Below are 57671 nucleotides of genomic sequence, written 5' to 3'. Positions count from 1 at the left end.
ATTGCTAAGGCAATTGAAGATCCTGCGTATAAAGAACGCTTGTTAAGTGATGCGAAAGCAGTTGTAGAAAAAGAACTAGGGACAAATTTACCTTCAGGTGTGACTATTGAGGTTGTACAACAGAGTTCAAATCAACTTTATCTGTTGTTACCACCAGAGATTGATGAAAATATTAGCGATGAAGAATTAGAGGCTGTCACTGGAGGAGGCGGATATATAAAATTTGTGAAAAAGACAGTGAAAAAAGTTGTTGAACCTTGGACTTAGATTATTTAGCGTAGCCAAAGTTTAATATACCCTAAATCTTCATAAAAATGGCGTTGGGAGGGATGAATAACTACTTCATCCCTCAAATAGATTTTCACACCTTAACTCTCATCTAAATTTCATCTGACTACTGTGCATTTTTATACACAACAGTTCAACTAATTCTATAAACAAGTAAAAACACTTTTGATGCTGGAATAAAGCAAGTAATGTATTGACTTGAATTAGACTTAATTAGTCTTTTGCAATGTGTTCAGATTTGTTAATCACTTTCTAGAACGTTTTTAATATCTTATGGAATTTACTCAAGAACAATTAATTAGCATTGTAGAAAAATCTAGTACATTATCGGAGCGTCTTAGCTCTAATTTTGTAGTTAGTCAGCTAAAAAACTTAGATGATTTAGTGAATAATAAACTTCAAAAATGGTGTGAAGCTGTTGCTAATGGGGACAATCAAAAATTTGAAAATCGCCTAGCCTGGGATGGGTTGACTTTAGAAGATGCGCGTCGTGCTGTTGCGCCTGTATCTTTGGTTGATCGAGTTAATTTACCTGCTTGGACTAAAACATTAAATGAAGGTGTGAAAGCTGCTGATGTTGCATTTTCACAAGGTATAGAGTATCTCTGCGTTGATTCTGAAGAATTAATTCCCTTTGAAGAAATATTTTTACCATTTGTTTATATAGCTAGACAAAAATTAACTGCACGCGCCGGACAAAATTATCACCAACTTTCAGAAAATGCGCATGGGTTATTAGAGCGGAGATTGTTGATTACTTTTTCTGAGATGGCTGCTCACGCTATGGAGTTAAAATTTTCTAGTTTTCGTGCAACTAGACAATCTGCTCTTGCTTATATACTAAGACAGTCGGATGATAATGTGAAGCGCGATCGCTATACAGAATTTATCCAACAAATGCTCAATCAGGATGGACTCATTACCTTTTTCTTAGAATATCCTGTGATAGCTAGGCTGTTAGCTATCACCATTGATTTTTGGGTTGATGCTATTGGCGAATTTTTATCACACTTAGCCGCAGATTACAGCGAAATTCAGCAATTATTCCAGCCTGATGCAGATTTAGGACAGGTTGTAGAAATTAAATCTAATCTTTCCGATTCTCATAACGATCATCACACCGTCATAATTCTTACCTTTGCTTCTGGCTTAAAATTAGTCTATAAACCAAAGGGTTTACATATAGATGAAGCCTATTTCAATTTCCTATCTTGGTTTAACCAACAAGAAGCTGATTTAGCATTTAAGTGTTTAAAAATATTAAATCGCTCCAATCATGGTTGGGTTGAGTTTGTCGAATATTCACCTTGCGAAGATGAGCAGGCAATCAAGCGATTTTATCAGAGGACTGGAGTTTTATTAGGTTTATTATATATTCTAAAAGGTAATGATTGTCATCTTGAGAACCTTATAGCTTGTGGTGAGCATCCAGTTGTGATTGATTTAGAAACGATCATGCACCCTACAGTCAAGGAGGAAGAAGATACTAATCAATCTTTTAATGCTGTGGAATTGGCTTTGAAATTTATTGTACAGGATTCCGTTTTGCAGACTCATTTACTACCTCAATGGCACGTAGTATTTGGTGGTAAATTAGTTTGTGATTTCAGTCCATTAGTGGTAACTGATGTCGAAAATAGTCAATATGATGCACCTATTTTTCTCGATATTAACACTGACAAAATGCACCTGAAGTATGAAGAAATCTCCATTAATTTAGATGGAAAGCATCTGCCTCAATTGGGAGATTTACAAATCTCTCCAGACAATTATGTAGAAGATTTAATCATGGGATTTCAAAAAATATATTCTCTCATGATTGCACAACAAAAATTTTTATTGAGTGATTATAGCCCATTATTGAACTTTCATCATCAGCGAATTCGGTTCTTGTTTCGAGGTACTCAGACTTATGCCTCTGTATTAAGTAATGCTCAAAGAGCCGAATATTTAAAAGATGGAGTTGACCGCAATATAAAACTTGAGCTTCTTAGTCGAGCGTATATTTCTGAGCAAAATAAACCTTTATTTTGGCCATTGCTAGAACAAGAATTGCAAGCAGCATTACAGATGGATATTCCATACTTTAGTGCAATTACAGATAGTGAACAGATATTTTCTGGATTGTCATCTGTGCCATTTGCAGATTGTCTTATGTCTACTTTTCCACAGGTAATAGCTCGAATTAATGAACTTAGTGATAATGATTTAAGCAGACAAATAGAAGTGATTCGTGGGGCTTTTAATAGTAGTATTGTTAACCCTTTAGAAGAGAGTTTTGCTGCTAGTGTTGAAACACCACAAGCAACTGCGCTTAATCTGACAACCTTGAGCCAAGAAGAAGGTTTAAAACAGGCGATCGCTATTGCTGAAAAAATTCAATCACAGGCATTTTCTACTGAGAATGATGCTGCTTGGATTGGTTTGGAATACGTTGCGAAATTCCGCAGGTTTCAGTTAAAAGCCCTTGGACATCATTTATATGATGGCAGTTGTGGAGTAGCTTTATTCTTAGCCGCATTATGGTCAGTTACCAAAGACGAACAATATCGTCATTTTGCGCTTAAGGGATTGCAACCATTACGGCAAAATTTACGTAATTTCAACTTAGATGATTCCACAGAATTAACTGAAAATATAGATGTTGGTATCTGCACAGGATTAGGTTCACTTATCTATGGATTAGTGCAGATTGGTAATCTGCTAGATGAACCGAATTTGTTAGATGATGCCCAAAAATTTGCCAGTTTAATCACACCAGAAGTCATTAGCAAAGACCAAGATTTAAATATTAGTTCAGGTTCGGCGGGTGCTTTGTTAGCATTCCTCGCCTTCCACAAAGTTACAGGGGAACAAAGATATTTAGAACAGGCTGTTAGCTGTGGAAATCATCTATTACAGCAGGGAATCACCAGTGATGTAGGGATAACAGCTTGGAATACCGCAGAAAAGAAACTGTCACCAGGGTTTGCCTATGGTGCGGCTGGTATTGCCTATGCTTTGTTGAGATTATATGATATCACTCTGGATGGTAATTTCTTGTTAGGTGCAAAAGAGGCGATCGCCTATGAACGTAGTCTTTTGCTTGCCGAAACCAACAATCAAAATCATTCATTTCCCCTTGGTTGGAGTCATGGTACTGCGGGTATTGTGTTAGCTCGTTTGGGTAGTTTGACAATACTTGATGATGAAGAAATTTGTCAAGAAATTACAAGTAGTTTAAATAGCATCCAGAACAGTAACTTAAATTTAGTTGACAGACTCTCTTGTGGTAACTTTGGTATTGTTGATGTTCTCTTGGAAGCTGCTACCAGGCTTTCACACCCAAATTTATTAGCAGATGCCCAAAAACTAGCTGCATCTATTGTCAACAAAGCCAACGATACTGGTTATTTCTATTTGTTTTCTCCACATCACCAAGATATGTATAATCCTGGTTTGTTCAATGGGATGGCTGGAATTGGCTATGAATTATTAAGACTGAGTTATCCAAAATTATTACCTGCTATTTTGCTGTTTGATTAAATTGAGCCGCTTATTGATCCGAGCGAGATACGGATACCGTTCGTTACTTCCCCAAACAGATAAACTGACCTAAATGAGAACTTTCTGAGCAGTTGTATTGAATTCACGTTCGTTTCTTGGCGAAAGTGGGTAACTTGAGCAAGTAACATACGGAAATGAAGACATGCTAATGTTACTGTTTAAGGTTGGCAATGAACGGTATGCGATCTCCGGATTTCTCACAAATTGCTTATCATCTATACATTTTCGCAGTTTTTGAGAGACCATTTATAAATTAAATCTTTAGAGGGCTAGACGACGTAACAGTCCATTTTTAGAGATCGCCATTTTGTCTCATTTCCCGTTCAATAATTTCCTTGATAAACTCAGGAATTTCTTTTTCCAAACTGATAGCCTGTTGTCTCAATTTTTCATAAATCTCAATGTCATCTCCTTGCCACATTAAATCTATTCGCCTAATCTCTTGCATTGCGATGTGTGTGTAATGTTCTGGATACGCCCAATAACATGACAAACAAATAGATTTATCCTGAATGCTATTCCAATTTTCACAATGCTCACATGACCAAGACTTAGCTCGATTAGCCGAACCACAAAGTAACATAAAACTTTCTGGTGCTAGTTCTGGTTCTCCATCAACTTCAAACGGAACACGATGATCAATCTGTAACTCACGCTCTTCAACTTTTTCTAAATAGATGAAGCATTTACAACCATATCTCCTGATTAATTCGTTTTTAATCTGTTTTGATAAGCCTGTTCTACCAGATAACCTAGAAAACCTTGCCTTACTAACATCTCCAAATCTGTAGGCTGCTATCTTTCTTCCATCACTTCCTGTTACACGGAAAGTTTCGAGAGGAATTCCATGTTCTCGAACATCTCTAGCTGCTCTTGGAGGATGGTTGTAACCATATCTTTCCTTCAGTTCTTCCGTTGTAATAAAACCATATTGCAAAATATGATCAATAACAGCTTTTGGCCTTTTTGCTGTTACTGACTGACAAAGTTGTATGAAATCATTAGGTAACTGCTGATAACTATCCATACATTTCCAAAAGAGTAGGCTGTCTCGCTGCTTTGCTAATATAGCTCTCTAGCTCTGAAGATTGTCCATGTAGTATATTTGGCGACAAGTATAAAGACTCTATTGTTATTTCCTCTCTTCCCAGTAGTGTTGCTTGTGACGATCTACCTACTTCAATTTCAATCTTTTTAAGTCCTAGCTCTTTAGGTAATGGAAGACCAAAAGTTTTAGTGCCTCGCTTGCCATCATAACTAATTGCAAATGCTACACCACGTTGATTTAACTGTTCAAGAATTAGAACAAAATCATCAAAATTAATTCCTGAGAAATATCTTGAATCTCTATTTCCACAAACGCCCTGATATGGAGGATCTATATAGACAAAATCACTACTCTTAGCTTCTGCCAAAACTTCTCTATAATCCAGGGATGTAAACCTACATTTATCTTTTAATAAGGCAGAAACCCCTTCTATATTTTTCCTCATCTTGTCAGGCTGAGTTCCCTTTCGTCTCTTATCAGGACTTTGATTAAATAAACCATCGGAGTTATAACGAACAGATCCTTTTACACATCTAGCTAACAAGTATAAAAAAAGTTTTGGATCATTAGTTTGATTAAAATTTTCTCTAACTTCAAAGTAATGCTTGATAGAATCATGATGTTGCTCATTCCATATATTGGAATAAGCACTTATTATTTCCTCTGGTCTTTCTACAATTAGCTCTAATAATTCAATAAGCGGTTTATTAATATCATTAAGCCAAAAACTTTGAGAAATATGTTTAGAAGCAACTGCTATACTAATTGCTGCTGTTCCTGCAAAAGGTTCTAAAAATCTCTCCACTTTATTAGGTAGAAAATTGAGAATAACTGATGCAAGTTTTCTCTTACTACCCTGATATTGAATTGGGTGTGGTAAGCTAACCATTCTCAATAGCAGAATAAATTAAAATAATTTATTTTAACATGAATGTAAATATTTTATAAATATAAAATATTTACTGTTACTCCTAATTACAAATTAAGACAACTAATACAAAATTTGTAGAAATTAGCAATACTATTACTGCAAAAATGAAAATGTAGCTTGTTGGATATAGCCCTTCGTTTTAGAATTATTGAATAGCCTTATAAATCTTCACCTTCAACTCCACCCGCATTGAAGCCGTAACCAATCAAATCCTCAAGCGTGAGTTCAATAACCTGCTCGTCCTTTAGATGAGCAGCTATCAAAGCCAGCCGATGTAATTCTTGTTCAATTTCAAAAATCCGGTTACAAAGTTGCTGAATTTCTTGTTTTTCCTCGCTAGAAATATCATCTTGCGAAAAGAGAGTATAGCCGCTTCTAACACCATGACCATAATCGTATCGAGAACTACGAATCATGTAGGAACGGACTTTTTTTATGTCTTGCAAGAATGTGTTTAGCACCTGATTGCGTTTATCAAGCCGTGATTGCAGTTGCTGTTGACGTTGTGCTATGGCTTGTTTAATCTCTTGGCCTGTTTTGTGAAAGGTGATATTGATAGACATTTGAAGTATTTTATTATAGTTTATTTCAACTTAACAACTGATAAAATCCGGGTCGAGAATCTGGTATATTGTGTAAGGGCATTCAGTTGGAAATATTTCTATTGGTATTTGCGTTTCCTTTGCCGCATCTCTACGCGCACGTAGATAGTATTTCTCCACCCACTCTAAATCTTGAATCAAACGTTGCAAACTTGGTGTATCTTCTAAACAATCTTGAATTTTATCTCGACAGTTAGAAAGTGTATTATTCCAACTTTGCGTTCTTTTCTCAGGTTGGTACTGACATTTTAGTAAGTGCATCATTAGCACTTGTAAGTAACTACCAAGTTCCCTTTGTTCACTGCGCCCCAACGCTTCTAATTCCTCTACCAAATTTTTAACGTCTAATTCTGCCCAAAGTCCCTTTTTTAAATATTCAGCTTGTTGTTGCGTCCATTCTAAGAAGTCTTGATCATAGAGTTCTGCTTTACCCATGAGCTATTACTCTCTTGTCTCATCAAGGGGATTTTACTAAATTTACAATTACACTCAATCTAGCACCTATAGTCAATTTGAGTAGTTGCACAAGTTTTTAAATCAGTTGTACAAATATTCAAATATTACTACAGTTTTTCGATGTTGCTCATTCTTCACGTTCGTTTCTTGGCGAAAGTGGGTAACTTGAGTAAGTCAGGACTGACGCACAAAAATTATCTGTGGAGATTGGGTGAAAGGGTTTGGGGTGTAAGGATTTTGAATCAGTACACCCCTATACCCTCGCCAAAACCCTTGATTTTTAGTTTTGATGCGTAAGTCCTATAAGTAACATACGGAAATGAATACATGCTCATGTTACTGTTTAAGGTTGGCAATGAACGATATGCGATCGCATCTCAAGAAGTTGTGGAAGTTATACCATTGGTTATTCTCAAAAACTTGCCACACACACCAAAATATCTAGCTGGTGTATTTAACTACCGTGGTTTTGTTGTACCAGTTGTTGATTTATGTCAATTGATGCAGGGTAAAAGCTGTGGCGATAATTTGAGTACACGAATTATATTAGTTAACTATTGTCAACATAATCATACTCAACATATTTTGGGTTTGATGGCAGAACAAGTAGTGGAAACATTGCACAAATCTCAAACTGAATTTATTGATGCTCATATTCAGATAGATACAGCACCATATTTGGGCAAAATGATTGTAGATGAACGCGGAATGATTTATTGCCTTGATATTCAATCCTTGTTATCGGAAACAGAGCAAATAAATTTCTTATCGGAAAATCTTTTAAATAGAGTTTAGGGCTTCAATGTTAGGGATGAGAATGTGTATGAATATTTTGTTTAATTAGTTAGTATTAACTGATTTCTGAATAAAAAACACTAATCTCTAGCCTCTAGCCCCTAGCCTCCAGCCTGATGTAATTTAAAGACAGTCATAATGGTGCAATCTGTCATTGAAGCTTTACTGAGAAGCAAAATTGGTTTAGATGTTAACTCAATTGGTTCTGGTGCGATCGCTAGTGCGATTTATCAACGAATGGCAGATTGCGGTATATCAGAGATGTCTAGCTATTGGGGATATTTACAAGATTCTCCCCAAGAATGGGAAGCATTAATTGAGAATGTGATTATTCCAGAAACTTGGTTTTTTCGGGAACCAGAATCATTTGCGCTGCTCAAAAGCTATGTATTATCAGAATGGTTGCCTAAAAAACCGCAAGGTGTGTTGCGGGTTTTAAGTGTACCTTGCGCCACTGGTGAAGAACCATATTCGATTGCGATCGCGTTATTAGAAGCTGGGTTAACATCTACTCAATTTCACATTGATGCTGTTGATATTAGTAAACAATGTTTGTTAAAAGCCCAAACAGCAATTTATGATAAACACTCATTTCGTGGTCATAACTTTACTGCTCAAGCAAATTATTTTAAATTAATTGATTCTAAATATTATTTGCAATCATCAATCAAAAATTTGGTAAGGTTTATCAACGGTAATTTAGCCGATACTAATTTTAGTGTCTATCAACAAAAATATGATATAGTTTTTTGCCGCAATTTATTAATCTATTTTGACAGTAAGACTAGAGAACAAACCATTCGCATTCTCGAAAATTTACTTGCTAAAGAAGGTTTATTATTTGTTGCGTCTGCCGAAGCTACATTACTCATGAAGACTCAATTAGTCGCTGTCCGTCAATCTTCAGCGATCGCTTATCAAAAATTGAGTCATCACCAAGATTTGATAACTACACAAAAATCATCTGAATTGACTATTCACAACAAGGTAGAAATTGCATCACCCCAAGATATATCTGTAAATCATTCTAATAGTAATTTATTCGATTTAGCTAAACTTGCAGCTAATCAAGGTCGCTTAGAAGATGCAATTCAACTATGTAAAGACTACCTCAAGCAAAATCAAATCAATGCCGAAGCTTATGTTTTGCTTGGTGAAGTACAGCAAGCAATGGGACAAAATGAACAAGCTGGAGAATCTTTTCGTAAAGCAATTTATCTGCAACCTAATCATGAAGCAGGATTGACTCATTTAGCCTTACTCAAAGAACAGCAGGGAGATAAAACCAGTGCTGATTTACTTTGGCAACGCATCTACAGATTACAGTTTTGATATGTGAATAATTGAGACAAGGGTGACGGGGTAGACAAAGTAGACAAGGTAGAGGTGTTTGTAATTCATTTAGGATTTTTTCACTTATTTACAACCCCCAGCACAGTATGGCGTAAATAAACAGACCATAAGAAATTACTAAAAGGCTTGTGATGTCGTTATTATTTCTTTTTACTTTTGCCGTTTTACTTTTGCCTTGTTGTACTAGCCCCTAACCTCTAGCCTCTCTTATCGAGCTTCAATTACAAAAAGTTCACACTTATTTAAGTAAGTTAATAACATTAGAGAAAATTTAAATAACTGAATTGTTAGTTTGCTTTTTTGTTGGGGAACCTTAGTATTTGTAAGCTTTGATCAGATAAATCAAAAATAAAAATGCTAGATAATTGGAAACTTAAAGATAGAACTTTGTTAGGATTTGCTATCCCGACAATTTTAATATTTGTTTTTAGTGTGATAGTTTATGCCACTAGTAGTCAGACCAGGATTATTTATAAACAAGTGGGAATGTCAAACGAAGCCATTATAGGGACAAATAATATGGCCTTGAGTCTGGCAAACATGAATTTGGCAATTCGGCGATATTTATATAATCCGAAAAAATATCAAGATGCGTTGGAAAGATATGCTTTTTTTAATCAAAGGTTTCAAGAAGGATTGAATATTGCTTCTAAGGTTGCTGAAGATAAATTTCAGGAAGAAAGATTAAAAACAATGCAGAATATGTTCAATGAATTTGAAATGTTGGTTAAAGATACGATCACAACACCAAATTTTGAGAACAATAGATTTTTAATTGAGCAATATCTAGAAAAATCTGGTGATATGAGCTATAAATTCCGTCAAATTCATGAGGAGTTTGCTAGTCACCAAAAAGAAATTATGAGCAACCGGATTGAAGGGACAAAAGTGATGCTCAACTTGATGAGTTTATTAGCGGTGTTAGTAACAATATTAACTATAGCGATCGCATTTTTTGTCACTTCCATCATTTCTCGGTCTTTGGGTAGTCGAGTTTCTCAGGTTGTAGATGTCGCCGAGCAGATTTCTGCTGGTGATTTCACTTTATCTTTGCCTGAGAGCGAATTGAAGACCAAAGATGAAATTGGTCAAATCATGGCATCTTTTCAGATTATGTTGCAAAAGTTGAGTACCTTGATTCGTCAAGTCCAAAGTTCAGGTATTCAAGTCACAACCTCAGCCACCCTGGTAGGTGCTGCGGGTACACAGTTAGAAACAACACTCACAGAACAAGTAGCATCAACAAACCAAGTCACAGCCACAGCCAAAGAAATCGCCGCCACCTCCAAAGAACTAGCACACACAATGGAACAAGTGGTCACAATGTCCCAAGCGACAACCACAGCCGCGAACATCAGTCAAACAGACTTGCAGCGCATGGAAACAAGTATGCGTCAATTAGCAACAGCCACAAACACCATCGCCACGCGACTAGGGATTATTAGCGAAAAAGCTAACAACATTAATAATATTGTCTTAACAATTACTAAAGTTGCCGACCAAACCAACTTGCTATCGTTAAACGCTGCCATTGAAGCAGAAAAAGCCGGAGAATATGGTTTAGGGTTTGCGGTAGTAGCTAGAGAAATTCGCCGATTAGCAGACCAAACCGCAGTCGCCACATTAGATATTGAACAGATGGTCAAACAAATGCAATCTTCGGTGTCAACAGGGGTGATGGAAATGGATAAATTTGCGGTGGAAGTCGGGCGGAGTGTGGCAGATGTCAGCCATATTAGTAGCCAAGTTGGGCAGATTATTCAGCAGGTGCAAGACTTAAACCCACGTTTTGCGGCGGTGAATCAGGGAATGGAAATGCAGTCATTAGGAGCGCAACAAATTAGTGATGCAATGGTGCAGTTAAGCAGTACCTCAATTCAAACTGCCGATTCTCTGCGAGAAATTAATCAGGCGCTTGCCCAACTTAATCAAGTCGCTCGTGGTTTACGCCAAGAAGTTTCTGTGTTTAAAGTTAATAGCAATGCTGTAGTACCGACTTTATCGTAATTTCAAAATAATTATCCTCGAATTACGGATGCCAATTTCCCGCAACAAAGGCTATTAATGGCTAATTAACCGAGGTTTAGCTGTTGTAGTGGAATTAAATGCTTAAATTATGAATTTTCTGATTGATTAGTTATTAATTTCTATTTCTAGAATAACAAATAATCACAAAGGAAAATAAGATGCCGCGAGGTATAAAAATCAATCATTTTATCATGGGTGGATGTACGCTTATTGTTGGGTTAACAGGGATTGCCAGCTATATTTCTAACTCAAATACTAATTTACTTATAGCATCGAATAATTGGGTGAATCAAACTTATGCCATCAAATCTCAGTTAAAGGAACTGGAAAAATTTTTACTTGATGCTGAAACAGGTCAGAGGGGCTTCATTCTTACTAAAGAAGAAAGATATTTGGAACCATATAAATTAGCTCAATTCAAGTTAAAAGATACTTTTATTCAAGTCAGAAGCAAAATTTTAGATAATTCACGACAAGTTAAAACTCTGGGGGAAATTGAACAATTAAGCCAAGCAAAAATGGCTGAACTAGAAACAACTATTAAAATGCGGCGACTTGGGCAGGAAAAAGAATTATTGGCTCTGATTTTATCCGATCAAGGTAAAAATTTGATGGATGACATCAGACTCAAAATGAATGAGATGTTAGCGGTGGTAGACCAAAGTTTAGTCGAAAGACAAAAGCAAGCTAGTCAAATTCAACGTGTTGCTGTCTTGGTGAATTGGGGAACTTTTTTGGGGATTGTGATTGTAACTATAACTGTTTGTTTGGCAATTATCTTAATTCCTAGTCGGGAGTTGGCGCGGTCTTTGCAAACAGCTTTTCATTTAGCTGACAAAGTAGCGGCGGGAGATTTTACCAGTAATGTAGAAGTCACTGCCAATCATGAGATTAATCAGCTAATGGCAGCACTCCAAACAATGAAACAGAAATTGAGTACCTTGATTCGCCAAGTCCAAGGTTCAGGTATTCAAGTCACAACCTCAGCCACACAAATAGCCGCAGCCGGCAAACAATTGGAAACAACACTCACAGAACAAGTAGCATCAACAAACCAAGTCACAGCCACAGCCAAAGAAATCGCCGCCACCTCCAAAGAACTAGCGCACACAATGGAACAAGTGGTCACAATGTCCCAAGCGACAACCACAGCCGCGAACATCAGTCAAACAGACTTGCAGCGCATGGAAACAAGTATGCGTCAGTTAGCGACAGCCACAAACACCATCGCCACGCGACTAGGGATTATTAGCGAAAAAGCTAACAACATTAATAATATTGTCTTAACAATTACTAAAGTCGCCGACCAAACGAACTTGCTCTCGTTAAATGCTGCCATTGAAGCAGAAAAAGCTGGAGAATATGGTTTAGGGTTTGCGGTAGTAGCTAGAGAAATTCGCCGATTAGCAGACCAAACCGCAGTCGCCACATTAGATATTGAACAGATGGTCAAACAAATGCAATCTTCGGTGTCAACAGGGGTGATGGAAATGGATAAATTTGCGGTGGAAGTCGGGCGGAGTGTGGCAGATGTCAGCCATATTAGTAGCCAAGTTGGGCAGATTATTCAGCAGGTACAAGACTTAAATCCCCATTTTGCGGCGGTGAATCAGGGAATGGAAATGCAGTCATTAGGAGCGCAACAAATTAGTGATGCAATGGTGCAGTTAAGCAGTACCTCAATTCAAACTGCCGATTCTCTGCGGGAAATTAATCAGGCGCTTGCCCAACTTAATCAAGTCGCTCGTGGTTTACGCCAAGAAGTTTCTGTGTTTAAAGTCAAAAGTGATGATTTTTCATCCTTCACCCCAGTTGATGTAGCAGCTTAATCAAGAGATATGACCATTGACTTATGACCACTCAAGTAGAAAGTTGTTGGAATTTAATTGGCATTGAGGGCGATCGCACTTGTGCGGAATTATCTACACATATTCATTGTCGCAACTGTCCGGTTTATTCGGCGGCTGGTCGCTGTTTACTAGAACGCCCAACACCAGAAAAATATCGTCATGAGTGGACACAATTCATTGCGGAATCTCCCGCCCAGAAAAAACCGCATCTACCTACCTACGCGGTGCGAACCAGTGAAACTCTAACAGTAGTAATTTTTCGGTTGCATCAAGAATGGTTGGCACTGCCGGCACAGGTGTTTAAAGAAACCACACCTCCGAGTGTGATTCATACCCTACCCCATCGCCACAACCAAGTCTTACGAGGATTAATTAACATTCGGGGTGAATTGCTTTTATGTGTTTCCTTAAGTCATTTGTTAAAAATTGAACCCAGTGAACCACCCCAAGCAAGTCTGAGTCCTGTATCTCATTCCCGAATGGCAGTTATCGAAAAAGCTGGTAATGCTTGGGTGTTTCCGGTGGATGAAATATATGGTGTCCACAGATTTCATCGACGAGAATTGCGTGATGTGTTACGTAATGTCACTCAAACTTATACCAAAGGTTTATTTTCCTGGCAACCTCTGAATCTGCCCACAGTGCGTACTGTCAGTTATTTGGATGATGAATTGTTATTTACCAATTTGGCGAAGAAGGCACAGTAATGAGCGAAAACGCTGACCTCAGTCAGTTATCCTTATTTGATTTGTTCAAAATGGAAGTCACAACTCAGGTTGTGGTGCTGAACAATTGTTTACTGGCGCTGGAAACCAATCCTGATCCCAAATCAGAATTAGCGGCTTTAATGCGGGCTGCCCATTGTATTAAAGGTGCTGCAAGAATTGTCCAACTTGAACCAGCCGTCACCTTAGCCCATGTGATGGAAGATTGTTTTAGTGCGGCACAAGTTGGCAAGGTGAATTTAACCGCAGATGATATTGATGTATTGTTGCAAGGGGTGGATATGTTGCAAAACATCGCCACCAATGCCGAACTACAACCAGGAAACCAGCCGCAGATTCAAGCTTTAGTCAAGGCGATCGCTAATATTTCCACAACTGTGAATATCCCAGCCCAAGATATTATACAGCCCCCGCCCCCACTCGAAGTCCGTCAACCAGAAGCCTTAGTCAGTCCCCAAAACCAAACCGTGCGGGTGAGTACAGATAATCTCAGTCGCTTGATGGGATTGGCCGGGGAAACCATTGTTAGCAGTAAATGGTTAGAGTCATTTAGCGAATCATTTGTCCAAGTCAGAACCAATCAAATCGAGTTATTGAAATTAATAGTTAAATTACAAGAATTATTTAGCGATCGCACCCTAGATCAACATATTCAAGAACATTTAAGTACAGTACATCAAAAAACCAGCGAATGTACCCGTTTAATTAGCGATCGACACACCGAATTAGAATCCTTTGCCCAGCGTTCCGAAAACCTCGCCCATCGTTGGTATCGAGAACTAATTACTACCCGGATGTGTCCCTTTTCCGAGGGCTGGCAAGGGTTTCCGCGCATGGTACGTGACCTAGCCAGACAGTTGGGTAAGCGCGTGAACCTCGAAATCAAGGGTCAGCATACCTTGGTAGATCGGGATATTTTGGAACGCTTAGAAGCTTGCTTAACCCAAATCCTCCGCAATGCTGTTGATCACGGTATAGAATCTCCTCCAGAACGGATAGCCCAAGGTAAATCTGAAGCAGGCACAATTACCATTGAAGTTGTCCATCGGGCGGGGATGTTATTTATCACCATCTCTGATGATGGGAGGGGAATTGATTTGGAGTTTTTGCGTCAAGAAGTTGTCAAAAAACAACTGGTAAACGCAGATATGGCCATGCAATTAACTGAAGCAGAGTTAATGGAGTTTTTGCTATTACCAGGATTTTCCACCACACAAACTATTACCGAAATTTCTGGACGGGGTGTGGGTTTAGATATTGTCCATAATACCGTGCGGGAAGTTGGCGGCACAGTCAGGGCAGTTTCTCAACCAGGAACAGGGATGAGTTTCTATTTGCAGTTACCCCTAACTTTATCTATTGTGCGTACCTTATTAGTAGAGATTGCCGAGGAACCTTACGCCTTTGGGTTAACTCGAATTGATCAAGTTTTGATGTTATCGCCATCAGAAATTGCGCTGTCAGAAAATCGCCCGTTTTTTTGGCTGAATCATCAACCAGTAGAATTGATTTCCGCGCGGCAAGTTTTTGAGTTACCCTTAACTGCGGAAAATCCAGAATTATTAGCAGTGGTGGTGATTAGCGATCGCCTCCATCATTATGGACTAGTTGTTGACCGCTTTATTGGTGAATACACTTTAGTTGTCCGACCTTTAGATTCCAGGCTGGGGAAAATTCCCAACATTAGCGCCGCCGCCCTCATGGATAATGGGAATCCCGTATTGATTATCGATGTCGAAGATTTAGTTCGTTCTATGACCAAGGTGGTTGCTAGTGGTCAACTAAGTCAAGTAAATCAATCAACACAGCAGACATTGAGCAAAACTCACAAGCGCATATTAGTTGTAGATGATTCAATTACCGTCCGGGAAATGGAACGCAAGCTTTTAGAAAATCACCATTACCAAGTTGATGTCGCCGTCAATGGGATGGATGGTTGGAACGCCCTACGCACTAGCGATTATGATTTAGTAATTACAGATATTGATATGCCCAGGATGAATGGTTTTGAACTCACCAGCCAAATCAAAACCCATCCCCAGTTAAAAAATATCCCCGTAATTATTGTTTCTTACAAAGACCGCCAAGAAGACCGCATTCAAGGCTTAGAAGCAGGTGCAGACTACTATCTCACCAAAAGCAGCTTTCATGATGACACTTTATTACAAGCCGTAATTGACCTGATTGGTCAGGGTTAAGACTCTATGAACAGCATTCACCAACAAGATATAAAAATTTCTCCCACTCCCCACTCCCCACCCCCCACTCCCGACTCCCCACTCCCCACTCCCTACTCCCCACTCCCCATTCCCCACTCCCCACTCCCCACTCCCCACTCCCCACTCCCTACTCCCCACTCCCCATTCCCCACTCCCCACTCCCCACTCCCCACTCCCCACTCTCCATTCCCCACTCCCCACTCCCCACCCCCCACTCCCCACTCCCCACTCCCGACTTTATGAGAATCGCCATTGTCAACGATATGCGGATGATGGTGGAAGCGATGCGGCGAATCTTAGCCACAATCCCGGAGTATGATTTGGCTTGGGTGGCTTACGATGGTGCAGAAGCGGTGAGCAAATGTGCAGTTGATACCCCTGACTTAATTTTGATGGATATTTTGATGCCTTGTATGGATGGAGTGGAAGCCACAAGGCGAATTATGAGTCAGTCACCCTGTGCAATTATTATTGTGACTGCGAGTATTAATCGCTATGCGGCTAAAGTCTTGGAAGCAATGCACTATGGTGCTTTAGATGCTATCAATACACCTGCTGAGGGTAGCACAGGGCTGTTAAACAAAATTCGTACCATCGCTAAATTACTTGGTAAATCTCCCCAGGTGCGAACAGTCAAAAAACTGTCATCTTTGCCGAAATTATCACCACCACTAATTGTCATTGGCGCTTCCACTGGCGGCCCCCAAACATTAGTGAAGATTCTGGCACAATTTCCGCAAAATTTTGCAGCTGCTATTGTGATTGTGCAGCATTTAGATGCTCAGTTTACTCCAGGTTTTGCCGCTTGGTTAAATGAACAAGTTATCTTACCTGTGGAAATCGCAACTACAGGTTCTAGACCACAACCAGGCAAAATTTTTTTAGCTGGGACAAATCAACATTTAGTGATCACGAGTAACCTGAGTTTTGACTATGCGGAACAACCAGCCAATTGTCTTTATCGTCCATCTATTGATGTTTTATTTCAAAGTGTGGCAAAACATTGGCTAGAGTCAGGAATTGGGGTATTACTAACTGGGATGGGAAGAGATGGCGCTCAAGGTTTGAAGGTTTTACGCGATGCAGGTTGGCATACCATCGCCCAAAATCAGGAAACTTCCATTGTTTATGGAATGCCAAAAGCGGCTGTAGAATTAAAAGCGGCTGTGGAAGTTTTACCAGTTGATGCGATCGCTGCTGCTTGTACCAAGATATTACGGATGTCGGACAATTAAACCCCATTAAATTAATTTGACCACAGTAAATATACGATATTTTTTCTGAAAAAATACTGAATATTCGTGAATTTTGTTAGTTATTTTTGATTAACTAACATCGGTTTAGTTATATCTAAAGCCATATTTACTTTCATATATATTAAGTTATAATAAACTCACAAATTATTAGAAATTTAATAGTTCTTGATTGCTCTCCTAATTGGCTACCATCCAATTAATATCCCTATCTTTGACACTAAGGATATCAAATGCTATTACCTAATTTAAATATGCAGTTAGCATCACCAGATTTACTGGAAGAATTAAAATTACCAACCGAAGATGTCAAAATATTATTAGTTGATGATCAGGCAATATTTGGTGAGGCAATTAATCGCATGATTGCCAAGGAAACCGATATTACTTGTAATTATGTTAGTGAACCATCACAGGCTTTGCAAAGTGCGATCGCACTTGAGCCAACGGTCATTTTGTTAGATTTAATTATGCCCGATATGGATGGCTTAATGCTGTTGCGTTGGTTTCGTTCTCATCCATCAACGCAGGAAGTTCCCATCATTATGTTATCCAGTAAAGAAGAACCAATACTCAAAGCGGAAGCCTTTGCTGCGGGAGCTAACGACTATTTAATTAAGTTACCAGATGCGATAGAATTAATTGCCCGTGTTCGTTATCATTCCAAAGCTTTTAATAATTTAAAGGCGCTCTCAACTGCCACAGCAACAGCGAAACTACAAGCACAAGAACTCGAAAGTACACTCCATAAATTGCAAGCAACTCAAGTGCAACTTATTCAAACAGAAAAAATGTCTAGTTTAGGCAGAATGGTTGCGGGTTTAGCCCATGAAATTAATAACCCTGTGAGTTTTATTCATGGCAATTTTAATTATCTCAACGAACATATTCACACTATTTTACGGCTAGTTGAAATCTATCAAAAAGAATATCCCGAAGCAGAAAAATTGATTCAAGAGAAAATTGGTGATGTAGACTTAGATTTTATTGTAGATGACTTTCAAAAAATTCTCTCTTCTATGAGAGTTGGAACTGACAGAATTAAAGATATTATCCTTTCTTTAAGAAACTTTTCTCGACTCGACCAAGCCGATCAAAAAGCGGTAGATATTCATGAAGGTATTGAAAGTACATTATCTTTACTAAATCATCGTCTCAAGCAAGAAATAGAGATAGTTCAAGAATATTCAACATTACCCCTAGTTGAATGTTATGCAGCCCAATTAAACCAAGTATTTAGCAATATTATTAATAATGCGATTGATAGTTTATTAGAAACTGACAACTCAGCATATCAAAAGCAAATTATTATTAAAACAGAAGTTACAGAATCAGAAACCATCAAAGTTAGAATTATCGATAATGGTTCTGGAATTGCCCCAGAAATTCAAAGTAAAATATTCGACCCCTTCTTTACAACTAAACCTGTAAATAAAGGCACTGGTTTAGGTTTAGCAATTAGCTATCAAATTATCGAAAGTCATCATGGTAATATTTCTGTCAAATCTGAGCCAGATAAGGGAGCAGAGTTTATCATTGAAATTCCAGTCAGAGTGAGCAACAACAGGTGATAGAAAAGTAGGTTGGGTGGAACGAAATGAAACCCAATCGAGTCTTGATAATATTGGTTTCCATTCCTCCACCCAATCTGCACCTTAACGAAGTTTTTCAAAATTGCTGATTGTCGTGAAAATTCCAGCATCAGCAGCAAGATTACCAATATTAATTTGAGTCGGATAACCACGTTGTGGATTGTATGTCACAGTTAATTCCGAGCTTTCACGAATCGCATTTCTAATCAAATTAAAAAGTCTAGGAACGGTGCTATATGGTTTTAATAAACTAGGATTTACTGCCTGACCAGTTGCGGCATTTGTGATAGAAACTGTGATACCGTTGCGTACCTCAATGATTGATGGGCCTCGAAATTCAGGCGCACAAAAACAATTATTAGTTACCGTGTAACGGTAGTTTTTGATGTTTTGGCGATTCCATAATTGCTCATTAATTCTTAACTGCTTTAAGTTAGAATTTGGTGATGTTTGTACTACTTGCACAGGAGATGCAGAGAATACCGGAGCATTGAAACTTAAAGATGCTACCAAGATTGCACCAATAGTTATAGGTAAGCGCATATCAATCCCTTATTAAACTCAATTTGAAACTTCAACGTGGCTAGATAAAATTTCTCGTAACTGAAATTTTTCTTAACATTGGCCACATTTTGCACAGATAATAAGTAACCACACAAAATTAATTACAGTCATTGCGAGCGAAGCGAAGCAATCCCAGCCCTTGCGATTGCTTCATTTCGCTTCGCTCCATTCGCAATGACTTTGTGTAATTAATTATGTTTAACTACTTACCAATTTAAAATTAAGAAAGCTAGATATCACAGGGATTTGCGACAGAGATAAATCAGGAAAGTCTTACTGGAGAATTCAGGTCAGGCTTCTTTCCTACTCCCGACTCCCCATTCCCTATTCCCTACCTACACAAATAAATTCAGAAATCAAACCGGATTCCTATATCTTTTGAATGATGATACAAATTGTGCCAATTATTAGCCGTATTGAAGGCTGACAATTGGCACAATTATTATGGAAATATTTGCTAAAGTTAACCAAAAATACCCGTAAAAAAGTCAATAGTTTCCTTCAATGCTTTGATGAATACGTCAATTTCTTCGCGGGTATTATAGAAAGAAAAACTTACCCTTGCGGTTGCTGGTAAACCTAAATAGCGGTGTAATGGTTGGGTGCAGTGGTGTCCAGAACGGATAGCAACGCCTTCTTGATCTAATAATGTAGATAAGTCGTTGGCGTGGATATCTGCGACTGTGAATGCAGCTAACGCGGCTCTCCCTTCTCCATTCGCATCAGGTTTGGGGCCATAAATCCGAATTTGGGGAATTTTCGCTAATTGTTGGAATAAATAAGCAGTCAACTCGGCTTCGTAGGCATGAATTTTATCCATACCTATATTAGTAAGATAATCTATGGCAGCACCGAGGGCGATCGCTTCTCCAATAGCAGGTGTTCCAGCTTCAAATTTATGGGGTAATTCGGCATAAGTAGAATGATCTAAATATACCTCGGCAATCATTTCACCACCGCCAAAAAATGGTGGCATTGCTTCTAACAATTCCAGCTTGCCATATAAAAAGCCTATGCCAGTGGGGGCGCACATTTTATGTCCTGAAGCCACTAACCAATCACAGCCTATTTCCTGCACATCCACAGGTGTATGAGGCACACTTTGACAAGCATCAACTAAGAATTTCGCGCCGTATCTGTGAGTAATATCAGCAATTTCTTTCACTGGGTTTATACAACCCAAAGTGTTAGAAACATGAACAATTGACACCAGTTTTGTTTTCTCAGAAATCAGTTGTTTAAACTGTTCTAAATCAAATGTTTCTTCTGGTGTTAGTCCAACAAATTTGAGAACTGCACCCGTTTTTTGTGCCACAAATTGCCAAGGCACAATATTACTGTGGTGTTCCATCACCGACAGAATAATTTCATCACCCGGATGTAAATTATTCATCCCCCAGCTATAAGCAACTAAATTAATTGCTTCGCTGGCGTTGCGGGTGTAAATAATTTCTTGACGAGATGCAGCATTAATAAATTTGGCAATTTTATCGCGTGCTGCTTCATAAGCGTCAGTGGCTTTTGCACTCAATGTATGAGCGCCACGATGGACATTAGCATTGTACTGCTCGTAATAATTCCGCAGGGCATTTAAGACAAGCAAGGGTTTTTGCGATGTCGCCGCATTATCGAGATAAACCAAGGGTTTACCATTGACTTCCTGATGTAATATCGGGAAGTCAGCGCGGACTTTATCGGCGAGGGTTTTGGTAGCTGTAAAAGTCATTGGTAATTAGTCAATAGTCATTAGTTATGAGTCATTAGTCATTAGTCAAAGACTTAAAACTAGTGACTGTGTTTAGCAAGATGTCTCTGAGGGAAGCAACAGGAACTTTGTTGATGATTTCGGTAGCGAAGGCGTTAATTAATAAATTCCGCGCTGCACTTTCATCAATTCCTCTGCTTTGTAAGTAGAAGATTTCATCATCTTCTAACTGACTCACAGTTGCACCGTGAGCGCATTTGACGTTATCGGCGGTAATTTCTAATTGGGGCTTGGTATCTACTCGCGCTTTGGAGGATAGCAGTAAATTGCGATTTAACTGGGCTGCGTCAGTTAACTGGGCGGGTTTAGGTACAAATACTTTACCATTGAAGATTGCATGAGCGCGATCGCCAACAATACATTTGTGCAATTGTTCACTTTTACCATAAGGATAATTCAGAGCGATCGCACTATGGGTATCCGCAACTTGCTTACCAGAAATCATCGCCAAACCGTTGAGCGTAGTTTCAGTTTGCTCACCAGTTTGCAAAATCTCCAAATTGTGCCGCGATAACTTTGCGCCTAAACTCAAAGCATTACAGGTATAGCGACTATAACGAGCTTGGTTCACAGCAGTCTTCCCAATGTGAAACGCCTCAGCGCCTTCTCTCTCCACTCTAGTATGATTTACCGCCGCATTCTCACCAACCCAAATTTCTGTAACTGTGTTGGTAAAGTATACTTCCTTGGCGCTCTCTGCGTCTTGGCGGTTCGTAAACTCCTCAACCAAAGTCACCTGCGAACCAGTTTCCGCCACCACCAAACAACGCGGCTGAGAAATAGTCGCCGTCTCCCCAGCAACCGAAATAAACAGCAGATGAATAGGTGTGTCAACCACGACATTTTTACCCACCCATACAACTGCTGCATCCGTTAAACCAGCAGTATTGAGAGCCGTGAATACTTCCAAAGCGCCCTCAGCTTGAGCGAGATATTTGCGGATGCGATCGCCTGCAATTGTTAAACCAGTTAAATTACCAACTAAAATACCATCAGGTAAATTAACAGCAGATAACTCCGGCGCATAAACACCGTTAACAAACACCAACCGATTATCAGTCAGCGATGTTACATTTAACTTCTCTACATTATTAACTGGTTGCGCCTTGCGAAATTCCACACCCCGCAAATCTGACAAATCAGTAAACCGCCATTCTTCCTCGCGGGTTGTGGGGATAGTTGAGTGACGTACCCAATTTGCAGCTTGTTGGCGTAATTCCGCTAACCCGTCCGCTTCAGTTACACTTACTTGATTTAACAACCCAGTCAAATAAGCATCTCTATCCAACAGAGAAGACACCAAACTGACTGCATCTGAGTTAGGAATAGCACTAGGAGAAACTTGAATAGACATTACACACCCACCTCAACCGCACTTTCCTCCAAAATCCAGTCATAACCGCGCGACTCCAATTCCAGAGCCAGTTCCTTACCGCCACTGGTGAGAATTTTGCCGCGTGCCATCACATGAACAAAATCCGGCACAATATAATTGAGCAGACGTTGGTAGTGGGTAATCATAATCGTCGCATTGTCTGGATTAGTCAGTTGATTTACACCATGCGCGACAATTTTTAGCGCATCAATATCTAAACCTGAGTCTGTCTCATCCAAAATTGCCAACTTCGGTTCTAACAGCGCCATTTGGAGAATTTCATTCCGCTTTTTCTCACCACCAGAAAACCCTTCATTGACACTGCGGTTGAGGAAAGCTGCATCCATCTTCACCACATCCAGCTTTTCCTCAATCAAATCATCAAAATCAAATGCGTCTACCTCTTCCAACCCTTGCGCCTTCCGCCGAGAATTGTAAGCCACCCGCAAGAAATCCAAATTACTCACACCAGGAATCTCTAACGGATACTGAAACGCCAAAAACACCCCAGCCCTAGCGCGTTCTTCCGGTTCCATTTCCAATAGGTTCTGCCCTTGGAAAATCACCTCACCGCCAGTCACCGTATACGCCGGATGTCCCGACAACACCTTAGAAAAGGTACTCTTACCAGAACCATTCGGCCCCATGATGGCATGAATTTCACCAGCCCGAACTTCCAAATTTACACCCTTCAGAATCGGCGTACCACCAACCTCAGCCGTCAAATCTCTCACCGACAGCACAACTGCACTATTTTCAATAATCATCTTTTCTCTCTCTTCTCTTTCTTTCTTCGCGCTCTTCGCGCCCTTTGCGGTTCGTTTAATTACCCAACACTACCTTCCAACTTCAAACTCAACAACTTATCAGCCTCCACCGCAAACTCCATAGGTAGCTGATTAAACACATCCTTACAGAAGCCGCTAATCATCATCGAAATCGCATCTTCCGCAGAAATGCCACGTTGAGCAAAGAAAAATAGCTGATCTTCGCCGATTTTAGAAGTTGAAGCTTCATGCTCCACTTTCGCCGTATTATTTTGTACTTGAATATAAGGGAAAGTATTGGCGTGGGCATTATCCCCAATTAACATCGAGTCGCACTGAGAATAATTTCTTGCGCCTTCAGCCTTGGGATTTACCTTCACCAAACCGCGATAACTGTTACTAGACTTACCTGCGGAGATTCCTTTAGAAATAATCGTACTGCGAGTATTCTTACCGACGTGAATCATCTTCGTCCCGGTGTCGGCTTGCTGCATATTGTTGGTTAACGCCACCGAGTAAAATTCACCCACAGAATTATCGCCAACTAACACGCAGCTAGGATACTTCCAAGTAATTGCGGAACCAGTTTCTACCTGAGTCCAGGAAATCTTAGAATTTACACCTTGACACAAGCCGCGCTTGGTAACAAAGTTGTAAATCCCGCCTTTACCGTTAACATCACCGGCGTACCAGTTCTGCACGGTAGAATATTTAATTTCCGCGTTATCCAAAGCCACAAGTTCCACTACTGCGGCGTGGAGTTGGTTGCTGTCATACATTGGCGCGGTGCAACCTTCCAGGTAAGAAACATAGCTACCTTCTTCAGCCACAATCAAAGTCCGTTCAAATTGTCCCGTATCGCCAGAGTTGATGCGGAAGTAGGTAGACAATTCCATTGGACATTTCACGCCTTTGGGAATGTAGACAAAGGAACCATCGCTGAAAACAGCAGCGTTTAAAGCTGCAAAATAATTGTCAGCAATGGGGACAACACTACCCAAATATTTTTTGATTAACTCTGGGTGTTCCCGCAGTGCTTCAGAAATGGAACAGAAGATAACGCCATCTTTAGCTAATTTTTCTTTGAAGGTTGTAGCTACAGAAACGCTATCAAAAATCGCATCTACGGCGACATTGGCCAGTCGCTTTTGTTCAGAAAGGGGAATACCCAGTTTCTCGAAGGTTTCCAGGAGTGTCGGATCTACTTCGTCCAAGCTGTTGAGTTTTTCTTTCTTTTGCTTGGGCGCAGAATAGTAAATGATATCCTGATAATTAATTGGCGGATATTTGACGCTAGGCCATGTTGGTTCTGTCATTTTTAGCCACTGGCGATAGGCTCTCAGACGAAATTCCAGCATGAATTCCGGCTCATTCTTCTTCGCGGAAATCAAGCGGATAACGTCTTCATTGAGTCCACGCGGGATGGTATCGGCTTCAATTTCGGTGACAAAGCCGTACTTGTAAGGTTGGTTAACTAGGGATTTGACAGTGGCACTCATCTGTAATAATCTCTCGTGTTCCGAAATGGGATCTCTTGAAGGATGGAAGACGGGCTGGTTTCTCGCCGATGCCGGTCTCGCTTTACCGAGTGGTTTACACGGCTGTTACAATAAGGATGAAGATTAAAACAACATCCATGTTGTTTAACGTATCTTCATTTTACGCTAGATTAACAACAATGATGTTGTTAAAGTCAAATTTTCTCAAAAAAATTTAGGACGACGATGGCGACTACCCAGCAGTCCTCAACCAAGCAAGAGATTCTCGAATATCTGCTCAAACACTCACAAGCAACTGCTTTTGAGCTTTCCGATGTTTTAAATGTTAGTCCCCAAGCAATTCGTCGCCATCTTAAGGATTTAGAGGCGGAAGAATTGATTGTCTATGCGTCAACGACGCAGGCGGGAATGGGGAGACCACAGCATATTTATCAGTTAAGTCGTCAGGGACGCGATCGCCTGCATCGGACAACAAGCGATCGCTTTGGTGATGGTTACGGCGAATTTGCAGTTTCGCTGTTGGATACCCTAGCCGAAACCGTCGGCCACGACAAAATGAAGACGATTTTACAAAAACAATGGGAACGTAAAGCCCAAGAGTACCGCGATCGCGTCGGTCAAGGTTCGTTAAAAGAGCGGGTGGAAACTTTAGTTCAGTTACGCAAAGCCGAAGGATTCATGGCAGAATATCACTCTGTAGAAGTAGATGATGATCGCCCGACTGATAGGGTAGGCGATCGCTTTGTTTTAATAGAACATAATTGTGCAATTTCCAACGTTGCTGAATCTTTTCCTAGCGTTTGTGGTCATGAACTGGAAATGTTTGCGGCTGTACTGCCAGACTGTATAGTAGAACGTACCCACTGGATTATTAACGGTGAACATCGTTGTGGCTATTTAGTCCAAGCTCGCAAGCCAGAACAGAATTAATTTATCAAGTCTGAAGTTTGAAATTTTAAGAAAAATACTTACTCAGCACCAATGGTAGAGGCTAAAAGATAAACAACAGTTAAGCATATAAAACCAAGAGACTGGAAGTCTAGGGCTATAAAAACAAAGCCTTCCTAGCCTATCGGCAACGGCAAAGCTGAACGCAGGCTAATTGTATGATGATTTGGTATAAGATGATTCCAAACTTTATACTTCATAATTCATACTTCATACTTTTCTATGGATTTACCATCTCAGCAACCATCAACACAATTTTTAACCCTGGAAGAGTCAGCACAAGTTGACGGTGCTTTACTATCTTCACCAGAAAAGTTTTTAACAAGATTGACAATTTCATCACAAAAACTCTTGAAGCAAATTGCTCAAGAATACAATGTGAATGTTGAAGATTTAACAACAAAGCAAATTATTAGTTGGTTTGAGAAAGATAGCAAAATTAGACGAGAGCAAGGAATTGAAGCTTCATTTTTGAAGTGGTAAATAATTGAGTCAAGTAATTTTGGATTTTAGATTTGCGATTTTGGATTGACCCCGACCACAAGGGTGCGGGGCTTGGGGATTTTGGATTAACGATTTTAGATTTTTACAGACACATGGGGTGGGGCTTGTACCCTAAAGAATCCAAAATCCAAAATCTAAAATTCGGAGGGTAAACTGAATCTGATATTTCTTAAACATTCGTTACCTTAATTGTTTCAGTATGTTTGCGAACTCTTAAAAGTGCTTGGAATGTAGTCAAAAGCTCGGTATACTTCGCAGTGATACCCAGAACTCAATCACTAACCAACTCTGAATGGAGAGTTTATTTACTACTACTGATGTTTTACTGATCACCAAAATTGTCCAAAAAGACCAATCGGCGTTATCTGCTCTCTACGATCGCTATGGCAAAATTATTTATGCGATCGCCTTTAAAAGCCTGAAGTCATTAGAAGAGAGTGAAGAGGTGGTATTGGATGTTTTCGCTCAAGTGTGGCGAATTGCCGAGCGATACGATACACAAAAAGGTAGAGTAGATACTTGGTTATTTACCATTGCGCGTAGTCGCATCCTTGATCGTCTACGCAAACTGCAACGCACTCACGTATCTACTACCTTTTCTTTGGATACCACAGAAATTCAGCCCCAAGCCGATAACATAGACTTGTTTGAGTCAGTATTTATTTCTGAACGGCGGAGTCGGGTAATCGCAGCCATGAAAAAATTACCAGATGAACAACGACTGGTAATTGAATTAGCATATTATCAAGGATTGACTCAAAGTCAAATTGCAGAGGCAACAGGTGTATCGTTGGGAACAGTCAAAACTAGAATTCGGCTAGGATTAAAAAAGTTACAATCTATTTTTGTCACTGAGGAAGAATTTTAAGTTAGTGTCTTGCCAAATCTATACACGACTTATTTAGTATTAAATTAAACTAGAACTCGATGATACACCGCAATTCTGAAAACCACTGCTTTTGTGAACTAGCTCCCTTGTATGCCCTTGATTTGTTGGATGAACAAGAGCGAAATTGGGTTGAGCAGCAAATAGCAGAGTGTCCAGAATTAGCCGCAGAGTTAGCAGAGTATGAGTTGGCAGTGACGGCAATTTCTTATACTACTCCTACTGTGCCAATGGCGACAGATTTAAAAAATCGCCTGTTTGAGCGTTTAGATTTAGATACTCCAGCACCAACCCCAGCACAGGAAGCAGTAACACCGCCTGGATGTTTCGCGGTGCGATCGCAAAATTTGAATTGGCAACCACATGATGTCCCTGGTGTGAAAATCGCCATTTTACACATTGATCAAGTCAAGCGCGAAGTCGTCGGATTATTTCACGCTGATCCTGGTATTCATTATCCTTGTCATCGTCATGCCGCAATTGAAGAAATCTATATGATTTCCGGGGATTTGGTGCTTGATAATCAGGTTTACGGTGCAGGAGATTACATCCGTTCCGAACCTGGTTCAGTGCATAGCCCCTATACGAATGGTGGTTGTATGTTTTACTTTCATACCTCAATGGATGATGAATATCCTAGTACAACAAGGCAAAAGTAAAAAAGCTCATATCACAAGCCTTTACCTGCGGATATATCCCAAGCGCAGAAAATTTTAGGATATCAGCCACAAGTGTTGCAGCGAGAGGGGTTAACACAAGAATGGCAGTGGGTGAAGGGATTAGATTAAATGAGCAAGATTTGGATGTAATGCGATCGCATTTTAGGAGTAAAAGTCACAAATCTCTGAAAACTCCAGCGATCGCTGTATCTTAGAAGCATTATTCTTAGGTCAGTGAAACTAAGAATATGGCGGTTCTTACTTGCCTATAATACAGTCGGAACCCCACCCCGCATTTGCTAACGCAAACGCTCCCCTCCCCGCAAGCGGGGAGGGGTTGGGGGTGGGGTTGAAATCTACCTCATCCAACCGAGAACCGCTATATCTATGGATACTCAACTAACTAGTAATGAAATTAATGCCGCACGAGAGTTATTAAGCAATTACGCCCCAGCACAGCACGCATTAGATATTTTAGAGAAACACAACGGTTATTGTGATAGTTCTTTTGATGAACTGTGGGTAGAGCAAAATGGTGTGGTAGTAATGCCAGAGGGTAAATCGCTTTGGCAAACAACGCTGAAAGTATTGCGTCAGGAACTCTGCGGTGATGAAGGCTTTCGCGGTCAACTCAAGGAGTATACTAAAAATCCCGGTAGTACACCTTTGCTGACAGGGTTGATTGTTTCTTTGGTGGGTGTAGCAACAGCACATGGTTTACCTCTAGACCCTGCGATCGCTACTGTGATTGTGTTGTATATTCTTAAAATCGGACTCAGTATATTTTGCGACCACACCGAACCACCTGCTGGTAATTCTGGCACTCTCCCGCCAGTAAACTAATTTTTCTGGAAATCTCCTGAGTTATCACCCCTCATCTTCATTACCTGACTCAAAACGCTGCCTCACTTCCTCCACCGACACGCCAAAAATCTCGGACACGACTGCTAATAAACTTTTATCTTGAGTAATTTGGTATAAACGAGCAAGATTACGAACAGAAATTCCTAAACGATATTTATCATTAAACTCAGCCATAATCTGTAAATCTTGCAGATAATTCGCTTTCGCTGACTCCAGTTCTCCTAATTCTTCTGCAAGTCTACCAAGGTGAAAATAGACTCTAGCACAACTATAGCGATCGCCAAATTCTATCTTAATATCCAAAGCCTGTTGATAATTGCGCCTCGCCTGTTCAAATTCCCGCAATTCTTCGGCAACTCTTCCCAACTGGTGGTAGATTCTAGCACCATTATAGCGATCGCCATATTCGATTTTAATATCCAAAGCCTGTTGATAATTGCGCCTCGCCTCTTCAAATTCCCGCAATTCTTCGGCAACTGTTCCCAACTGGTGGTAGGTGCTGGCACAATTATAGCGATCGCTATATTCGATAAAAATATCCAAAGCCTGTTGATAATTGCGCTTTGCTTCTGCAAATTCCCGCAACTCTTGGGCAACTCTTCCCAACTGGTGGTAGGTGCTGGCACAACTATAGCGATCGCTATATTCGATAAAAATATCCAAAGCCTGTTGATAATTGCGCTTTGCTTCTGCAAATTCCCGCAACTCTTGGGCAACTCTTCCCAACTCGTGGTAGGTGCTGGCACAACTATAGCGATCGTCATATTCGATTTTAATATCCAAAGCCTGTTGATAATTGCGCCTTGCTTCTTCAAATTCCCGCAACTCTTGGGCAAACATTCCCAACTGGTGGTAGGTTCTAGCACAACTATAGCGATCGCCATATTCGATACTTATATCCAAAGCCTGTTGATAATTGCGCCTCGCCTCTTCAAATTCCCGCAACTCTTGGGCAACTCTTCCCAACTGGTGGTAGGTACGGGCAATAGACAGTTTCTTCCTTCTCAATTCTATATTTTTAATATTTTCTAGTATATCTAGTTCTTTCTGATATGATTGTTTGGCTTTTTGATACTGTTTATTTTGTAAGTAACTCTTTGCTAGTAAATCAATAGCACCAACTATTTCATCGCCATTTTCACCTTGTATAAATGCTAGTGGATACTTTTCAACAAATCGGTAAATATCTTCTGCTAACTTCAGGTTACTTTGTTTATCACTAATTAGCTCAAAGTAATTATCTAAACAAAAATATATACTGATACTTTCTTGCTTCTCTAAACAAATCTGCAACGCATTGTAGAGGTTTTCATATTCCAGCCTACAGAAGAATATCCCCAATTGCCGCTCTTGAGCATCTTTAGAATCCATCAACTGATTATAGGAACGCGCCAAACCTTGATAGTGGTTTTTAAATCCCTCACGCAAAGCTGTATGAGTTGCTTCATCGAGAGTATCTAACTTAGTCTTCAAAAAATAAGGAAAAACAGGTTGAATCGTCAACAAACGCGATTCTTCATCCATTGGTGAAAGCAAACCCCAGTTAATTGCCTCTTGAATTGCATCGCTGAATTTATCAAAAGGATAATCTTTTAATGGCTCAAAACTTTGTAATTGCTGAACATAATGGGGAATACCAGTAGTATAAATAAACTTACTAAATTGAGCCAAACACAGCAGCAATTTTTGTGCTTCCGGCGATAAATTACTGTGAGAATATTCTACACATCGCAAAATACTTTCGGTCTTCTCTTTACTCCCCGAATCTATACCCTCAAACCCTTCTTTTAACCCCTGCAAAATTTCCTGTGGTGATTGCTTTCGCAAATTTGCTAACACAACTTGCATCGCTAAGGGATATCCTGCTAACAAATTCATCAACTTCTGAAAATCCCCATCTTGGCGAATCTCAGCAATCTTATTTTGGGTTACATTCCGTTCTAAAATTTTCTCTGCTAATTCCGTCCGGGCTTCTCTATCTAAGCCGCGCAACTCATAAATATTGTGTTTAAATGTCGTAGGTTGCAACCAATCTTCCCGACTGCGAGAACCTAAAACAACTTTGGTATTCCCACCTTGCAACCGCCCTAAAAAATCGCGGATTTGATTACGTTCTATTTCTGGTAAAGTATTTGGAATTGCTAATTGCTGCCCTGTCACCGATTCTAAGTTATCTAAAATCAAAGCGTAAGTTTCAGCCCGCAGTTTTGCGACTAATTTTTGTACCTGCGCCGCCTGACTCATGGCTTGAAACTGGGCTTGTTCAAATCTGCCATATACCTGCTTACCAATTTCAAACAAAATTTGTGTGAGTGTCCACGCTTTTTCGTCATAGCCAAAATAAAAGACATTCTTGACAAAATTTGTGCGTTGCCACCATTCCCGCAGATAATTTAACAGCGTAGTTTTCCCCGTTCCCCCCATTCCCTGCAACAATAAAATGTTATGCCTGAGTACAGCCTTCTCAATTTTGAGTATCTCTAAATCCCGCCCGACAAAACCATATTCTGGCAACGGGAAGCGATACTGACTGCCAAAAGTTTCCCAATATTCTTCTTCTTTTTCTGGTGTAAACTCGCCTAAATTAAAATTCACTGTCCGATTGCAATACACCACAGGTAGCAACCAATCTTCTAAATCAATCGACTTAATATAAGCTTTGCGTGATTTATTATTAAACAATTCCCGCCGACTCAAGCGAATCGCTTCAGTGATGGGTTTGTTATTAAATAAATGGCGATAAAGTTGTTCCATCATCAACTTAGCCGCCGACACGGTGACAGAATACCCCATCGCCACTACCATCTGCATTCCCGCCGTCATTAACCGACTTCCTAAGCTGGTTTCCCGGATATCTTCGTTGCTATTTATAGCCTCGGAAAACCCCACCCCGGCTGCGCCACCCCTCCCCGCAAGCAGGGAGGGGTTAAGAGAGAAAATCTGATTAGCTTCGTTGACTACGGAGTTGGGTAAAGGCTGAACATTAGCATTATCATTCACCCCCGCCTCGCCTACGGAATTAACCTTAGCCCCCTCATCGCCTGCGGGGAGGGGGTTGGGGGTGGGGTTCTTCACCTGCTTCGCCGACTGACAAGCATTGAGAATACAAACGGGAATCCCCTTCCCTGTGAGTAAATCTGCTAACTCCTGCGCCTCGACTAAATCAACTTTTCCCTGAGTCTCGCCTTCAAAAGCCAAAAACGCCTTTACGCCATCAAATTTCTGCCAATCACTCCGCCCATAGCGCCCTCTATATAAATAGCGTCCGGGTTTTTTGGGTTTTTGTGTCTGTTCATAAGTCATCAGCGCCCCATGACAATCTAAATGGATGACATGGTAATATCCCGCCCCTTTCGCTTCCAAATGCTGAGATAAAGCTTGGTAAGTTCCGGGGCGCAGCAATTCGACATTCACCCGCAAGTGACTATTTTCAATCAACTCCAGCAATGGGCGAGAAATTGTTCGATAACCTACGTCTTGTTCTTCATCGGGACGCGCCACCACTACTAATAGATTAATTGTGGGGGAAGTTTGCACATCTGCATAGATGGGTGCTGGTTTATTACTCTTCCGCACCATTACACAATTCACTGCTAGGGGATAAGGTAAACCTGAGTCACGCAACGCTTCCCAATGCAGTGCTTGAAATTCTGGTGTTTTACCAACAATTTCAATTTGTAATTGATTTAAATTACCCCGCAAGAGTTGATATTGGCTGTAAGCATTGAAATCTATCCGAAAAACTTGCTTAAATAATTCTTCGCCATAAGTCTTAATACTAGCTGCTGCTGCTTCTGCCTTGACTGTATCCAACAGGGGAAAAATCAACCATTCCTCAAAATACCACTCTAGTTGTTTTTCTACCTTGGGTGAAAAAGGGTCGGTAATTTTTACTGGATACTCGCCTCTCCCATCAAAGCTGAGAATGGCATTAAATCCGCCTTCTGTTGTTGATTCTTCCCGAATTGTGATAGTTGGCATAGTGTAGCTGATGCTATTGGCGCATAGTCTTATGCTACACAACACAATCGTTTTTTCCGACACAGTTTGTTTGACCTCTCCCCCAACCCCTCTCCGACGCGGAGAGGGGAGTAAAGAAGTTGATAAAAAACTGATATTAGAAGTGAAAGTCACAAATTTCGGAAAACTCAAGCGATCGCTTGCTATAAATATCAGAAGACTTGACGCGCTTCTAAGTGGGCTGTAATTTCTTGGCGAGTGCGCCAAACAGGACGCAATTCCTGACGAGCAAATAATGGTAGTTGATCGTCAATATGGGGTGAATTTGGTTGTGTAGCATTACCATAACTAGTAAGAGCCTTGGCTTTTACTGGTTGGGAAAACTCTACAGCCGCAACAAAAGAATCACCATTAAATGCTTGAAAGCGTCCATTATCCGCCGGGGCAAAATAGACGGTGCGGAAGATACCTTTTCCGCCATCACCACCATTAGCAGGTAAGTCTAAATTGCCATACCGCAATCTAAAAACCTCACCCCAAGGAACATCCAGAGTTCCATAGTTCTGTTCTATTTTTGTCGCTGCATCTACTAAAGCTTTGACTGCACTTTGTGAATCAGCCAAACCATCTGGTGTGCTGAGGGGAGATTTTTCACTCCAAGGAGTACTAAATACTGTATTCAAATCGAGATTATCTACCCAAGCGTTAAATAGTACAGCACCTCGACTATTGGCATTCGCTTGGCGATCCCATTTTGTCAATACTTCCGCAGCGCGGCGTGCTGTTTGATTGTCTTGTTTTTGGGCAGCAGGAATCAAATCATCGAGGATTCTTTCTGCTAGTTCCATTCGTGTCGAATGTTTGTAAGTAATCATTTCCTCAAAGGAAATACTCTCATCCTCCGCTAACATTTTGGCAGAACGTTGGGCGCGGAAATCCATTGGCCATTGTGGTGCCATATAAGGTGGATAATTTTCGGCTTTAATAGCGATAGGAAAAGTCGTAGTCCAAGGTGGGTCATTGGCATTTTGCAACCATCCACTAGGCGGGTCTATGACTCTGGGTAAGTCTCGATATGGGTGCATTTTCGTCCAGAGAGTTTTTGAGGTATCACCTGGAATAATGTTTTGCCAGTATGCAAAGTCTCCTTGTTGACGTACAGGAACCAGACCGTTAAATAGGTGCATAATATGGCCTTCACGGTCGGCATACAGAACAGTAAACATGGGTATTTGCAAGCGTTGTAATGCTTTTTGAAATTGGGTGAAATTTTTGGCGCTTGCCATATCCCACCACTGTTCTAAAATGCCGGGACTGTTTTGACCAACGACACGCAACGCGAGGGTTTTTCCTTCTTTGGCGCTAACTACAGGCCCATGAACCGAACTTTTGACTGTGAAAGTTTGCTTTTGGAAAGAACCATCTTTTTGCTTGATTTTTAAGGGAAAGTTCGTTGTTTCAAAAGGGCGAACTTTGTTATCGAAAAGATAACCATCTTGTTGTAATTTTAGTTCGTAAACATCCCAACCATCATGGGTGTTGACGGTATGCGTCCAACCTAAATTATCGTTGAAGGCGATCGCTAAAACAGGAACACCCACCAATGTTGCCCCATAGGCATCAATTCCAGGGGCAGTAATTTGGGCTTCGTACCATAAAAATAAATCTGCCCAAGGTAGGTGAGGGTTGGCTAATAGCATTGCTTTTCCACTAGCTGACCGTTTTGGTGCGATCGCCCAACCATTAGAACCAGGCGCAGATTTTGTATGATGTATATTACCAACCTGTCCCTGATCGACGACAAAAGTAAACAACATAACTCGCTGTAAATGTGCGAGTACATCTTGTGGTGTAACTGGCAATACTACTTTGACTTCATTGTCAATTAAATCAGGATACTTTTTAGCATAATTATTAATGCCATTGGCAAAAGCCTGGATATAATTCCGAAATGCAGGATTTTGGGCTGTGTACCAAGCATCAGCACGTTTGGGTACACCCATTGTCAAAACCCATTTGTCTGATTCGAGATAATCTTCTCCCCAATATTCTGCGGCTTTGCCTCGTGCTTGTCCGTAGAGACGCAATAGTAAGTTTCCGTGACTTTGCATCTGCGCCCATCCAAAAGCTTGGAAAGCATTTTGAGGATTATTCCCATAAATATGGGGTATACCGTAAGTATCCCACAGAATTTCTGTGGTTTTCGTGACTGAACTAATACTTGGACTACTGACTAATAAAGTCAAAAAAAGACCAATTAGAACAGGTAAGAATCTGCGTGATATTTTTTGCCACTGCATCAGGAACAGTGTTTTTTTTTAACAAAAGAGAACATTAGAGTTGGATTGTGCGTTGATTCGCCAAACTAATTGAGAGAATTTCTCAATTTCTCAAATACTCTAGTATCTTTTGGAAAAATGATCAATAGCTATTCAAAAATATTCTCAATAAGCTTATGCCCTCAGATTGAACAATTTTTACAGGCTAATGTCATATCCGGCAAATTCAGTTATGATTCAGCATATCTGTGCAGAAAGACAAAACTCTTTTTCTCCCTGCGTTCTACCATGTATGCACAAGTCAAAAATTTGTAGTATAAAACCCTATCCCGCCTTGAACTAAAGTTCCAAGCTCATAGCCAAAGTCCACAAAGAGTGGACTGTCAGACATTTTGAGTTGAGTCATCTTCAGATGACTTGCGCTATGAGACTCGGAATTCATTCCAAGGCGGGACAGATGGACTTAATCCAGATTTATGTGTACACCGCAGTTCCCTGCACCATTTAGCGTTGCTGATTAGTGGGATGTTTTTTGTTTCGCGCAAAGGCAAGGCAGCGCGTTGGGCGGGTTTCCCGACTTGTAGACGCGCTCTGCGCGGCTTCTCGCAGAGTAGCGACTGCCGCGCAAAGACGCAAAAAATTAATATTTTATTTTTGTTAAACATCTAAATTCATCCCGCATTTATGCAACGCCCACCATTTATGATAAGTCTGTTATCGGATACAATATAACTCAACTCTACTCCTAAACCCTTCGGTCTTTTAGACCTTCATCTCCTAACATCCGCAGTAATTTTCGCGCTACTAAAACACTAACTACCCCAGCACCAATTAATTCTACAGCCTGAACAACTTTCTTACCGACATTATGAGAGTCTAAATGGTGATGAAATATCTCTTCATCTAGCCATTCTGTCGTTGCTTTAAAGTCATGAATTGGGGTTGGTAATAGCGTTAAATAAGTACCTTGGCGAATTAAATGTGCGGGTTCTCCTGTAACTTCAAAAACGTTGAATAAATTTGCAGCAGCGTCATTAATGCCTAACTTTAATAGAGTACCTCGGATATTCACTCTAGCTGGTTTGGGGTCTTCTCCTAAAGCGATCGCTTTTAAATTCTGAGCAATACTTGTACCTTGTTGATAAGCAACTTGCGCTGTCGGTGGTAGGGAACTATCCATAACTGCTGCACAATCACCACCAGCAAAAACTTCGGGAAAATTGAGCAATTGCATCGTAGGAGAAACGAAGGGACGGTGATGATGATCACGATGTTCTTTGGGGATGGGTAAATCTTGAATTAGGGGATGGATTGAAGTACCAGCAGTCCAAACTGTTGTATGTGTTGCTAGAGTTTTAATTTCATTATTAGTTTTATATTCAATTGCATAAGGATGAACAGCAGTAGCTTCTGCTTGTGTAATAATTTCTATAGCTGTGCTACGTTTTTGTAATTCTTTTTCGGCAATTGGACGCAAAGGATCGTTAATATCTCCATCAAGAATGTTGTGACCATGATTGAGCAGAATCACTCGAATTTCTTGAGAATTACCACCTAAAGCTTTATACCAATGTGGGAGAAAATCAGCTAAAGTTGCAGCCATTTCCACACCAGAAGCACCACCACCAACTACAGCTACTGTTAACAGTTTGCGACGTTGTTCTATATCTTTTGTTTGAATAGCTGTTTGTAAACAATCACGTAAATGTTGATCCAGTGCGATCGCATCTGCTTGTGTCCAAAACGGAAAGGCATTTTCTTTAGCACCTGCAACTTGATGATAGCCAGTGACACTACCTAAAGCTAATACTAAGTTACTGTAATTGTAAGAGTTGCCCGAAACTAATTTGACTTCTCGTTGATGCAAATCTATTGACTGCACTGTATCTTGAACAAAGATGACACCACTGCCTTTTAGTAATTCCGAAAAACGCGGTACTACTTGAATAGAATCCATCTCGCCATCAAAATATTCATACAGCAATGGTTTAAAGCAAAATCGCTCATTGCTATCAATTAAAATTACCGAACGCGGATAATGTTGATGAGCTAAATTTAAGGCGGTAAATAATCCTGTAAACCCCCCGCCGATAATAATAGTTTGATAAACAGTACTATTCATAAAAATTATAATTTTTACAGATTGATTTTATCTAGTACAAAAAGTCAAAAGGAAAAATAAAGAATAGTCATACCACAAGCCTTTTAGCAATTTCTTATGGTCACTGAGCGTACTTGTACTGAGCGCAGCCGAAGTAGTCGAAGTAGTCGAAGTGTGGTTTATTTATTTGCTCTGACCTGTACTAAAGACATAGTAGAACATCAATTTTGACTCTGAAATACAGCAGTTTTCATCCCAATGAGGTAAATTCATCTAGCCTCTAACCTCTATAAACTTATACTTCACTCAACCCAAAAATACTGTATTGACCAATCAAATAAATAAAAAGAAAGTAATTAAGACTGCGCTCAAAGCAATGGCAAACATAATAGCGTATTCAACTCGACGGCTAAAAAATCCCACAGCCGCAACGAGGGCGATCGCTAGTCCAATAATGCCGACATATTGACCTTTCTGTAAATTTCTGGCTATCAGTGGGTCTTGGTTTGTCCCTGGTGGTGGAGTTTCTTTAATTGCTCTTGGTGGTGGTAATTCTTGTGCTAATAACTTCATAATTTTACCCTTAAAATAGTTTGAATTTTGATTAATGTTAAATAGAGTCATCAGTAAATATTTGAAGAAAAATCAAACTTTAAAAACTATCTTAGGGATGATTATTTATAAAAATGATGAATATACAGCGATTTTGAAGTAAGTGAGTTACACCAGAAGTATTAAGTAATGAGTAATGAGTAATAAGTAAATTTCTGACTCATTACTTTTTTCAATCAGTTGCTGTACCTCATAAATATCGAATCTATGGACAAATTTATCTGCGTCCATCCGCGTGCATCTGCGGTTAATTAAGTCTGACCTTATATGGTTCCTATGATAAAAATTTAGGTGTAGTTGGGTGGCGGAACGGAACCCAACATTCACGCATACTTTGTTGGGTTACGCTATCGCTACACTTAACCTACTATTCTCTTAACTGAACCGTATTGGGTTATAACAGAACAGTAAAAAATATTTGTACTTTTTGTTTAAGCTTATTTAGAAAAATTACTGAGGCTTTTAGACTGGCAAAGTGGTTTGAGAAGCCAGTCCAGCCTGATCTTTTCTGTAGAAGGAGCAGTTATATGGAAACGGAAACGACATATCTGGAGCTTTCCGATGGGAAGTCGCACAAGTTCTATGAAGTAACAATCAGCGATGTAGAAGTAACAGTACGCTATGGGCGAATTGGTGATTCAGGCAAAACAACTGTCACAACCTATGATAGTGCCCAAAAAGCGCAGGCAGAAGTGACAAAACTCGTTAATTCTAAGCTGAAGAAGGGTTATGAACGTGCAAAAAAAGGCGATCGCACCAAGCAACCAATTTCTCGAAGCGATCGCCGTTTGGCTCGATTAAACCATCTCCGGCGCACTGGCTGGAAACCTTTAATTAAACCGACTTTGGATGCACCCTTCGCATCTAAATATCTGGGTAAACCTTGGCTAAGTCCTGGTACAAATTATCCTCATTGTTCTCGTTGTGGAAAATCTCTAGACTTTCATGTGCAACTGAATTTGCAAGAATTACCTGAAAGCTTGCAAGGCAAATTTGGCACTGGACTATTTCAACTATTTTCCTGTTTCTCGTGCTATGTACAATTCCCCCAAATTGTGGCAATTCCTGAATCAGCAACGCCAACACCACCAGAGCCGGAAATGAGTGTAGAAGATGTTGCAAACCTCAGTACATGGACACCCTATGTAATTCAAACCAGTGGCATTGATGACTTTCATGGTCGCTATATGCTGCAAATTGTCGGATGGCAACCTTTTGATGACTATCCTTTCTATGAGGAAGCACAGGAAACCTATGGCACAGAATACACTGAATACGAAGAAATGCTAATCTTCCATGTTGATGCACAGGATTGTGAATACTACGAGGAAGACGACCCCGACAGACCGACAGCAATAGATATTCAATTAGCTTGGGATAGAACAGCAGATAAGCTTTCGGGGTGGGGCTACTGGGGACAACAAGTGGAGCATCAGTATTGTCGGATCTGTGGTCAACCCATGCAACTCTTTTATCAATTAGGTCAAGGTATTGAATACGAAGGCAACACTGGATTTGACTATGATAGGGATAATCTCTTGCTGGTGTTTCAGTGTGCCGAACACAAAGATGAATTTAGCTGCTATGGCAGTGCGTTTTAGTCAATAATTTTTTATTGCCTGCGTTTAGGAGATAGTATGGCTGAGAATTTGCCATCGTCAGAAACAGAACTCATTATCTCTCAAACTCAATCTCAGTGGCGTAATGTTTGTAGCACGCCCCTGGTTTTAGAGCAAGCTACAATTGCAATTCAGGCATTGTATAAATATGCCGAATTAGCGCAACCAGAAGTCCAATTTTTTGAGAGTCCAGCAGCCGCAAGACAGCAGATTGAACAACAAAGTATGCAATCTGACTGTATGTTAGCGGAGTTATGGGAAGTGTTACGCGAAGATTTGTGGCGATCGCTCTCACGTAGTTTAGGCACATTACAAACTGAATTAACCCACCGCATCAGAAATCCCCTCTCTGAACTATGGGAAGGCTCTTTTCAACGCATTATGTTGGATAGATTAACTGAGGTTTTAGGAGATTTTTTAGGAGATTGTTTATTACCAGAATGGGGTATTTGCTGGGCAGCAATGTTTACAGCAGCGCATCAGCTAGGAGTTCCACTGGCACAAGACAAATACAATCTGTTTTGCAACTATATGCAACAGGTAGGTTGGATGTTTCCTTATGAAGGAGTGGCGATCGCAATTTTGCGTCCTCTGATTCGCCGCAATAGTGCAGGGGAAATTCATGGCGAAGGAATTCTGGCAATCGAGTTTCCTGACGGTTATGGTGTCTATGCCTATCGGGGAATTCCTTTGCCAGAGAAGTATGGTAAAATCCACCCAACAAATTGGCGTGCTGAGTGGTTACTAGAACAACGAAATGCTGAACTACGGCGGGTTTTGATTCAAGGCATTGGCTATGAACGGATTTGTCAAGAGTTGCAAGCGAAGGAAGGCGACAACTGGCAAGAATACACCTTGCTGCAAATTGAGTCTGAGGTTGACATTGAACCTATACATTTGCTGAAAATGACTTGTCCCAGTACTGGCTTTATTCATGTATTGCGGGTTCCACCAGATATCAGTTCTGCCCGTGAAGCAATTTGCTGGGTAAATTGGGGGATCGATCCAACTGAGTTTGCTGTTCAAAGCTGATATTTATGCTGGTGCGATCGCCAAATTTGGGATCATCGTGGTCGGGTAGCAGGACTATATCCCTCTTCTGTCACTTTCCAGTTTCTCCTATTAATAAAAAGTTTTAAACATACGCTACATCAATAGATTCAGGTATTTGTCGTTAACATTTAGTCATCTTGTGGAATTTTAATTCAGAAAAAACTGGGCGATCGCCCACTGTATCAGAACTCTAGAATTCAGAAATGATAAAGCTTTTCGGAGAGTGACAGAAGAGGGTTATATTAGAAAATAAACGCTCAAACCCTTGTGATATACAAAGTTGAAAACTTAGCTCAGATTTTTATTTTTTCAGAGTGACAGAACAGGGTTAATTACTCAACAAAAAACGAAAGAATGATTTTGGAGGGGGTTTGGGGGACGCAACCGTCCCCCAATCGGGGGATTGGGGGAGAATCCCCCAAATCTTGCTCATTGTCTAATATGGTAGAGCAGAAATTGAGAAATCAAGTCTCATCACCTTAACTGAAGCGTGTTTGACAAACTTCTAGGCGTGAGAACAGATTAACGCATAATTGCCACCAATTAGCAGTAGCGATCGCACTATGCCATTCCCAAACGCCTAAGACTTTGACTCGCCAAACCGACTCAAAAAAGCCAAAAAACGGCAAATGTCCCATTGGTGCATCTTCTGTCCAAGTGAGGTTGTCATAACTCAGCCAAGCATCTTTTAAGCGCCAGCCAACTCGGTTAGCAAAATCAATGCAAGTTTCCGACGCTGCAACTTTGGCACTACCCAGCATTAAAGATAACACCGGGTCTGATGCAGAACTCGCAATGCTTTGGTAAATGCGTTGCTGGACACTGAAACCGAAGTGTCCGTGACTGTATTTTACCCAGAGGCGATCGATAGTCAGTAAATCAATACAAGGTAGGTTTTCTAAGCTCTGCAAATCAAGGTGGCGTTGTTGTTCTCTTTGCGCCATTTTTAATATCAGATTTGTGGTTTCTGCATCGGCTTCTAACCATCTACCAGCTTGTAATAAATCTCGCAATTGCGAGTAATCTATGCCTAAAGATGAACTTAAATCATCATCTTCTGTTGGTTGAGTAGAACTTTCAGTTACAAATGAATGCTTCTCTGGGAAAACTTCTATAATTCCTTGGGAACCAGATAACCAAAAGTATAGTTTAACTTCTCTGGATGCTAAATTGATTTGTAATTGAGTAATTAAACTAGCGGCTGTGAGTCCAGAAGATTGCTTATCTTGATTGAAGATATCTAATAAAGTCTTAGCAAAAGTCTCACTCGCATTATCTGGTGCTGTACTAGCTATTAAACATTGTCCGGCATCTGTGCCTAGTTGTAATTCCTCTACCCAATCGCGGATATTACTATCTGGGAACGGACAATCTAAAATAATAATTTGTTGTGACTTACACAGGCGTAACTGCTTGCGTAACCAAGCACGATGAATTACGGTATCATCAGCTAATACTAATACTGCTTCACCTGTGGATGTTTCTTGAACCTGTCCACGTAAATATAAAAATATTGTAGCAGTTTCTTGAATTTGATATTCTTTGGGAGATTCCGAGAAAGATTCGGCAAGTAAGCACTTTTGAATGGCTTTGCGGACATCTGACTTGATACTATTGCCACGCCCGTTCCAATAATTAATTTCAAAATTACCAGAATTGCTGAGTGTTTTGATGAAAGCAGAAGCACCTTTAATCTGAGAAAATCCATCAATAATTAAACCTTGGCGGGGATGACGTGTGGCACCTTTTTGATTTGGTTTTAGTCCTAAAATTACCTCACCCACACCTTCGACAATTCGCTTTGGTGTTTGTAAAGTATATTCCGAATGAATTTGATTTTCGCCTCTACCTTTTTTGAGTTGATTAATGACTCGCAATTGTTGATTAGCTTTATCTATATATGCCAGTGTTTGATGATAAACATAGCGGTACAAACCATCAGCTTCAATAATTCCCTGAGAATCTGCGGCTTCTCCCCGCAATCCGCGAATTAAATAGTAAGTGAAAACTCCGTGACCTAATTGGGTAAATTCCCAAGATTGTTGACCGCGATCGCAAGATAATAAAGCATAAAATCCCTTTCTCTTAGCTGCTCTTTGGCGGAGAATTTCTACTAATTCTTGTGTAGAATCTAGCAAAGGATTTTTTTCGCCCCTCGCCCCCACAAAAGTCAAATCACCACTGTGACAAGCATCTAACCAAACTAACTGTTGTTGGGCAGCACTATTTTCTAATATTTGCAATAATTCTTGTAATTGCAACCCAGTGTTAATTAAATTATCTTGTTGAGTGTCTTGCAAACACAAAACCACCTGTTTATCAGATGGTTCTAACATTCCATGACCAGAAAAATAAACTAATACCGTATCTATAGCTTGAGCCGTAGCCGCAATTTCTTTTAAACTATTGCGGACATTTTCTAATAAAGGTAAATTCTCACTATGATCACAATAAACTCGCAATTCTTTTTGAGGAAATCCTGCCGTTGCTGCACTTAACGCTGCACTTAAACCTTGGCAATCTTGTGCAGAATAACGTAAACAAGGTATGCGCTCATCTTGATATTGATTAACTCCCACTAACAACAGCCACAGTTTTGCTACACCAGTTTCTAGGTTGCGCGTAGAGTTACTAGTCCGAACACTTACTGGACACATCTATGAGAAGTTCCTCAACAAGAAAGCTAAGTGCATTGTATCTAGAGAAACCTATCTTAACGCTCAAAAGCTTACCAATCAACCCTTACTAGTCCAAAATCTAAAATCTTAAATCCAAAATGCTACTAGTAGTCTGCCAAGATAACTTTGCGTGGTGGCTGGCAGAGGGGCAGAGGGGCAGGGGAGAGAGTACCTTCATTCCCCCCTGCTCCCCTGCTCCCTTGCAGGGTCTACACAGCAATATTGGGTTGGTGAACTACTAGCTTGCAATTGTCGGCTATTTGTGTGAGTATGCTATCAAACTACGGTTAGTTGCTCGACTTGACGTATTATTAGATCACTTATAGCCTGAATATGCCTATGTTAATTAAGTATCTATCAAATAGACTGATGAAGATGTTCAGCAGTGTGCTGCAAAATTATGAACTATTGAGAATTAACACATTTGCTTTATTCTTTGCTGGCGGGTTGACGTTGGCTTTGGTGATGTCTGCGTGTTCTGCCAACAACGCGAGTAACTCCACTGCAACACCAACCGCCAACTCCAGTCCAACCAATCAAGGTGTCGTGATTCGTATTGGCTATCAAAAAGCAGCAACTATTCTCAGCGCGATGAAAGCTCAACAAGATTTAGAAAAGGCTGTTGCTGCGAGTGGTGCTTCCGTAATATGGTCAGAATTTCCTTCTGGCCCCCCAATGTTAGAAGCAATGAACGCTGGGAGTATTGATTTTGGCTACACAGGTGAATCACCACCAATCTTTGCCCAAGCAGCAGGTAATCCCTTAGTATATGTTGCTTACGACCCTTGGAGTCCCAAAGCCGAAGCAATTATTGTGCCAAAAAATTCCCCTATTCAAAGCCTTACAGACTTAAAAGGTAAACGAGTTGCGTTTGCCAAAGGTTCTAATACTAACTACTTATTAGTCAAAGCCTTAGAAAAAGGCGGAGTAAATTACAACGATATCAAACCTGCTTTTCTGCAACCGCCTGATGCGCGTGCGGCATTTGAGGGTAATAATGTTGATGCTTGGGCAATTTGGGACCCGTATTTAGCGGCGGCGCAAGCTGCTACAGGCGCACGTACCTTAACTGATGCAACTGGGTTAGCACCAAATCGCGGTTATTATTTAGCGGCGAAATCTTTTGTAGACAAGAACCCTGATGCTTTAAAAACAGTGTTGGAACAAGTCAAAAAAAGAAGCGACTGGGCAAAAAATAATCCTACCGAAGTCGCCAAATTTCTCGCGCCAGCATTGGGTATTGATGCTGGAGTTTTAGAAGTGGCAGAAAAACGCCGAGACTACGACGTACTACCGCTAACCGACGAAGTAATTCGCGCACAGCAGGAAATTGCCGATACTTTTTACAAAATCAAGCTGATACCGAAATCTGTCAATGTTAGCGAAATTGTTTGGAAGGCTAGAGGCTAGTACAACAAGGCAAAAGGCAAAAGAAAAAATCACGATACCACAAGCTTTTTAGCAATTACAGCCGGTCACTGAGCGTACTTGTACTGAGCGCAGCCGAAGTAGTCGAAGTGTGGTCTGTTTACTTACGCCAACCTGTAGTAGTAATTGTAATTTCCACTCCCCATTCCCCACTCCCTACTTATGGATATCAATACTCAACGCATAAAAACTGATGTACTCGTCATTGGTGGCGGTACTGCTGGCACAATGGCAGGTATTAAAGCCAAGCAGGCAAATCCTGATGCAGAGGTGCTGATATTAGAAAAAGCTAACATACGTCGGAGTGGTGCGATCGCAATGGGTATGGATGGAGTCAACACAGCCGTCATCCCCGGCCATTCCACACCAGAACAATACGTCCGGGAAATCACCTTAGCTAACGATGGCATTCTCAACCAAAAAGCTGTATATCAAACAGGTAAATTAGGTTATGAAGTCATCCAAGAATTAGAAAGTTGGGGCGTAAAGTTTCAAAAAGATGCCCAAGGTAACTATGACTTAAAACAGGTGCATCGTGTGGGTAAATACGTCTTACCTATGCCAGAAGGTAAAGACCTGAAAACTATTCTTACCAGACAAGTCAAGCGCCACAAAGTCAAGGTTACAAACCGTGTCATGGCTACCCGTGTCTTAGTCAAAGACGGACGTGCCATTGGCGCGGTTGGATTTGATGTCAGAAACGGCGACTATATAATCATTCAAGCCAAAGCCGTCATCCTCTGTACAGGTGCTTGTGGCAGACTCGGCTTACCCGCTTCCGGCTATCTCTACGGCACGTATGAAAATCCTACCAACGCTGGTGATGGCTATTCAATGGCTTATCATGCAGGCGCAGAACTCAGTAACATTGAATGCTTTCAAGTCAATCCCCTAATTAAAGATTACAACGGCCCTGCCTGCGCCTATGTCGCCGGGCCATTTGGCGCACATACAGCCAACGCCGAAGGAAATCGCTTCATTAGTTGCGACTATTGGAGTGGTCAAATGATGTTGGAAATCTGGAAAGAATTAAACTCAGGAAAAGGGCCAGTCCAACTCAAAATGACCCATCTTGATGAAGATACAATTGCCGAAATTGAATCCATACTTTGGGCAAATGAAAGACCAAGTAGAGAACGCTTTCATCAAGGTAGAAATGAAGATTACCGCACCCACGGCGTAGAGATGCACATTTCCGAAATCGGTTTATGTAGCGGTCATAGTGCTTCTGGTGTGTGGGTAAATGAAAATGCTCAAACTACAGTTCCCGGTTTATATGCAGCCGGAGACATGGCCAGCGTTCCCCATAATTATATGATTGGCGCATTTGTATTCGGTCGCATAGCCGGAACTCATGCCATTGATTATATCCAAGATTTAGATTTTATCGAACCAGATGCCGAGTTTTTAGAGACAGAAAAAGCCAGAATTTATGCCCCATTAACTCGACCGAATGGCATACCTCATACCCAAGTAGAATATAAACTCAGACGCTTAGTTAATGATTATCTCCAACCACCCAAATCAGGTAACAAAATTGAGATTGGTTTAAAACAGTTTGTCCAATATCAACAAACATTAGATTTAATGGGTGCGCGTGACCCCCATGAATTAATGCGTTCTCTGGAAGTACATTTTATTCGAGACTGTGCAGAAATGGCAGCCAGAGCATCATTATATCGCCAAGAAACTCGTTGGGGGCTTTATCATTACCGCTTAGATTATCCCGAAAAAAATGATGATGAATGGTTCTGTCATGTCAATTTAAAGAAAGATGAATCAGGACAAATGGTATTGTTCAAGCGTCCTGTAGATCCTTACATTGTCGAAGTAGACACAACCAAAGAACTATACAATGTAACTGTAAAGTGAGGCACCAAAAAAGCATAAATAAATAGTTCTAGGAAAGCGTAACGTAATTAAAGATTCAATTAGTAAAATGCTTGAATTAATTAAACCGACTTGTGATTTGTATTCAGAGTTTATTGATATGGTAGCAGAATATCAAAAACATGGTGAATCACGCCTATTTGATCAGAATAATTTAACGTTAATTCAAGAAGATTTTTCAGCTTATATTCAATACTTAGAAAATAATTCCAAAGGTATTGATTTAAAACCTGGTTTTGTACCTGCAACAACGTATTGGTTAGTGGAACAGAATAAAGTAATTCTAGGCGAAAGCCAATTACGTCATTGGTTAATACCTAATTTAGAATATCGAGGAGGACATATTGGATATATGATTCGTCCTCTTCAAAGAAGCAAAGGATATGGTACACAAATACTGACTAAGACTTTAGAAAAAGCTAGAAACATGGGTTTGAATCGTGTTCTTTTAACCTGTAATAAAGATAATATTGCTTCCGCCCGTATAATTCAGAAAAATCAAGGTCAATTAACAAGTGAAGAATTTTTGGAAAATTCAGATATAGTTATTTCCCGTTATTGGATTAATTTATGAAAATTTAATTTGAGTATAATAAAATAAAAATGAGTTATCAAGCGATAATTTTCGACCTCGACAATACATTATTAAATTTATCATCAATCAACTTTTAAATTTACTAGAACTAGTTAAATAATTTTTAACCATTGAATATTTCAAAAAAATGCCTATTTATAATTCCATTGGTAAACAATATTCCCAAACTCGCGTTCCTGACATTCGCATCGTCAATGCAATAATTAATCTACTCAATTTACCAAATGGTAGTGTTATCGCTGATATTGGTGCTGGTACTGGTGGTTATAGCGTAGCCTTGGCTAACCAGGGACTTTTTGTTTATGCTGTTGAGCCTTCTATTGTGATGCGACAGCAAGCGGTTGTACATCCTCAAGTTGAGTGGTTTACTGGCTATGCAGAAAATTTAGCTTTACCAGATAAATCTGTTGATGGTGTTATCAGTATTTTAGCGATACATCACTTTTCGCATCTCGAAAAATCTTTCCAAGAAATGCAAAGAATTATTAGAGATGGAACAATCGTTTTACTAACTTTTGATATTAGACTCGCGCAAAGAATTTGGCTTTATGATTATTTTCCATTTTTGTGGGAAGATGCTTTACGATTTTTACCGTTAAACGAACAAATTAATTTGCTTCAACAGAATACTAAAAGGCGTGTTGAAGCCATACCATTTTTGTTACCACACGACTTATCTGATTTATTCGCCGCCGCAGCTTGGAGACGACCAGAATTATATCTGAGAGCCGAAGTACGTGCGGGTATATCATCTTTTGCGTTAGCTAATCAAGACTTAGTAGAAAAAGGATTAGAGTTACTTACAGCCGATTTAAATAGTGGAGAATGGATAAAAAAATATGGCGAAATTCATAATCTGCAAGAGATTGATATAGGATATCGCTTTATTTATACAACATTTGATAAATCATAATGGGTAATAATTATGGTAAATAAAGTTGTTTTAGTTAAAGAAGTTACAATTAAACAAGCTAATATTAAAGATGCAGAAAGAATTACTATCCTTGGTGAACAACTAGGATATTCTTTGACAAATCAACAGGTAGAGCAACGTCTGAATAAAATTAAAAATGATGCAGAACATATTGTTTATGTCGCAACTTTAGCAAATGAATATGTAATTGGTTGGGCGCACGCTCATATTTGTGATTTACTCATTATGCCAAAGCAAGTAATTCTTTTAGGCTTAGTGGTAGATAAAGATTATCGTCATCACGGAATTGGGCGTTATTTAATGCAATATATCGAACAATGGGCTGTATTAAAAGAATGTGATGGAGTAATTTTACGGTCTAATATTATCCGCAAAGAGGCACATTTATTTTATGAAAAAATTGGTTATACAAATATCAAACAGTCTTTAGCTTTTTATAAGCAATTAATTTAATGTCTAAATTACAAAATTGGGGAATGATGTTATGGCTTTAATTAATCAAAGAGTAGATGTACCTGTCATTGTTGATGAATCAAAATGTTTGGAAAAATGTACGGCTTGTATTGAGGTTTGTCCTTTAGATGTGTTGGCTAAGAATCCAGAGACGGGGAAAGCATATATGAAATATGATGAGTGTTGGTTTTGTTTACCTTGTGAAAAGGAATGTCCTACTAATGCTATTACGGTGCAGATTCCTTTTTTGTTGCGGTAATTATGTAAGTTTATATCACGCAGAGGCGCAGAGGGTTGGAGGGGAGATAAAATTATGTCTATAAGTGCTGATTCTGAATTAAATCAATGGTTAGAAATGTTGCGATCGCCTGATGTTAATGACCGCTTAGTAGCTGTTAAAACTTTACAACATCTTGGCGAAGAAGAGAGCATTGATGCTTTAATTATTGCCCTTAAGGATGAAAATATAGCTATCCAGAAAATAGCCATATCTGCCCTTTGGGAAATTGCTAATCCTGTGGCGATTCCTGCTTTAATTGAATGCTTGAGTTCGCAAGATGAAGATATTCGCAATGAAGCTGCATCAGCTTTAAATGAGTTAGTTAGTCAAGATGATTTATTACTTTTACTAGATAAACTAAAAATTGATGATATCAATACACAACTGAATATTTTAGTGCTGTTGCGTAAAATTCATGATATTCAATCTTTACCATATATATTACCATTTTTACAATCAAATAATCCCGAATTAAGAGAATCTGCAATAACTACATTGCGATATCTTAATCAATTAGAAAAATGCCCCGAAGCTTTAGATTTAATTTTTGATGAATCAGCAGTTGTGCGGCGGGCTGCGGCTTTAACTCTGGGACATTTGCAAGATATAGAAGTAATTAATAAACTCAGTCAAGCACTGACTAATGATCATGACTGGCAAGTGCGGCGTAATGCGGCTAAATCTCTAGCTGTTCACGCAAATCATCAAACAATTTTCGCCTTAGAGACTGCTTTAAGTGATGAACATTGGCAAGTCAGGAAAGCAACAGCACAAGCCTTACAAAAAATTCCAGATATTCAAGTAATGCCGCAGTTAATTCAATCTTTAACAGATGAATATGCAGATGTTCGGAAAGAAGCTGTAATTGCTCTTGGTAATTTCGCTCATTCTGATGTTATCATCCCACTGCAACAAGCTTTAGATGATCCTGATAGGGAAGTTGCTATTCAAGCACAACGGGCGATTAACAAGATACAAACAGATAAAATAGTATCAGGGGAGTAGTCAATAATTAGGGGAAAATGCAATGGCAAATCCATTTCCTGGAATGAACCCGTATTTGGAACAGCCTGAACTTTGGCATCAAGTTCATAATCGTTTGATTGTCGCTATAGCTGATGATTTGACTCCTCAAATCGCGCCTAAATACCGAGTTTCTATTGAAGAGAGAGTTTATACAAGTGTAGATGATATCTTACTGGTGGGAATTGCTGATATAGCGGTTGCTAACCGTAATATTCCAGATATTAGCACAACTTTGACTGCTGCAAAACTTAGCGAACCGACTAAAGTCAAACTTCCCATCCCTGAACAGGTAACTGAAAGATTTTTAGAAGTGCGTGCAACTCAAAATAAAGAAGTAGTAGCTGTAATTGAAATACTTTCACCTAAAAATAAAATCTCCAAAGAAGGTAGAACTGCTTACGAAAGCAAACGACAGAAAATTTTAGCTTCTGCCACTAATTTGGTAGAAATTGACCTTTTAAAACAAGGTGAACCGATGCCGATTTTGGGTGGGAAAATTACAGATTATAGTATCTTGGTTAGTCGCAGCTACAACAGACCTGATGCCGATTTATATACTTTCGATTTAAAAACTCCAATTCCGGTTTTTCCTATACCTTTGCATGAAGGGGAATCTGAGCCAATTATTGACTTGCAAAGGTTACTCAATGAAGTATATGAACGTGCTAGATTCGACTTAGCAATTGATTATACACAACCTTTAAAAGTTAAGCGACTTCCTGAAGAAGAAGCTTGGATAAAAGATATTTTGGCAAGTATCTAAATGAATCAACAAGAAGTAATTGAACTACTCAAACAGGTTATCGAACCAACTTTAAAAAATGACATTATAAGTTTGGGAATGGTGCGAAATCTCCGCATAGTTAGTGACTACGTTTACTTGCGTTTATATATTGGTTCTCATCAGCAGGAATTAAAAACAGAAGTTGAAGTTAAATTATCAGCTTTAACTTGGTGTAAAAAGACTTATATTCAAATTTGTACAATTCCTGGGGTGAAAATCACTCTGGGAGTTTCTAGTGGTAAGGGTGGTGTTGGTAAATCAACAACTGCTGTAAATATAGCCGCCGCTTTAAGTTTACAAGGGGCAAAGGTTGGGCTATTGGATGCGGATGTTTATGGGCCGAATGTGCCGCAAATGTTGGGTTTAGGACAAGCTGATGTGGAAGTAATTCAGACTCCTACAGGTGAGAAGTTTTTACCTCTGGAAGTGCAAGGAATTAAATTAATGTCGGTGGGTTTACTGGCAGAAAAAAATCGTCCTTTGGCTTGGCGGGGGCCTGTCCTGCACAAAATTATTACCCAATTTATCAATGATGTGGAATGGGGCGAATTAGATTATTTATTAATAGATTTACCACCAGGTACAGGTGATGCTCAAATTACGATTATTCAAGAAAGTCCAATTTGTGGGGTGGTTTTAGTGACGACTCCGCAGCAAGTAGCTGTTGCCGATGTGCGACGTAATATATATATGTTCCGCCAAGTCGGTGTTCCGGTGCTGGGGATTGTGGAAAATATGAGTTACTTAACCTGTGGGGATTGTGGTTCACGCACTTATATTTTTGGTAGTGGTGGCGGTGAACAACTCGCAGCCGAATTACAAACGCCTTTACTGGGACAAATCCCCATTGATTCGCGTATTTGTAGCGGTGGTGATAGCGGAAATCCTATCGCTACGAGTGAACAAGCTTCCCCAGCAAGCGAGGTTTTTCGACAAATTGCGATCGCACTTCACACCACTTTCAAGACAACCACAAAAAAACCCTCATAAAGAGGGCGCAAAAGTAATATAATTTCAACGGCTGCGTAAAGCTTCTAGTTGTTTTAACTGCGCCGTTTGTTGTTCTAAACGAATTGAGAGGCGATCGCACACCAGTTCGCAAATCTCAAAAATTAAAGGGTCAACAATCTCATAGTAAATACTGACTCCTTGTGGTTGACGATGAACAATACCTGCTTGTGCCAAAATTTTCAAGTGTTTAGACACATTGGCTTGTCCCAGTCCGGTAGCTTCGATAATTTCTGAGACGTTTTTGCTACCCGATTTTAAACTACATAAAACTTGGAGCCTGCTAGTTTCTGAAAGTACTTTAAAATAATCTGCAATTGGCCCCAGGGCAGCAGGTGAATTTTCTAACATACTCATGGCTAAATATATCTATCTACTATATTACTATATAGTATTGGTATCATGATTCTTGTTCGCAGAAACATAAAGTCGATCACGAATGTTAGGGGTGTATTCTGATACTTTGCTGGATTGAAAAGAATGGCGATTTTGAAATAGTACTAAAGCTGCAACTGCTAGTAAAAAATAGCCAAAGCTTTTTTGCAGTCTATGAGCAGGAACAAATTCTGCCAAATATGCACCAAAAATTGTTCCACCACTAGCAGCCACAATAAAAGATAACATCAACTGCCAATTAAAAGAAATATGTCCCCAATAGCTCAAAAAACCAGCAATTGAATTAAACACAATAATTAAGAGTGATGTGCCAATTGCTTTTTTCATCGGTACTTTTCCCAAAAGTACTAAAGCTGGAACAATTGCAAATCCACCACCAACACCAATCAAGCCAGTGAGTATCCCGACACCTAAACCTTCAGTCATTAACCATAACCAGCAATATTGACAGACTGGCGGAGGATACAAAGCTAACTGATCATCTGGAGCTACTTTTTGAGAACTACGGCGAATCATGAATACTGCTGCCAATAACATCATGATGGCAAACAGCAGCATTTGGAAAGTTTCGGTGACAAAGGGTAGCAAGGCTATTTTTGCCCCGATAAATGTTCCCAACATAGTGGCGGAACCAAAAATTAATGCTGTTTTTAACTGAATGTTTTTAGCTCGCCAGTGAGGAATTATACCCAACAAACTCACAGTCCCGACGATCGCCAAAGTCATAGCGATCGCAGATTTTGTGGGTATACCCATAACATAAACTAAAACTGGCAACGCCAATACAGAACCACCGCCACCAATCAAACCTAAACTCAACCCAATACAAGCAGCTAGTATATGTCCAATTATCCAGGTCATGCACTACTCCGTTGGTTATAAGGCAGTTTTGCTAGTAGCATTCCTAACGCACAGGTATCTGTAATTCCCGCGAACATCAATCCGCTTCCGACAAAGCCACTGAGAATCAAAAACCAAGGAGAAACAAAAGCGCCCAGCAATGTGCCTGTAACCACCAAAGAGCCTGCAACAATTTGCACTTGCCGTATTAAACTAATTGGGGCATTTTGGCTAATTTTGGTGGGATAACCTGCGGCTTTCCAAGCTGTCATCCCGCCGTTAAGATGGGTGACTTCTGTAAATCCAGCATCAAATAGTTTTTGCGCCGCCATTGTTGAACGATTCCCAGAACGACAGTAAAGAACTACTTGGGTGTCTTGGGTTTGCGGTACTTTGCGCGGATCAAATTTGGACAAGGAAATTAGTGTTGCATTGGGAATATGTTCTCCAGCATATTCAGATGGTTCACGCACATCTATCAGGGTGACAGTTTGTTGTTTGAGTAACTGTTGAAGAGTCTGAGCGTCAATGGTTTGTAATTTGCGTATATGAGAAGTGGTCATGACTGTTTACCTTTGAGGAATATTTTTAAACGCAGAGTGTTTCGCGCATTCGTCCTTGGCGTTCCCGCAGGGTAGGCGCAAAGAAAAGCACGCAGAGATTCTATAAATGGGATTGACAAGCGGTTACAAAAATTTCTTCCCCCTACTCCCTACTCCCCATTCCCTACTCCCCTTATTAATTACGCCGCCACGTTACCGCAGCGTTGGTTGGCGGGTACGGCTTCCATGATTTTTTTCGGGTTGGGTAAATTTAGGTTTGCCATTAACTGGATAAATTCTTCGCGGTTACGTCCTGCAAACCGAGGGTTTAATTGTTTTTCTTCGCCAATGGTGGAAACTGTATGACCACGATAGTCATGACCAGGATAGACTAAGGTTTCGTCGGGCAATGTGAATAATTTTTGGGTGACAGCATCGTACATCATTCCAGCATTGCCACTCTGAAAGTCTGTTCTTCCACAACCACGAATAAATAATGAATCTCCGGTGAGTAGGTGAGTACCGTTCACTAAATAGGCATTATGGCTATCAGTATGGCCGAGGGTGGCGATCGCTTCTACTTTGAGGCTGCCTAATTCTATAACTTCGCCATCTTTCATAAATCTATCGGCACATCCAGCTTGGGCATTTTCTGGCACAATTCCCAAACAACCTGTTATTTCCCGCAGTTTTGCTGTGCCAGTAATATGATCGGCGTGGATGTGGGTTTCTAAACAATATTTCAGCGTTATTCCTAATTCTTGCAGTAATTGGCGATCGCGCTCCACTTGTTCTAATACCGGATCAACCAAAATCCCTGTTTTCGTGACTAAATCTGCAATTAAATAAGTATATGTACTAGTTTCACTGTCAAATAGTTGTCGGAATAACATATTGCTTATCTCAACGAAAACTTATTGTTTTAATAATATAACTATATGGTAGTATAATAAAAATGTCTACTACTTTGACAGAATATCTAATTAACGAACATGGATACTAGTATTCCACTCGAAAATCCATCCCTATCAAGACGGCAAATCCTCAACTTTCTTACCGGAGCAACCGTCGCGGTCACTGCGGGTGCTGCGCTCTATCCTGCTGGCAAATTCTTGATTGCTCCAGCAGAAAAAACGGGGGTTGGAGGTGCTATTTTGGCCAAAGATATTCTAGGGACACAAATCCCAGCATCGCAAATTCTGGCTGACGCACCGGGAACCCGTGCCTTAGTTGCCGGTTTGGCAGGAGAACCCACCTATCTGATTGTCAAAGAAGATCACACCCTAGATCATATTGGGCTTGTCGATAACTGCACCCACCTCGGTTGTACCTTCCCCTGGAATCCTTTGGATCAGCAGTTTCAATGTCCATGTCATGGTTCTCGCTATGCCCCAGATGGGACGGTGGTACGTGGCCCCGCTCCTCTCCCACTGAAGATTGTCCAGGTTGCAGTGATCGATAACAGTATTTTAATCTCGCCGTGGACGGAAACTGATCCTCGCACTGGAAAGAAACCCTGGTGGGTCTAAGGATGAAGTGAAATGGAACCGATTCGGATTTTTTACTTTTCCGATGTTCTCTGCGTTTGGGCTTATATTGCTCAGATTCGTTTGGATGAGTTGAAAACAACCTTTGAAGACAAGATTGCGATCGCACACCACTTTGTCCCCGTATTTGGTGTTGCTCGTGAAAGAACAGACAGTTACAGTCAGCCCCACCCTAATTTTTAATGAAGGACGGCAGAGACTCAACGGCAATGTGGGCTATCGGGTGATCGAAGCCAATATTCGGGAGTTACTGCACAATCCTCCAGGAGAACAATCCTGGTGTTAGGAATCTTGCCTTAATAGTAAAGACGCGATCGCAATTAAAATACATCCATGAAAAAACCACTTTTATTTAATAAACGCTTAGTTCTATTGGGAATATCTTTGTTGCTCTACATAATAGGACTTAGCTTGCCAGCACTTGCTTTTGATATAGTTGACAACCAGACAAAGCAGACAAGTTTTATTTCTGTTATGAAGGGGGCTGAAGTTACAATTTGGGGAATACTTGGATTGTTCTTTCTTCAAATTCCAGCTATTGGCTGTTTAGCCAATCCGCTTTATTGGTTTTCCTGTAAATCGTTTGTACAAAAAAAATACAAATTCTCCATAGTTTCTGCTTTTATTGCCATTATTGTCGGCTTTACAGGAACAATATCAGCATATTGGCTGGCCTTACCAAATGGTAGTAATCCCTATAGTCATCTTCTATTAACCAAGTTACTTCCTGGTTTCTGGTTATGGCTTGCGGCTCCAGCATTTCTAATGATTATTGCTAGTTACTTTGCTTATATGAAACACAGAAATCGCCTCGTGTTAAACCAGAAGCTTTAATTGATTTACTCCCTAAAAATGGCAAAACTATATGATATTTAAGAAATCAATTCAGACCATATTCCTGGGATTTGCTATGTGTTTTTACCTCTGGGTTGGAGTTGGGTTTAGCCCAACTCTAGCAGCAAATCTCACACAGGCTGAATCAATCTCTCAACCCCCCAATCTAGAATCAGGAGTTGATCGCTTTCTCACTTCGATTCCCGCAGGCTATTACACGATCGCCTCTGTCGAAGAGTTAAAAAGCCTGTTGAAGAAGTCTCAACCTATGTTAATAGATGTGCGAGAAACTTCTGAGTATCAATCTGGACATATACCTAACGCAATTAATATTCCCCTGCGAACTCTGTCGCAAAATCTGAATCAAATTCCCCGCGATCGCCCTGTGGTATTGTACTGCTCCTCTGGTTATCGCTCGGCAATGGGGGTAATGACACTACACCTATTAGGCTATGAGAATGTGCGGGGATTTCCACCTAGCTTTGTCGGCTGGAAAAACGCAAAAGAAGCGATCTCCCAAAGTGAACTTGTGATGTTTTAATAGCACATTATGAGTTATAGTAGATGTATAAACAGCGATAACGCTATACGTTGTGAGGCAACCAATATGGATGCCAATGAAGTTTTAAGACGATATGCCAACGGAGAAAGAAATTTTAGAGAGGCAGACTGGAGAGGCATCAGCCTAACTAACGCAAATTTGAGTGGAATAGACTTGAGTGGCGCACATTTAAGTAATGCAGATTTGAGCGGCGCTGATTTAAGCAATGCTAATTTAAACTGGGCTGGACTCAAAGGAGCAAATTTCAGTAGGGCAAATCTGCGGGGAGCAAAAATGCCTGATGGAAGACAACACAATGATCTCTTAGAGTCTGCTAATTATTTCTCTAGCTAACACCTGACAATAAATCTGCTATTGGTGAGCGATGCTTTGTAGATAAAGACATCGCTTATTTCTAGATATGGCAATACTTACAGAAATGTAAAACACGATCAATCAATTAACCTAATTTCGTTCTGGAGATTTTGAAAGATGTCCTTTACTATCGAGTCTGCACGCTCTATTTTTCCCGACACTCCAGTTGCTAATGTGGTGCCGGCTACGGTTGAATCATGCAATCAACTCAGTGCTGAGGATCAGTTAGCTTTGCTTTGGTTTGCTTATACCGAGATGGGAGTTACAATCACTCCTGCTGCTATGGGAGCAGCTAATATGGTCTTTGCAGAAAAAACTCTGACGCAAATTAAGCAGATGTCTGCGGATAAGCAAACACAAATGATGTGCGATCTAGTGAACCATACTGATACTCCTATCTGCCGTACCTATTCATCTTTCGGCACAAACATCAAGTTAGGCTTCTGGTATGAGTTAGGCGAGTGGATGAAACTAGGAATCGTTGCCCCGATTCCAGAAGGTTATAAACTTTCTCCACAGGCCTCAGATGTTCTCGAAGCCATCCGTCAACTTGAAGGCGGTCAGCAACTCACCGTATTACAAAATATTGTCGTTAATATGGGGTATAACTCAAAGGTTAGCGAGCAAAACGTCAAACAACCTGTGGTTCCGCCTCAAGACATCGCACCCAGAGCTAAAGTCAGCATTGAGGGCATCGATAACTTAACCGTTCTCAGCTACATGGAGAATATGAACGCCTTTGACTTTCAAGGAGCTGTGGCTTTATTTACTGAAGATGGTGCCTTGCAACCGCCTTTCCAGGAACCGATTGTGGGTCAAGAGAACATCCTCGCTTATATGCGTGAAGAATGCTATGGACTCAAGCTCATACCAGAGCGAGGGGTAACGGAATCAGCAGCAGGAGAATTCACCCAGACTAAGGTGATGGGTAAAGTCCAAACGCCTTGGTTTAGTGACAGTATTGGCATAAATCTAGCATGGCGGTTTTTGCTCAACCCGCAAGGCAAGATTTTCTTTGTGGCAATTGATGTGCTGGCATCTCCTCAAGAACTTATGGAACTGGGCTTGATCCGATAGAACAAGCTTGGGGCAATTTGGCACATCTGACAAGTTCCTGAATATCCCATCTGCATAATCCTCTGAACCCCTGAAATAGCAGGGTTTCTTTGTTTTTATTCTTGGGTGCAATATGAATTGCAGATTTATAGACAGAACTTTGACAAAAGTCTATTAACCCAATAAAAACCTAAAAATAATATCATAAATGTTGTATTTATGTAAATAATTTGTTATAATATTTATATAAAACTTAAAAATGAGGTAAAGCCCATGCTCTACACCGATAAAGAAGGGAAGACCCTCAACCCAGAGAATTGTAT

General features: G+C 40.2%; 51 protein-coding genes and 1 pseudogene (2 of these 52 cut by a window edge). 34 read left to right on the top strand and 18 right to left on the bottom strand.

The window, feature by feature from the left end:
- Positions 1 to 267, top strand: the 3' portion of a protein-coding gene (locus H6G28_RS13905) for an NHLP leader peptide family RiPP precursor (protein WP_190593140.1). 51 nt of this gene lie to the left of the window's left edge; 267 of the gene's 318 nt are visible here — the last part of the coding sequence; the start codon falls outside the window, past its left edge; the stop codon is at positions 265 to 267.
- Between the two features lie 294 nt (positions 268 to 561).
- Positions 562 to 3813 (top strand): type 2 lanthipeptide synthetase LanM family protein, encoded by a 3252-nt coding sequence (locus H6G28_RS13900; protein ID WP_190671452.1) that lies wholly within the window; start codon positions 562 to 564, stop codon positions 3811 to 3813.
- A 313-nt stretch (positions 3814 to 4126) separates the two neighbouring features.
- On the opposite strand, the gene H6G28_RS13895 is transcribed toward H6G28_RS13900, so the two are convergent.
- From H6G28_RS13895 to H6G28_RS13880, 4 genes are all read right to left on the bottom strand, one after another.
- Positions 4127 to 4861, bottom strand: a complete 735-nt coding sequence (locus H6G28_RS13895) for an HNH endonuclease (protein ID WP_190671450.1) — start codon at positions 4859 to 4861, stop codon at positions 4127 to 4129.
- Entirely contained in the window at positions 4854 to 5771 is a 918-nt protein-coding gene (locus H6G28_RS13890) for a DNA adenine methylase (protein WP_190671448.1), read from the bottom strand. The genes H6G28_RS13895 and H6G28_RS13890 overlap by 8 nt, the downstream gene beginning before the upstream one ends.
- A gap of 200 nt (positions 5772 to 5971) precedes the next feature.
- A complete protein-coding gene (locus tag H6G28_RS13885; protein WP_190671446.1) occupies positions 5972 to 6376 on the bottom strand; it encodes a hypothetical protein in 405 nt (134 codons plus the stop codon).
- 30 nt (positions 6377 to 6406) lie between these two features.
- Entirely contained in the window at positions 6407 to 6850 is a 444-nt protein-coding gene (locus H6G28_RS13880) for a DUF29 domain-containing protein (protein WP_190671444.1), read from the bottom strand.
- A gap of 354 nt (positions 6851 to 7204) precedes the next feature.
- On the opposite strand from H6G28_RS13880, the gene H6G28_RS13875 reads away from it, so the two are divergent.
- The 8 genes from H6G28_RS13875 (at position 7205) to H6G28_RS13840 (ending at position 18665) form a co-directional block, all read left to right on the top strand.
- The gene (locus H6G28_RS13875) at positions 7205 to 7666 is read left to right on the top strand and encodes a chemotaxis protein CheW (RefSeq protein ID WP_242054575.1); all 462 of its coding nucleotides are present in this window, start codon (positions 7205 to 7207) and stop codon (positions 7664 to 7666) included.
- Positions 7667 to 7804: 138 nt separating this feature from the next.
- A complete protein-coding gene (locus H6G28_RS13870) occupies positions 7805 to 8998 on the top strand; it encodes a CheR family methyltransferase (RefSeq protein WP_190671440.1) in 1194 nt (397 codons plus the stop codon).
- Positions 8999 to 9373: 375 nt separating this feature from the next.
- Positions 9374 to 11026, top strand: a complete 1653-nt coding sequence (locus H6G28_RS13865; protein WP_190671439.1) for a methyl-accepting chemotaxis protein — start codon at positions 9374 to 9376, stop codon at positions 11024 to 11026.
- Positions 11027 to 11205: 179 nt separating this feature from the next.
- A complete protein-coding gene (locus tag H6G28_RS13860; protein WP_190671437.1) occupies positions 11206 to 12876 on the top strand; it encodes a methyl-accepting chemotaxis protein in 1671 nt (556 codons plus the stop codon).
- Between the two features lie 23 nt (positions 12877 to 12899).
- Positions 12900 to 13604 carry a chemotaxis protein CheW gene (locus H6G28_RS13855; protein WP_190671435.1) on the top strand — a complete coding sequence of 235 codons (705 nt, stop codon included), beginning with the start codon at positions 12900 to 12902 and terminating at the stop codon, positions 13602 to 13604.
- Positions 13604 to 15820 carry a hybrid sensor histidine kinase/response regulator gene (locus tag H6G28_RS13850; RefSeq protein WP_190671433.1) on the top strand — a complete coding sequence of 739 codons (2217 nt, stop codon included), beginning with the start codon at positions 13604 to 13606 and terminating at the stop codon, positions 15818 to 15820. Before H6G28_RS13855 ends, H6G28_RS13850 begins: the two co-directional genes overlap by 1 nt.
- A gap of 260 nt (positions 15821 to 16080) precedes the next feature.
- On the top strand, positions 16081 to 17076 hold the full coding sequence (cheB, locus tag H6G28_RS13845) for a chemotaxis response regulator protein-glutamate methylesterase (RefSeq protein WP_190671431.1): 996 nt from the start codon (positions 16081 to 16083) through the stop codon (positions 17074 to 17076).
- A gap of 251 nt (positions 17077 to 17327) precedes the next feature.
- Positions 17328 to 18665 (top strand): ATP-binding protein, encoded by a 1338-nt coding sequence (locus H6G28_RS13840; RefSeq protein ID WP_190671429.1) that lies wholly within the window; start codon positions 17328 to 17330, stop codon positions 18663 to 18665.
- An 84-nt stretch (positions 18666 to 18749) separates the two neighbouring features.
- Here the strand turns inward: H6G28_RS13840 and H6G28_RS13835 are convergent, their stop codons facing one another.
- The 5 genes from H6G28_RS13835 to sufB all read right to left on the bottom strand — a co-directional run bounded on the left by H6G28_RS13835 (position 18750) and on the right by sufB (position 24656).
- On the bottom strand, positions 18750 to 19229 hold the full coding sequence (locus tag H6G28_RS13835) for a DUF6174 domain-containing protein (protein WP_190671427.1): 480 nt from the start codon (positions 19227 to 19229) through the stop codon (positions 18750 to 18752).
- Between the two features lie 484 nt (positions 19230 to 19713).
- Entirely contained in the window at positions 19714 to 20976 is a 1263-nt protein-coding gene (locus H6G28_RS13830) for a cysteine desulfurase (protein ID WP_190671426.1), read from the bottom strand.
- Between the two features lie 34 nt (positions 20977 to 21010).
- Entirely contained in the window at positions 21011 to 22369 is a 1359-nt protein-coding gene (sufD, locus tag H6G28_RS13825; protein ID WP_190671424.1) for a Fe-S cluster assembly protein SufD, read from the bottom strand.
- Positions 22369 to 23157 carry a Fe-S cluster assembly ATPase SufC gene (gene sufC, locus H6G28_RS13820; RefSeq protein WP_190594867.1) on the bottom strand — a complete coding sequence of 263 codons (789 nt, stop codon included), beginning with the start codon at positions 23155 to 23157 and terminating at the stop codon, positions 22369 to 22371. Before sufC ends, sufD begins: the two co-directional genes overlap by 1 nt.
- Positions 23158 to 23216: 59 nt before the next feature.
- Positions 23217 to 24656: a Fe-S cluster assembly protein SufB gene (sufB, locus tag H6G28_RS13815; protein ID WP_190594866.1), complete on the bottom strand. Its 1440-nt coding sequence runs from the start codon at positions 24654 to 24656 to the stop codon at positions 23217 to 23219.
- Positions 24657 to 24881: 225 nt separating this feature from the next.
- Between sufB and sufR the strand changes: the two genes are divergently transcribed.
- The 6 genes and pseudogenes from sufR to H6G28_RS13790 all read left to right on the top strand — a co-directional run bounded on the left by sufR (position 24882) and on the right by H6G28_RS13790 (position 28496).
- Complete coding sequence (gene sufR / locus H6G28_RS13810; RefSeq protein WP_190594865.1) at positions 24882 to 25586, top strand: iron-sulfur cluster biosynthesis transcriptional regulator SufR; 705 nt, start codon at positions 24882 to 24884, stop codon at positions 25584 to 25586.
- Positions 25587 to 25826: 240 nt separating this feature from the next.
- Positions 25827 to 26087, top strand: coding sequence for an NDH complex assembly factor CRR9 (locus H6G28_RS13805; RefSeq protein ID WP_190594864.1), 261 nt, complete (start codon positions 25827 to 25829; stop codon positions 26085 to 26087).
- Positions 26088 to 26400: 313 nt separating this feature from the next.
- On the top strand, positions 26401 to 26976 hold the full coding sequence (locus tag H6G28_RS13800) for a sigma-70 family RNA polymerase sigma factor (RefSeq protein WP_190671422.1): 576 nt from the start codon (positions 26401 to 26403) through the stop codon (positions 26974 to 26976).
- A gap of 59 nt (positions 26977 to 27035) precedes the next feature.
- Entirely contained in the window at positions 27036 to 27653 is a 618-nt protein-coding gene (locus H6G28_RS13795; RefSeq protein WP_190671420.1) for a cupin domain-containing protein, read from the top strand.
- Between the two features lie 27 nt (positions 27654 to 27680).
- Positions 27681 to 27782: pseudogene (locus tag H6G28_RS36845) on the top strand (UDP-glucose 4-epimerase); the annotation flags it as partial.
- Between the two features lie 258 nt (positions 27783 to 28040).
- Positions 28041 to 28496, top strand: coding sequence for a hypothetical protein (locus tag H6G28_RS13790; RefSeq protein WP_190671418.1), 456 nt, complete (start codon positions 28041 to 28043; stop codon positions 28494 to 28496).
- Between the two features lie 24 nt (positions 28497 to 28520).
- On the opposite strand, the gene H6G28_RS13785 is transcribed toward H6G28_RS13790, so the two are convergent.
- From H6G28_RS13785 to H6G28_RS13765, 4 genes are all read right to left on the bottom strand, one after another.
- On the bottom strand, positions 28521 to 32498 hold the full coding sequence (locus H6G28_RS13785; RefSeq protein WP_242054574.1) for a tetratricopeptide repeat protein: 3978 nt from the start codon (positions 32496 to 32498) through the stop codon (positions 28521 to 28523).
- A 191-nt stretch (positions 32499 to 32689) separates the two neighbouring features.
- Positions 32690 to 34777, bottom strand: coding sequence for an acylase (locus tag H6G28_RS13775; RefSeq protein ID WP_190671417.1), 2088 nt, complete (start codon positions 34775 to 34777; stop codon positions 32690 to 32692).
- Between the two features lie 724 nt (positions 34778 to 35501).
- The gene (locus H6G28_RS13770) at positions 35502 to 36878 is read right to left on the bottom strand and encodes an NAD(P)/FAD-dependent oxidoreductase (protein WP_190671415.1); all 1377 of its coding nucleotides are present in this window, start codon (positions 36876 to 36878) and stop codon (positions 35502 to 35504) included.
- A gap of 312 nt (positions 36879 to 37190) precedes the next feature.
- Positions 37191 to 37430 carry a hypothetical protein gene (locus H6G28_RS13765; protein WP_190671413.1) on the bottom strand — a complete coding sequence of 80 codons (240 nt, stop codon included), beginning with the start codon at positions 37428 to 37430 and terminating at the stop codon, positions 37191 to 37193.
- A gap of 566 nt (positions 37431 to 37996) precedes the next feature.
- On the opposite strand from H6G28_RS13765, the gene H6G28_RS13760 reads away from it, so the two are divergent.
- Together H6G28_RS13760 and H6G28_RS13755 are read left to right on the top strand one after the other, a co-directional pair.
- A complete protein-coding gene (locus H6G28_RS13760) occupies positions 37997 to 39070 on the top strand; it encodes a WGR domain-containing protein (RefSeq protein WP_190671411.1) in 1074 nt (357 codons plus the stop codon).
- 36 nt (positions 39071 to 39106) lie between these two features.
- Entirely contained in the window at positions 39107 to 40120 is a 1014-nt protein-coding gene (locus tag H6G28_RS13755; protein WP_190671409.1) for a DUF6745 domain-containing protein, read from the top strand.
- A gap of 500 nt (positions 40121 to 40620) precedes the next feature.
- On the opposite strand, the gene H6G28_RS13750 is transcribed toward H6G28_RS13755, so the two are convergent.
- Positions 40621 to 42798 (bottom strand): GUN4 domain-containing protein, encoded by a 2178-nt coding sequence (locus tag H6G28_RS13750; protein WP_190671407.1) that lies wholly within the window; start codon positions 42796 to 42798, stop codon positions 40621 to 40623.
- A 390-nt stretch (positions 42799 to 43188) separates the two neighbouring features.
- Here H6G28_RS13750 and H6G28_RS13745 point away from each other — a divergent pair, with 390 nt between their 5' ends.
- The 9 genes from H6G28_RS13745 (at position 43189) to H6G28_RS13705 (ending at position 51199) form a co-directional block, all read left to right on the top strand.
- Positions 43189 to 44229: a sulfonate ABC transporter substrate-binding protein gene (locus H6G28_RS13745; RefSeq protein ID WP_242049248.1), complete on the top strand. Its 1041-nt coding sequence runs from the start codon at positions 43189 to 43191 to the stop codon at positions 44227 to 44229.
- A gap of 180 nt (positions 44230 to 44409) precedes the next feature.
- A complete protein-coding gene (locus tag H6G28_RS13740; RefSeq protein ID WP_190671403.1) occupies positions 44410 to 46119 on the top strand; it encodes a fumarate reductase/succinate dehydrogenase flavoprotein subunit in 1710 nt (569 codons plus the stop codon).
- Between the two features lie 67 nt (positions 46120 to 46186).
- Positions 46187 to 46711: a GNAT family N-acetyltransferase gene (locus H6G28_RS13735; RefSeq protein WP_190671402.1), complete on the top strand. Its 525-nt coding sequence runs from the start codon at positions 46187 to 46189 to the stop codon at positions 46709 to 46711.
- Positions 46712 to 46859: 148 nt separating this feature from the next.
- A complete protein-coding gene (locus H6G28_RS13730) occupies positions 46860 to 47645 on the top strand; it encodes a class I SAM-dependent methyltransferase (RefSeq protein ID WP_190671400.1) in 786 nt (261 codons plus the stop codon).
- A gap of 12 nt (positions 47646 to 47657) precedes the next feature.
- Positions 47658 to 48119, top strand: coding sequence for a GNAT family N-acetyltransferase (locus H6G28_RS13725; protein ID WP_190593157.1), 462 nt, complete (start codon positions 47658 to 47660; stop codon positions 48117 to 48119).
- Between the two features lie 31 nt (positions 48120 to 48150).
- The gene (locus H6G28_RS13720; RefSeq protein WP_053455107.1) at positions 48151 to 48378 is read left to right on the top strand and encodes a 4Fe-4S dicluster domain-containing protein; all 228 of its coding nucleotides are present in this window, start codon (positions 48151 to 48153) and stop codon (positions 48376 to 48378) included.
- 54 nt (positions 48379 to 48432) lie between these two features.
- Entirely contained in the window at positions 48433 to 49404 is a 972-nt protein-coding gene (locus H6G28_RS13715) for a HEAT repeat domain-containing protein (RefSeq protein ID WP_190671398.1), read from the top strand.
- Between the two features lie 22 nt (positions 49405 to 49426).
- On the top strand, positions 49427 to 50188 hold the full coding sequence (locus H6G28_RS13710; protein ID WP_190671396.1) for a DUF4058 family protein: 762 nt from the start codon (positions 49427 to 49429) through the stop codon (positions 50186 to 50188).
- Positions 50189 to 51199: an Mrp/NBP35 family ATP-binding protein gene (locus H6G28_RS13705; protein WP_190671394.1), complete on the top strand. Its 1011-nt coding sequence runs from the start codon at positions 50189 to 50191 to the stop codon at positions 51197 to 51199.
- 24 nt (positions 51200 to 51223) lie between these two features.
- On the opposite strand, the gene H6G28_RS13700 is transcribed toward H6G28_RS13705, so the two are convergent.
- The 4 genes from H6G28_RS13700 to H6G28_RS13685 all read right to left on the bottom strand — a co-directional run bounded on the left by H6G28_RS13700 (position 51224) and on the right by H6G28_RS13685 (position 53888).
- Positions 51224 to 51568 carry an ArsR/SmtB family transcription factor gene (locus H6G28_RS13700; protein WP_062293739.1) on the bottom strand — a complete coding sequence of 115 codons (345 nt, stop codon included), beginning with the start codon at positions 51566 to 51568 and terminating at the stop codon, positions 51224 to 51226.
- A gap of 33 nt (positions 51569 to 51601) precedes the next feature.
- Positions 51602 to 52474, bottom strand: a complete 873-nt coding sequence (locus H6G28_RS13695; protein ID WP_190671392.1) for a sulfite exporter TauE/SafE family protein — start codon at positions 52472 to 52474, stop codon at positions 51602 to 51604.
- On the bottom strand, positions 52471 to 53016 hold the full coding sequence (locus H6G28_RS13690; RefSeq protein WP_190593162.1) for a rhodanese-like domain-containing protein: 546 nt from the start codon (positions 53014 to 53016) through the stop codon (positions 52471 to 52473). Before H6G28_RS13690 ends, H6G28_RS13695 begins: the two co-directional genes overlap by 4 nt.
- A 179-nt stretch (positions 53017 to 53195) precedes the next feature.
- Positions 53196 to 53888: an MBL fold metallo-hydrolase gene (locus H6G28_RS13685; RefSeq protein WP_190671391.1), complete on the bottom strand. Its 693-nt coding sequence runs from the start codon at positions 53886 to 53888 to the stop codon at positions 53196 to 53198.
- A gap of 99 nt (positions 53889 to 53987) precedes the next feature.
- On the opposite strand from H6G28_RS13685, the gene petC reads away from it, so the two are divergent.
- The 7 genes from petC to psb34 all read left to right on the top strand — a co-directional run.
- Positions 53988 to 54524, top strand: a complete 537-nt coding sequence (gene petC, locus H6G28_RS13680; protein WP_190671389.1) for a cytochrome b6-f complex iron-sulfur subunit — start codon at positions 53988 to 53990, stop codon at positions 54522 to 54524.
- Between the two features lie 12 nt (positions 54525 to 54536).
- The gene (locus H6G28_RS36840; RefSeq protein ID WP_242048563.1) at positions 54537 to 54725 is read left to right on the top strand and encodes a hypothetical protein; all 189 of its coding nucleotides are present in this window, start codon (positions 54537 to 54539) and stop codon (positions 54723 to 54725) included.
- 150 nt (positions 54726 to 54875) lie between these two features.
- Positions 54876 to 55376, top strand: a complete 501-nt coding sequence (locus tag H6G28_RS13670) for a hypothetical protein (protein ID WP_190671387.1) — start codon at positions 54876 to 54878, stop codon at positions 55374 to 55376.
- Positions 55377 to 55452: 76 nt separating this feature from the next.
- Positions 55453 to 55917 (top strand): rhodanese-like domain-containing protein, encoded by a 465-nt coding sequence (locus H6G28_RS13665; RefSeq protein WP_242054573.1) that lies wholly within the window; start codon positions 55453 to 55455, stop codon positions 55915 to 55917.
- Between the two features lie 66 nt (positions 55918 to 55983).
- Entirely contained in the window at positions 55984 to 56271 is a 288-nt protein-coding gene (locus H6G28_RS13660) for a pentapeptide repeat-containing protein (RefSeq protein WP_190593167.1), read from the top strand.
- A gap of 138 nt (positions 56272 to 56409) precedes the next feature.
- A complete protein-coding gene (locus H6G28_RS13655) occupies positions 56410 to 57369 on the top strand; it encodes an orange carotenoid-binding protein (protein ID WP_190671384.1) in 960 nt (319 codons plus the stop codon).
- 252 nt (positions 57370 to 57621) lie between these two features.
- On the top strand, positions 57622 to 57671 hold the start of the coding sequence (psb34, locus tag H6G28_RS13650; protein ID WP_190671382.1) for a photosystem II assembly protein Psb34. 379 nt of this gene lie beyond the right edge of the window; the window shows 50 of its 429 coding nt (coding positions 1-50); its start codon is at positions 57622 to 57624; the stop codon falls past the right edge of the window.

It is taken from the genome of Nostoc sp. FACHB-190 (genome assembly GCF_014696905.1).
In the GTDB taxonomy this organism is placed as follows: Bacteria; Cyanobacteriota; Cyanobacteriia; order Cyanobacteriales; family Nostocaceae; genus Nostoc_B.
Note: the sequence above shows the minus strand (reverse complement) of the source record. Positions and strands in the feature narration are given on the sequence as shown.

Excerpts from the sequence above, each read along its gene's own strand:
- H6G28_RS13720 (WP_053455107.1), top strand. The coding sequence starts at position 48,151 with ATGGCTTTAATTAATCAAAGAGTAGATGTACCTGTCATTGTTGATGAA.
- petC (WP_190671389.1), top strand. The coding sequence starts at position 53,988 with ATGGATACTAGTATTCCACTCGAAAATCCATCCCTATCAAGACGGCAA.
- H6G28_RS13725 (WP_190593157.1), top strand. The coding sequence starts at position 47,658 with ATGGTAAATAAAGTTGTTTTAGTTAAAGAAGTTACAATTAAACAAGCT.
- H6G28_RS13660 (WP_190593167.1), top strand. The coding sequence starts at position 55,984 with ATGGATGCCAATGAAGTTTTAAGACGATATGCCAACGGAGAAAGAAAT.
- H6G28_RS13800 (WP_190671422.1), top strand. The coding sequence starts at position 26,401 with ATGGAGAGTTTATTTACTACTACTGATGTTTTACTGATCACCAAAATT.
- H6G28_RS13760 (WP_190671411.1), top strand. The coding sequence starts at position 37,997 with ATGGAAACGGAAACGACATATCTGGAGCTTTCCGATGGGAAGTCGCAC.
- sufC (WP_190594867.1), bottom strand. The coding sequence starts at position 23,157 with ATGATTATTGAAAATAGTGCAGTTGTGCTGTCGGTGAGAGATTTGACG.
- H6G28_RS13695 (WP_190671392.1), bottom strand. The coding sequence starts at position 52,474 with ATGACCTGGATAATTGGACATATACTAGCTGCTTGTATTGGGTTGAGT.
- H6G28_RS13765 (WP_190671413.1), bottom strand. The coding sequence starts at position 37,430 with ATGAAGTTATTAGCACAAGAATTACCACCACCAAGAGCAATTAAAGAA.
- H6G28_RS13710 (WP_190671396.1), top strand. The coding sequence starts at position 49,427 with ATGGCAAATCCATTTCCTGGAATGAACCCGTATTTGGAACAGCCTGAA.
- H6G28_RS13895 (WP_190671450.1), bottom strand. The coding sequence starts at position 4,861 with ATGGATAGTTATCAGCAGTTACCTAATGATTTCATACAACTTTGTCAG.
- H6G28_RS13775 (WP_190671417.1), bottom strand. The coding sequence starts at position 34,777 with ATGCAGTGGCAAAAAATATCACGCAGATTCTTACCTGTTCTAATTGGT.
- sufR (WP_190594865.1), top strand. The coding sequence starts at position 24,882 with ATGGCGACTACCCAGCAGTCCTCAACCAAGCAAGAGATTCTCGAATAT.
- H6G28_RS13690 (WP_190593162.1), bottom strand. The coding sequence starts at position 53,016 with ATGACCACTTCTCATATACGCAAATTACAAACCATTGACGCTCAGACT.
- H6G28_RS13790 (WP_190671418.1), top strand. The coding sequence starts at position 28,041 with ATGGATACTCAACTAACTAGTAATGAAATTAATGCCGCACGAGAGTTA.
- H6G28_RS13665 (WP_242054573.1), top strand. The coding sequence starts at position 55,453 with ATGTGTTTTTACCTCTGGGTTGGAGTTGGGTTTAGCCCAACTCTAGCA.
- H6G28_RS13735 (WP_190671402.1), top strand. The coding sequence starts at position 46,187 with ATGCTTGAATTAATTAAACCGACTTGTGATTTGTATTCAGAGTTTATT.
- cheB (WP_190671431.1), top strand. The coding sequence starts at position 16,081 with ATGAGAATCGCCATTGTCAACGATATGCGGATGATGGTGGAAGCGATG.
- H6G28_RS13830 (WP_190671426.1), bottom strand. The coding sequence starts at position 20,976 with ATGACTTTTACAGCTACCAAAACCCTCGCCGATAAAGTCCGCGCTGAC.
- H6G28_RS13740 (WP_190671403.1), top strand. The coding sequence starts at position 44,410 with ATGGATATCAATACTCAACGCATAAAAACTGATGTACTCGTCATTGGT.
- H6G28_RS13875 (WP_242054575.1), top strand. The coding sequence starts at position 7,205 with ATGTTACTGTTTAAGGTTGGCAATGAACGATATGCGATCGCATCTCAA.
- H6G28_RS13880 (WP_190671444.1), bottom strand. The coding sequence starts at position 6,850 with ATGGGTAAAGCAGAACTCTATGATCAAGACTTCTTAGAATGGACGCAA.
- H6G28_RS13750 (WP_190671407.1), bottom strand. The coding sequence starts at position 42,798 with ATGTGTCCAGTAAGTGTTCGGACTAGTAACTCTACGCGCAACCTAGAA.
- H6G28_RS13670 (WP_190671387.1), top strand. The coding sequence starts at position 54,876 with ATGAAAAAACCACTTTTATTTAATAAACGCTTAGTTCTATTGGGAATA.
- H6G28_RS13840 (WP_190671429.1), top strand. The coding sequence starts at position 17,328 with ATGCTATTACCTAATTTAAATATGCAGTTAGCATCACCAGATTTACTG.
- H6G28_RS13865 (WP_190671439.1), top strand. The coding sequence starts at position 9,374 with ATGCTAGATAATTGGAAACTTAAAGATAGAACTTTGTTAGGATTTGCT.
- H6G28_RS13785 (WP_242054574.1), bottom strand. The coding sequence starts at position 32,498 with ATGCCAACTATCACAATTCGGGAAGAATCAACAACAGAAGGCGGATTT.
- H6G28_RS13755 (WP_190671409.1), top strand. The coding sequence starts at position 39,107 with ATGGCTGAGAATTTGCCATCGTCAGAAACAGAACTCATTATCTCTCAA.
- H6G28_RS13855 (WP_190671435.1), top strand. The coding sequence starts at position 12,900 with ATGACCACTCAAGTAGAAAGTTGTTGGAATTTAATTGGCATTGAGGGC.
- H6G28_RS13860 (WP_190671437.1), top strand. The coding sequence starts at position 11,206 with ATGCCGCGAGGTATAAAAATCAATCATTTTATCATGGGTGGATGTACG.
- H6G28_RS13745 (WP_242049248.1), top strand. The coding sequence starts at position 43,189 with ATGAAGATGTTCAGCAGTGTGCTGCAAAATTATGAACTATTGAGAATT.
- sufD (WP_190671424.1), bottom strand. The coding sequence starts at position 22,369 with ATGTCTATTCAAGTTTCTCCTAGTGCTATTCCTAACTCAGATGCAGTC.
- H6G28_RS13795 (WP_190671420.1), top strand. The coding sequence starts at position 27,036 with ATGATACACCGCAATTCTGAAAACCACTGCTTTTGTGAACTAGCTCCC.
- H6G28_RS13900 (WP_190671452.1), top strand. The coding sequence starts at position 562 with ATGGAATTTACTCAAGAACAATTAATTAGCATTGTAGAAAAATCTAGT.
- H6G28_RS13700 (WP_062293739.1), bottom strand. The coding sequence starts at position 51,568 with ATGTTAGAAAATTCACCTGCTGCCCTGGGGCCAATTGCAGATTATTTT.
- H6G28_RS13730 (WP_190671400.1), top strand. The coding sequence starts at position 46,860 with ATGCCTATTTATAATTCCATTGGTAAACAATATTCCCAAACTCGCGTT.
- H6G28_RS13805 (WP_190594864.1), top strand. The coding sequence starts at position 25,827 with ATGGATTTACCATCTCAGCAACCATCAACACAATTTTTAACCCTGGAA.
- H6G28_RS13685 (WP_190671391.1), bottom strand. The coding sequence starts at position 53,888 with ATGTTATTCCGACAACTATTTGACAGTGAAACTAGTACATATACTTAT.
- H6G28_RS13705 (WP_190671394.1), top strand. The coding sequence starts at position 50,189 with ATGAATCAACAAGAAGTAATTGAACTACTCAAACAGGTTATCGAACCA.
- H6G28_RS13835 (WP_190671427.1), bottom strand. The coding sequence starts at position 19,229 with ATGCGCTTACCTATAACTATTGGTGCAATCTTGGTAGCATCTTTAAGT.
- H6G28_RS13890 (WP_190671448.1), bottom strand. The coding sequence starts at position 5,771 with ATGGTTAGCTTACCACACCCAATTCAATATCAGGGTAGTAAGAGAAAA.
- H6G28_RS13885 (WP_190671446.1), bottom strand. The coding sequence starts at position 6,376 with ATGTCTATCAATATCACCTTTCACAAAACAGGCCAAGAGATTAAACAA.
- H6G28_RS13870 (WP_190671440.1), top strand. The coding sequence starts at position 7,805 with ATGGTGCAATCTGTCATTGAAGCTTTACTGAGAAGCAAAATTGGTTTA.
- H6G28_RS13770 (WP_190671415.1), bottom strand. The coding sequence starts at position 36,878 with ATGAATAGTACTGTTTATCAAACTATTATTATCGGCGGGGGGTTTACA.
- H6G28_RS13715 (WP_190671398.1), top strand. The coding sequence starts at position 48,433 with ATGTCTATAAGTGCTGATTCTGAATTAAATCAATGGTTAGAAATGTTG.
- sufB (WP_190594866.1), bottom strand. The coding sequence starts at position 24,656 with ATGAGTGCCACTGTCAAATCCCTAGTTAACCAACCTTACAAGTACGGC.
- H6G28_RS36840 (WP_242048563.1), top strand. The coding sequence starts at position 54,537 with ATGGAACCGATTCGGATTTTTTACTTTTCCGATGTTCTCTGCGTTTGG.
- H6G28_RS13850 (WP_190671433.1), top strand. The coding sequence starts at position 13,604 with ATGAGCGAAAACGCTGACCTCAGTCAGTTATCCTTATTTGATTTGTTC.
- H6G28_RS13655 (WP_190671384.1), top strand. The coding sequence starts at position 56,410 with ATGTCCTTTACTATCGAGTCTGCACGCTCTATTTTTCCCGACACTCCA.